Source organism: Acidobacteriota bacterium, from assembly GCA_039028635.1.
Taxonomy (GTDB): domain Bacteria; phylum Acidobacteriota; class Thermoanaerobaculia; order Multivoradales; family JBCCEF01; genus JBCCEF01.
Genome location: JBCCHV010000036.1, coordinates 1 through 57671 on the forward strand (window position 1 = coordinate 1; position 57671 = coordinate 57671).

The window sequence follows — 57671 nt, forward strand, 5'->3', positions numbered from 1 at the left end:
GGCCCCGCCTCGCCCGCTGGGCTCGGGGTTACACTCGGGCCAGAAGCCCTCGAACCTGAACTTCTTCAGCAGCCTGCTAGCAGGCTGCTGAAGGAGACGCGAAGCGACTTCGCCTGGATAGGGCGCCGGCGGCTCCCGTACCAAGAAGTAGGTCGGGGCTTGCTCTGACCGAGGTATCGATCTCCGGCTTCCTCAGCCAACCCCATCTCCGGAGATCCTCACCTGGCGGGGTCCGCCGCCCTGCGGTCGGCGGGCCCCGCGTCTTCGGGCTCCGAGAGCGACATCGTGTAATGGCAGAGAGCGGCCCCGGGGCCGCCCCTGGTCACGGCTCGGTGAGCCGGCCTTGACAGGTGATGAGGCCGGAGGACTAGGCGTCGGCGCGGCCGCTGTTGGGATCCTTGATGCGTTCGCCTTCGCCGAGGCCGGTGACGATCTCGATGTTGATGCCGTCCGAGAGTCCGGTTTCGATGTCGCGGCGCTCGAAGCTCTGAGGGGCCGTCTCGACCTCGACGAAGGGCGTGCCGCCCTCGAACTGCAGCCAGCTCTCCTTGATCGACAGCACGTCGTCGCGGCGCGCCAGGATGATGTCGGCGTTGGCACTGTAGTTGGCGCGCACGAAGAGCTCGTCCTTGAGGGTGAGGGCGGCGCGAATCTCGAACTGGATGGCGCCGTCGATCTCGACACCCTTGGGGGCGATGTACTCGAGCTCGGCGGCGAAGCGCTCGCTGTCGATGGCGCCGATGGTGAGCTCGAGATCCATGCCCTCGCTCAGCTTGCCGACCTCGGACTCGTCGACCTGGCCCTCGAAGATGAGCTCGTCCATGTCGGCGATGGTGGCGATGGTGGTGCCGTCGTTGAAGGTGTTGCTCTCGATCACCGAGTCGCCGGTCTCGACCGGCACCTCGAGCACCATGCCGGAGGTGGTGGCGCGGACCACGGTGTTGGTGGCGGTGCCGGCCCGTTTACGGGCACCTTCGCGCACCAGAGCGAGGTTGTCCTCGGCCGCCGACAGCTCTTCGCGGGCATTCTTGAAGGCCAGATCGAAGCTCAGAAAGGCGGACTCGGAGATCAATCCCTGATCGAACAGGCGCTGGTTGCGCTGGTACTCGTTCTCGGCATTCTCGAGGCCGATATTGGCGCGGTTGAGGCGGGTCTCGGCGCTGCTCAGGCTGACCATGTTGGGAACGATCGCCACCCGCGCCAGCCGATCCCCCTTGGCCACCTCCCGGCCGGGCTCGATGAAGAGCTCTTCGACGATGCCCGAGACCTTGGGCTTGATCGCCACCTCTTTGCGCGGCACGACCGAGCCGGTGGCGACGGTTTTCTGCAGGATGGTGGCGTTGAAGGGAGCTTCGGCGGCGTAAACCGTCGGCTCGACCTGCGACTTGTCGAACAGAAACCACAGGGTGCCGGCGAAGGTCGCCAGCAGGATCAGTCCCAACACAGAGTAGAGGATTTTCTTCATCGCGATCTCAGCATCCCATAGGGGTTAGCCAGCCCTTCTCACGAGGATTCCTCGCGACAGGGCGTAGGTTCTTGAAGATGCAAGGCATCCGTTGCTGCCACGACGATGCCGTACTCGACGTACTGCGAGGAGAGCAAGCGACGGAGAACGCAGCAGATTCGGGGACATACGGGCTCGCAGCGGAAAGCTCGTGAGAAGGGCGGGTTAATCACTGCGCAGGGCGGCGACGGGGCGAACGGCGACCGCTCGGCGGGCCGGAATCAGGCCGGCGAAGGTACCGGCGAAAACCAGGATGAGGAGTGCGATGGCGGCGGTCTGGAGGTCGACGCCGGGATTGCGGAACATGCCGCCGTTGCCATCGGTGTTGACCAGGATCTGGCGCACCAGCTCGAGAACGCCGATGCCCGCCACCAGGCCGCAGTAGCCGGCGAGGGAGGTCAGGGCCAGGGCTTCGAGCAAGATCTGGCGAATCACCGCGAAGGGCGAGGCCCCGATGGCGCGCCGCAGGCCGATCTCCTTGGTGCGCTCCTTGACCAGGATGAGCAGAATGTTGCTCACCCCGATGACGCCCGCCGCCAGGGTGCCGGCGCCGACGATCCAGACCAGCACTCGAATGCCCGCGAACAGGCCGCGCACCTGGTTGTACTCCTCTTCGAGATTGAACGATCCCATCGCCCAGCGGTCGTTGGGATGGATGCGGTGGCGCTCCGCGAGCAGAGCCTTGACCTCGGCCTCGACCTGCGATGCCGGGACGTCATCTCGCGAGGTGATGGCGAGCCAGCTGATCAGGTTGCCCCAGTTGAAGGCGCGCTGGAAGGTGGAGATGGGGATGAACAGGGTCTGGGTGGAGCGCTGGCCGTCTTCGCCGTCCTGTAGCGACGCGAACACGCCGACCACCTTGAAGTAGACCCCCTGGACTTGAATGCTGCCGCCGATCACCGGCTCGTCGGCCTCGAAGAGGAGGTCGCGGACGCGCTCACCGATCACCGCGACCTTGCGCCGCTCGGCGACGTCGAGGGGATTGAGGAGACGACCGGCGACCAGCTTCACCGGCTGGATGCGGAAGTTCTCGGGCACGTCACCCATCACGTCGAAGGCGCCGGCCTTGTTGCCGCGGGTGACGTTGTGGGCGCCGCGCCAGCCGCCGAGCTGGGCGCGAGGGGCGACGATGGAGGCGTTGGGGATGGCGGCGATCACGGCGGCGGTATCGTCGTTGTCGAAGTTGAAGCGGCGTCCTTCCGGCAGGCCGCGGAAGGGCATCGAGGTGCGCTGCGGCCAGATGAAAACGCTGTTGGTGGCGCCGCTCGTGAAGTCGGCGTCGACGCCGTTGCGCAGGCCGTTGCCGGAGCCCAGCATGATGACCAGCATGAAGATGCCCCAGAAGACCCCGAATGCGGTCAGCAGCGTGCGCAGCTTGTTGTGGGAGAGGGCATTCCAGATCTCTTGCCAGTCGTCGAGGTCGAACATCGCCGCAGATCCTCTTCTATTCCGTGCGCAGGGCTTCGATGGGGCGAATGCGGGCGGCTTTGCGGGCCGGGAAAAAGCCCGCCAGGCAGCCCGACAGGATGAGCACGCCAGTGGCCGCCAGGGCCAGGCCGAGATCGACCTGGGGATTGCGGAAGAAATCCGAGTTGGGCAGCTTGTCGGCCCCCAGCTCGAGCACCGCCACGCCGAGCACCAAGCCGGTGTAGCCGGCGACGGCGGTGATCAACACCGATTCTTGCAGGACGAGGCCGATGATCGAGCCCGGTGTCGCTCCCAGCGCCTTGCGCACGCCGATTTCGCGGGTGCGCTCCTGCACCGCGATCATCATGATGTTGCTGACCCCGACGACGCCGGCCAGGATGGTTCCGATGCCGATCAGCCAGACGAACAGGCGAATTCCGTCGATCACCTGCAGCACCTGTTGAAAGCTGGCGTTGTTGTTGTCCACGGCGACGGCGCGCTGGTCGGCCAAGGCGAAGCGATGGCGCTGCGCCAAACGCTGCCGCACTTCGCCGGCCATCGCCTGGGAAGCGGCGAGATCGGCTTCGCCGGTGGTGAACATGATCTGGTTGACGCGGTCGCGACCGTTGAAGACCCGCTGGGCGGTGGTGATCGGTAGGTAGACGAACTCCGTTTCGCCGACGCTGCCGGCGTCGTGGAAGATCCCGACCACTTTGAACGGAATACCGTTGATCTCGACGTATTTGCCGATCGCCGTCGCGCGCCCGAAGAGCTGCTCCTTCACCGGCTCCCCGATCACCGCCACCTTGCGGAAATCGGCCAGGTCGAGGTCGTTGATATAGCGCCCAGCGATCATCTCGGTTTTCTCGAGATGGAGGTGCCCTGGGTGGACACAGCGGATATTGAAGGACTCGCTCTTGTCGCCGTAGCGCACTCGGTTGTGGCCGCGCAGCATGAAGCGCGAAGTGATGTGCTCGACGCCGTCGATCTCGGAGGCGATCTCCTGATGGTCGTCGTTGGTCAGGCGCACGCTGCGGCCGGGCTTGAGGCCGAGGTGGGGCAGGCTGGTCTGTCCCGGCGAGATCCAGATGCTGTTGATGGCATCGTCCCGGAACTGGTACTCGACGCCGTTCGCCAGCCCGTTGCCGGAGCCGAGCAGGATGATCAGCATGAAGATCCCCCAGGCGACGGAAAAACCGGTCAGGAAGGTGCGCAGCTTGTTCTGCCGCAGGGTGGCGAAGATCTCCTGCCACTTGTCGAGATCGAACATCGCGCTCAGCTCACCGGATCGTCGTCGATGCGGCCATCCTTGAGGTGGATGGTGCGGTCCGTGAGGGCGGCGATGTCGTGCTCGTGGGTGACCAGCACGACGGTCGTGCCCTGATCCCGGATGCCCCGCAGAACATCCATCACCTCGTAGGAGGTCTTGGTGTCGAGGGCGCCGGTCGGCTCGTCCGCCAGGATCACCTTGGGTCGACTGATCAAGGCGCGAGCGATGGCGACGCGCTGCTGTTGCCCGCCGGAAAGCTCCGTCGGCAGGTGATCGGACCAGTCGGCGAGGCCCACCTGATCGAGGTATTCGCGGGCGATGCGGTTGCGCCGGCGCCGCGGTACTCGCTGGTAGTACAGCGGTAGGGCGACGTTCTCGGCGGCGGTCTTGAAGGAGATCAGGTTGAAGGACTGGAAGACAAAGCCCAGGAGGCGGTTGCGCAAGCGCGCCGCGCGCCGTTCCGAAAGCTGCTGGACGGTCTCTCCGGCGAGCGAGTAGTGGCCTTCGTCGTAGCCATCGAGGATGCCCAGGATATTGAGCAAGGTCGACTTTCCAGAGCCCGAGGAGCCCATGATCGCCACCAATTCGCCGGCCCCGATCTCGATGTCGATGCCCTTCAGAACGTGCAGACGGTTCTTGCCGACGGTATAGGACTTGTGGATGTCTTGCAGTTGAATCATCACCCGTTCTGCCAGCGCTGAACGCCTGTTCGCGAGTTGCTTCTTTCTAGTGGTTTCGCCGGCCACCGGCCTTTGGTTGCGCCCGCTGGATTTTACGGGTGCTGCGGGGCTTTTGTTGCGGTGGCCGCGGGTGGCTGGTCGGCGAATCGGCGGATCGGGAGCCGCCCGCGGAAATCCCTCGTCGTTGTGCGTACGTAATTATGTTGTGAAGCCATATCAGGTGCCTGTGGGTGGTGCAGGGGCGAAGACCAAAGCTCGGTCGAACACCAAGGAGACTCATCATGAGACAACGAGCTTTCCCATTCACTCTGACGGCGATTCTGCTGGCGACCCTACCGGCAGGCGCGGACCTCGACGACTGTCCGCTGATCAGCAATGCCTCGTCGGCGGTGGTCTGTCTTACCAAAGCACCCTTCACGCTTCCAGGCAAGACCTCGTCGGCGAGCGATTTTGAGATTCACCGGGCTGCGGCGGCGCGCTTGAGCGCCTACGAGCTGCAGGCCCTGGCGCCGGCGAAGGTCCGGCGGGAGGTCGATCGGTCGGGCCGTTTCATCCTGACCATCGAGGGCCAGGCGAGGACCTTGATCCTCGACCCGGTATCGATCGTCGCGCCCAACCTTGACGCTCTCCAAGGTTCTCCTGGGCGGACCGCGACCTACCGCGGCCGGGTCGCCGACGAGCCCGATAGCTGGGTGCGCCTGTGGCTCGACGACGATCTGCTGTTCGGAGCCGTGCAGGTGGCCGAGCAGCGCTGGCTGATCGAGCCGGCCTACAAGTTCGTCGCCGGAGGCGGCACCGACCGCCTGCTGATCTACCGTGACGATTCCCACCATCAGGAAGGCGGCGTGGGATGTGGCCTGCAGCGTCTAGAGGTCGAGAACGCGGCAATCTTCGGCGGGGTCTCCCCCGGCGGTCGGGGCACCGCGCCTCCGCCGCTGCGCGTGGTCGAGCTCGCCCTCGACCTCGACGCCGAGTATCAGGCCCTCCATGGGCCCTTCGTCATCGGCCATGCCCTCGGCGTCATCAACCTGGTCAGCGAGCTCTACGAGCGGGATCTCGACCTGATGCTGAAGGTTGTCCACATTCGCTTCGGGAACTACCAGGAATGTGAGGTCTGGCGTAGCTGGTGTGAGGTTTGGGATGCCTGGGAGAACACGCCGGCGCTGCAGGCGGTGGATCGCGACCAGGTGTTGTTGATGAGCGGTCGGGACGTCTGGCGCGAGAATTTCTCGGGGACGATTGTCCGAATTCGAGGCTTCGCAGGGCAGATCGCCGCCACCTGTGTCGATCGCAGTCAGTCGTACGCCTTGACCACCAACTACCGGGAAGTCGGTTTGGTGGCCCATGAGCTGGGACACCTGCTCGGAATGCTGCCCCACGTCGCAGGCCCGTGCCCTGACGGCGATTGCGGGCTTGCGACCTGCCCTGATCCCGATCCGGCTGGCGGGGCCGTGATGTGCGGCGCGATTCAGTCACCGATCCTTGGATTCGTCCGCGACTCCCAGGAGGCGATCGGGGCGTTCGTCGAGACCAACGGAAGCTGCCTCGAGGGCTCGCGAATCACGCTGGAGAATCCCGACGGCGGTGAGTTCTGGCCCCTCGGTCAGCCGGGGTTGATCGAGTGGTCCTCGGCAGCGGTGACGGGCGACGTTGGCATCGAGCTGTCGCGCGACGACGGGGCGACCTGGGAGGTGCTGTTTCCGGCGACGGAGAACGACGGGGTCGCCGCCTGGACCGTGACCGGTCCCCCGACCTCGTTGGCGCGCCTTCGGATCTCGAGCCTCGATCTGCCGGGAATCGCCGCCACCAGCGCCGCGAGGTTCTCGATCACCGGTCCTCCGACCGCCATCGTGGTGGCCCCCAATGGCGGCGAGTCCTGGCCCCAGGGCTCATTACAGACGCTGCGCTGGCAGGCGAACGGAGTCGTCGGTAGCGTCCGGATCGAGCTGTCACGCGATGGTGGCGTCTCCTGGGAGGTCCTCTTCGCCTCGACGGCCAACGATGGACAGCAGCCGTGGACCGTGTCCGGACCGGCGACCACCAACGGCCTGCTGCGGGTGACCGCCCTCTCCGATCCTTCGGTGAGCGACGTCAGTGACGCGACCTTCAGCTTGGGCAGCCTGCCGACGGTGTTGGCCCCCAACGGCGGCGAGGTCTGGTCCGTCGGGCAGCCACAGACGATTCGATGGCTGCCCTCGCCGCGCGGCGGTAGCGTTCAGATCGAGCTGTCGCGCGACGATGGAGCGAGCTGGTCGACGCTCTTCGCTGCGACCCAAGACGATGGCGTTGAAGAGTGGACGCCGACGCTGCCTCTCTCCGAGACGGCTCGATTGCGCGTCACTCGCCTCGACGGCAGCGGGGCGGATGTTTCCGACGGTACTTTCGCCCTGGTTGGCGCCCTGGTCGTGCTGGAGCCGGCCACCGGGGCCATTCTTCCCGGTGGTTCGCTGCAGACCATTCGCTGGTCGAGCCTGGGCGTGACGGGCAACTTGCGCATCGAGCTCTTGCGTTCCCTCGGAACCTCGTCTGAAGTCGAAGTCCCGGAGGTGCTCTTCGCGACGACCCCCGACGATGGCGCCCAGATCTGGGGCGTCACCACCCCCGCCACCACCTCGGCGAGAGTTCGGATCGTGAGCCTCGACGATGGTCGCGTGGTGGGTCTCAGTGGTCCCTTCACCATCACCACGGGAACGACCGCAGCAAAGTAAGCTCCACGTCATCGGGTGCCGGCGGGCCTTACCCGCCGGTGCCGCGGTCGATTCCGGGGCCGGCTAGGCGCGCAGCCGAACCTTGCGTTTGGCCTCGTCCGGGTGAGGGCGATAGAAGATCGCGACGTGACCGATCATGCCGACGCATTCGCAGCCCAGTCGGCGGTCGATCTCGCCCGCGAAGGTCTTCTTTTCGCCCTTGTCGCCGACCATCCGAACCTTGATCAGCTCGTGGTGATCGAGGGCCTTCTCGACCTCCTGCAGAACCGCCTCGCCGAGACCGTGCTGGCCGATGTGAACCACCGGGTCGAGGGAGTGGGCGAGACCCCGCAGGTGACGTCGCTGAGATCCGGTGAGGGCTTCCATGGCATTCCTTTCAGGGCGTGGGCGGATGGTTCCGAGAGTCCGACCGCGAAGGGCTCGGAGAGCTCTCCAGAGGGCGAGCGGCGGGATGGTAGCACGCGACCCTCGGGGCAGGGTGGCTGCTACCATCGGCAGCCGCGAGATGCTGCCATGAAGATCCTCCGGGCCGACAGCCGCGTCGAGCGCATCGCGCTGACGCAACCCTATGCCATCGCCTATGCCGCCTTCGATGCGGTGGAGATCCTGCACGTTCGTCTCGAGCTCGAGGACGGCCGGGTCGGTCTCGGGGCGGGCTCGCCGGCGGAGGCGATCACGGGGGAGCGGGCGGAGGAGTCGGCGGCCGCCCTCGAGCACCATCTCGAAGCTCTGACCCTCGGGGCCGATGTGCGACGGCTGCCGGCTCTGCTGGGGCATGTCGGTCGCGCTCTGGGCGCCTGGCCGGCGGCGCGGGCGGCTCTCGACATCGCCCTCCACGACCTCTGGGGCAAGGTGCTCGAGGCGCCCCTGGTGGAGGTGCTGGGACGGGCTCAGCCGATGCTGCCGACGTCCATCACCCTCGGCATTCAGGACCCTGAGTCGGCGGCGGACGAGGCTCGCCGGCGGGTTGCCGACGGTTTTCGCATTCTCAAGATCAAGATCGGCGCCGGCCTGGCGCTGGACCTTGCCGCTCTGCAGGCGATTCGCCGCGCCGTCGGACCCGGTGTCGGCCTGCGGGTGGACGCCAACCAGGGTTACGCGGCCGACGAGCTGGGCGCGTTGCTCACCGCCTGCGAAGGGCTCGGCGTCGAGCTCGTGGAGCAGCCGCTGCCGGCCGAGTCCGATCACGCGATGGCAGCCCTACCGGAGCCTCAGCGGCGCCGCTGTGCCGCCGATGAAAGTCTCCATCACGCCGCGCACGGGTTGCGACTGTCGGCAGCGCCCCAGCCCTTCGGGATCTTCAATATCAAGCTGATGAAGTGCGGCGGTATCGCGCCGGCGCGGCAGATCGCTGCCCTGGCCGAGACCGCCGGCCTCGAGCTGATGTGGGGATGCATGGACGAGAGCGTGATCAGCATCGCGGCGGCTCTGCACGTGGCCTTGGCGAGCCCAGCGACTCGTTACCTCGATCTCGATGGCAGCTTCGATCTGTCACGGGATCCGGCGAGGGGCGGTTTTCGCCTCGTCGCGGGTTGTCTCGACTGCCTCGACCGGCCGGGGCTGGGAGTCGACGAGCGGGCGCCATGGTAGTTTCCGCGCGATGAGTGTACGTACTCTTTTGCTGGCCGGGATCGCCGTGGTGTGCTGGCTGGTGAGCCCTCTCCCGCTGTCCGGTCAGATCAACACCGAGCGTTTGCGCTTGGGGGCCGAGAAGGCCGGCTACAGCGGCTTCTTCTCCCTCAGTCTGGCGGCCAAGGACGGCAACACCGACCGGGTGTCGGCGGGAGTCGGCCTGCGCATACAGCACGCCGTGCTGATGCCGCCGCCGCCGGAGATCGTGTTCGAGCCGCCACCCGGCTGGGAGGAATCCGAAGCCAAGGTGCCGCCCCAAGTCCCGGCGGCCCCGGCCGGCGAGACGTCGGACGATGCCAAGGCGCAGTACGATCCGATCGTCAAGCGCCTGGTCTTTCTGGTCGCCAACGGTGACTTCGCAGAGGAGAGCGGTGAGCGCTCCGAGCGCCGCAGCTTCGCCCACCTGCGCTGGGTCTGGTACCACTCATCGAAGCTCTCGTGGGAGACCTTCCTGCAAAACGAGTTCAACGAGTTCACCAATCTCGACAGTCGCTACCTCCTGGGGGCCGGGGGACGCTGGACGCTGGTCAAGAAGCCCCGGCGGGAGCTCTTCCTGGGCCTCGGGCTGATGGCCGAATCGGAGCGCCTCGACGTCCCCGAGGACGGCCCCGACGAGCGTTCCTCGGAGACCTGGCGGGCGACCAGCTATCTGTCCTGGAAATGGCGCCTCAAGAGCGAGGGCAGCAGTCTGATCAACACGCTCTATGTGCAGCCCGAGCTCGACGATCCGTCGGACCTTCGCCTGCTCAACGAGCTCGATCTCCAGGTGCCCCTCGGGGAGCGCCTCTCCCTCTCCCTGGCAGCCGTCGTCCAGCACGACAGCGAGCCCCCGGCCGGGGTCGAGGAAACCGATCTGTCGATCACCAATTCCCTTCGCCTGACCTTCTGAGCCGCCTTGCTGGCCCGGCGCCGGCGTGGTCTGATTTCGCCATGGAAGCGCAATCGGCAGTCGTCCTGACCCAGGGGTTGCTGGCGACCAACTTCGCCAAGACCGCCCACGGGCTGCTGCGCGGCTCGGACCGCTTCGCCGTGCGGGCGGTGATCGACGAGCGCCATGGCGGTCGCGACGCCGGTGAGGTGATGGACGGCCGGGCGAAGGGGGTGCCGGTCTTCGCCACCTTGGCGGACTGCCTGGCGACCGTCGGCGAGCCGCCGCCGCGCTGGATGGTGGTGGGCGTGGCCTTCCCCGGGGGCTACCTGCCGGCGCCGGCCCGGGAGCAGGTCCGGCAGGCCCTGGAAGCGGGCCTTTCGGTGGTTTCGGGGCTGCACCAGTGGCTCGCCGATGACGACGAGCTGATGGCTTTGGCGGCTGCCCATGGCGGCGAGCTCCTCGACATTCGGCGACCGCGGCCGGATCTGCATTTCTGGAGCGGTGCGGTCCTCGACCTGCCGGCTCGCCGTCTCGCCGTCCTCGGCATGGACTGCGCCATCGGCAAGCGCACCACCTGTCGCTGGCTGTGGCAGGGCTGCCGTCGCCGCGGCCTGGCGGCGGAGATGATCTACACCGGGCAGACCGGCTGGATGCAGGGCTATCGCCACGGCTTCTTGTTCGACGCCACGCCCAACGACTTTGTCAGCGGCGAGCTCGAACGGGCGCTGCTCGACTGCCATCGCGACACCGGTGCCGAGCTGATCCTGATCGAAGGGCAGTCCGGTCTGCGCAATCCCTCCGGCCCCTGCGGCAGCGAAATGCTGCTCTCGGGGGCGGTCGATGGGGTGGTCTTGCAGGTGGCGCCGGGGCGCGAGTTCTTCGTCGATTTCGAGGACCGAGGCTGCCGCTTGCCGTCGATCGCCAGCGAGATCGAGCTGATCCGCGTCTACGGCGTCGAGACTTGGGCCGTGTGCCTCAACGGCGAGGGCTTGAGCGGGCGCCAGCTCGCAGAGGCCCAGGCCGAGCTTCGGGCCGAGCTCGGCCTACCGGTGATTCGGCCCCTCGACGAGGGCATCGACGAGCTCGTCGAGGTGGTGGCTCACAGGCTGCGGGCGTAGAGCCAGCCCGCGATGCACGGGATGATGTAGAGCAGCGGCGTCAGGCCGGCGATCAACACGCGCATCTCGGAGTCGCCCACGATCGGGGTCAAGGCGAGGACACCGGCCAAGGCCACCGGCAACGACCAGAGGATCATCTGGCGACCTCCCCAGGCATTGATGGCGTACCAGTTCTCCTCCGATTCGAAGGCCTTGGCGATGCGGAAACCATAGAGGCGATTGGGCTTCACCCGCCGCCGCACCATCGGCCACGAAATGGCGCTGACCAGGATGGCGCAGAAGAAGTTCGAAACCGCGACGATGATCTGGATGGCGCTCATGTGGTTTCCCCCGCAGCGACGGCCGAGCCCCCGGGCTCGGCGGGTTCTCTCAACCTACGTCGCGGATCGCGAACCGATTCCACGACCAGCCCGGCTCGTCCGCTGAGCTACTCGACGGTCGCCGACCAAGCGCTGGTATTGCCGCTCTCGAAGCCGTCCACGAATAGCGGAACCGGGGCCACGATCTCGAGGCTGACCGTCGCCGAGGCCTCGCGCACGCCGTCGCTGATGACGTACTCGAAGCTGTCGCTGCCGACGAAGCCCGCGTTCGGACAGTAGACCAGCAGGGTGTCCGAGCTGAAGCAGATCGCGCCGTTGCCGGGAGCGGTCCAGCGCACCACTGTCAGCGGATCGCTGTCCGGGTCGCTGTCGCCGTCGAGGAGGTCGGCAAAGGGGATGTCGAGATTCTGGTCGCTGGTGCCGGTGAAGCTCTCCGGCGTCGCCGTCGGTGGTCCGTTGCCGGTCAGGTTGTCGATCGCCGCCCGCAGGTCCGGGAAGGGTCCGATATTGCCGCCGCTACCTTGCGGGATGCCGGTGGTCACCAGCAGATTGCGCATGCCCTGGGGTGACAGCCGGTCACCGTACTCCTGCACCGCCACTTGCTGCAATATCGCCGCCGCCGAGGCGATGAAAGGCGAGGCCGAGCTGGTGCCGTTGAAGGTCGCCGTGTAGCTTTGGTTGGGGTGGTCGCCGCCGTAGCTCGCAAAAGAGCCGTAGCCGAGGGTGAAGACTCCGGTGCCCCAGCCCTGGACGTCGACGCGCGAGCCATAGGTCGAAAAGCCGAGCTTGTCGTGGTTGGTGTTGTTGCTGCCGGCACCGACCAGGATGGCGCCGCTGTGGCCGCGGGCGCGGTAGGCGGCGTAGGGCGCCGAGTCGAGATCCTGATTGCCGTTGCCGGCCGCGCCGACCACGATGACGCCGGCATCGGTTCCGGTCTTGGTCGCCAGCCAAACGCCGAAGTCGAACTCGGCCGGCGCGAAGCCGCCGGCGCCGCCGGACTGCATCTCGAGCAATACGACATCGCCCACCGCCGAGTCGGCGATGGCGTTGGTGACCGCGGTGGTTCGCCGGAAGCCCTCTTCGTCGGTCCACTCGGGATAGGTGTAGACCTCGGCGTCCGGCGCCAGGCCGGTGACGCCGTAGGCGTTGTCGACGCCGGAGGTGATCCCGACCACCGCCGTGCCGTGCTGGTCCCAGCCGTTGGTGAAGACGTCCGCCGCGACGGTCTGGCCGGCCTCGAGATTGAGATTGCGATCCTCGAGGTCCTCGTGGGTCTGGGTCCAGCCGTACTCGCAGTCGGCGAGGCGAATGCCGGCACCGGTGGCTCCTTGCGAGGCCGCGTAGTCGGCGTCGATGCCGGGATCCGGGCCGCGGTAGGTCTGGTTGGGGACGTGATCCGGGGTCGGGGGAGCCTGATCCGCCGGCGGCGGCGGGAAGAGCTGCTGCAGGGACGCGACTTCGATCTCCGGCAGCGCCAGCAGCGCCCTGCCGGCGGCGAGCAGCTTGCCCGGTGTGGCGTCGGGAAGCTCGGCCACCATCAGGCTCGAGAGATCGGCGGCGGCGACACCGGTGCGCTCGGCGGCGCGCCGTTCGAGGTCGCGCAGCTTTTGGGGATCGGTGCGCAGCAGTGGCGAGAAGACCAAGCGATGCTCCGCCGCCACTGCCTCCAGGCGGTCGAGACGGCTGCCGGCCAAGGAAACGACCTTGCCGGCCCGGGCACGGCCCTCGACCTCGTCCTTCAGCTTGACGACGAGGCGGTACTGCAAGGCGGCGCTGTCGGCGGCTCGAGGAAGCTGCGGGATGGCGGACAGCGGCAGCGCCTCCTTCGGCAACGGCTCACGCGGCCGGTAGCGAGGCGCTTCGGCCAGCACCGTGGTGCTGATCAGGGCGAGGCAGACGGCGACAGGAACGACAGCAGAGTTGGGCATCGGAGACCTCCTCCAGAAGTAATCACAGACCCCTATCCGTCATTCTAGCCGGGTGGCTCGTCGAGTTTCCAGCGCCCCTTCAGTTGCCGGCCAGCTTGGACTGCACCGCCGTCAGGTGGGCCTGGTAGGCGCTCAGATTGGGGTCCTGGACTTTGCTCCCCATCGACACGGCGCGGCGGTAGTTGTCGCGTGCCTCTTCGAGGCGCCCGGCCGCTTCCAGGCCTTCGCCGAGACTGTCGTAGACGTTGGCCGAATCGGGGTAGTCCCGCACGTTGCGTTCGAACAGGGCGATGGCTTCGTCGACCTTACCGTCGCCGAGGGCGGCGTAGCCCAGGTTGTTGACGCGGTTCTCGGGTACGGCGATTTCGAAGCCGTAGGTGGCCGAGAGGTCGGTGTAGTGCTGTTCGAGGCCGGCGATGCCGTCGGCGGCGGCGAAGGTCGGTGGCCGCCAGCGGTCGAAGAGATGACGCATGGCGCCGTAGACGGTGGGCAGGGGAACGGTTCCGTGGTCCTCCCCTTCGAGAATGCGGGCCGACCAGTCGAGGCTGGCCGGCGCCCGGTGGCGCAGCACCTCGGTGAGGCGCTTGAACTGGGCCTGCATGTCTCCACCCTCATCGCCGAGGGTGGCGTAGAGGCGACCGGCGAGATCCGGGCGGCGGTCGAGCAAGGCGATCATCTCGTCCACCGGTCGGCCGTGGTCCCACCACAGGCTGGGGCTGATGGCGATGACGGCGGCGTAAGCATCCGGCCGCTGGCTAAAGGCGTGGACCGCGAAGAGGCCGCCGAAGGAGTGGCCGGAGAGGATGTGGAAGGGCACCGTGCGGTAGCTCTTGTTGACTCCGGGCATGGCCTCGTCGGTGAGGAACTCGAGGAAATTGTCGGCTCCACCGCCGGCCTCCCGCTGCTGGTCGCGGCCTTCCATCGGGTCGCCCTTCCAGGGCGGCGTGAGGTCGCGGGTGCGATCGGTGTTGGTGACCCCGATGACGATGAGCTCGGGGATATGGCCAGTGCGGGCGAGGCTGCGAACGGTACCGAGGGTGTGGAGGAAGCGGGTCTCGGCGTCCAGCACCCAGAGCACGGGATAGCGTTTCGTGCCCTCTTCGCGATAGCTGCCCGGCAGCGAGATCATCAGGGTGCGGTTCTCGTCGAGGACTTCCGAACGGACCGTCGCCGTTTCGCCGATGACGATCGGGTCGGCGAGCAGCAGAGTCGGCGAGAGGAGGACGAGGCAGAGGACGACGAGTAGGCTTCTCATGGCTTCTCCTTGCGGCGGTACGGGCGGCGTCCATGGTGGCCGGCCGGCAGCGGTGGTCAGTCTTCGCTAGTTACGCGCTTTTCTTGGTTCGAGTTCCCACTCGGTGGCGATTCGGCCGTCGCGGCGTCTGCCCGCGCCAGCAGCATGGCGTCGCCGTAGGAGTAGAAGCGATAGCCCTCGGCGATCGCTTCGCGGTAGGCCGCCAACATTCGGCGCCGGCCGCCGAAGGCGCTGACCAGCATCAGGAGAGTCGACTTGGGGAGGTGGAAGTTGGTCAACAGCAGGTCGACGCGCTGAAACTGGAACCCCGGCGTGATGAAGAGATCGGTGCGGCCCGAGCCGCTTTCGAGACCCTGGCGAGCTGCCCCTTCGAGGGTGCGCACCACGGTCGTGCCGACGGCCACCACCCGACCGCCGCGCTGCCGAGTCCGGTGCAGGGCGCGCGCCGTCGTGGCCGGAATCTCGAAGCGCTCCGACTCCATGCGGTGCTCGTGCACCAGGTCCGCCGTCACCGGCTTGAAGGTGCCGATGCCGACGTGGAGGGTGACGGTGGCGCGCTCGACGCCGCGCGCCTCAAGGGCGGCGAGGAGGGCGTCGTCGAAGTGCAGGCCCGCCGTCGGGGCGGCGACGGCCCCCGCCTTGGCCGCGAAGACGGTCTGATAGCGCTCTCGATCAGCGGCGTTGTCGGGGCGCTTGATGTAGGGCGGCAGGGGGATGTGGCCGAGCTTCTCCAGAAAGGGCTCGACAGGTTGCGAAAAGCGCACCCGCAGGCGACCGTCATCGCTGTCGGGGCGTGATTCGGTGCGCCCCTCGAGACCCTCGGCGAGCTCGAGTCGGGTGCCGGGGCGGGCTTTGCGTCCGGGGCGGGCGAGGACGTCCCACAGGGTGTCGTCGACCTTCTCGATCAGCAGCAGCTCGATGCGGGCGCCGGTGGCGGCGCGGCGGGCGAAGAGCCGGGCCGGAATCACTCGGGTGTCGTTGACCACCAGCAGGTCGCCGGGCAGGAGTAGATCCGCCAGGTCGGAGACTCTGCGATGGCGGCGCTCCCGGGCGGCTTCGTCGACCACCAGCAGGCGACTGCTGCCGCGGGCCACCGGCTGCTGGGCGATGGCCGCCTCGGGAAGCTCGAAATCGAAGTCGTCGGTCAGCATTTCGTGGTGCCGGTCCAGCGCCGTCGGAGCACGGGCCTCAGATCGGCTCGCCGTCGGGGCCGCGCAGCCGGCGCAGCACCGGCCAGGCGAACAGGCAGGTGGCCGCCATCAGAGCGGCGGCGGCTTGGAACGGCATCGCCGGGCCGACGCGCTCGAACAGCCAGGTTCCGCCGAGGGGACCGAGGACGCGGGCCAGGGATCCGAAGAAGCGCGACAGGCCTTGCACTTCTCCCTGGGTGGCGCTGCCGGTGATGCGACTGATCAGCGCCATCGACGTGGGGTTGTAGAAACCGGAGCCGAAGGCCAGCAGGGCGCCGGCGAGACCGAGCGTGGCGAGGCCCGGTGCCAAGGGCAAGGCGAGGAGGCCGGCGGCGATGCCGGCGATGCCGACGATGGCCATGCGGCGGTCGCCGAAGCGGCGGGCCATGCGGCCGATCAAGCCGCCCTGGACGATCACCAGGAGAACGCCGATGTAGACGAACAGCCAGGCGGTCTCGCGCTGCCCGAACTCGAAGCGGTGCTGGCAGTAGAGGGCGAGGGTGGCCTCCATCAGCGAGAAGCAGAGGGTGACCAGGAAGAACAGCGTGAGCAAGCCCTTGAGGTGCGGATTGCCGGTCAGGCGGCGAAAACCGTCGAAGGGGTTCCACGGGGTGCGGCGGCGATTTTCGGCGGCGAGCGATTCCGGCAGGTAGAAGTAGGCCAGCCCCCAGTTGACGAAGGACAGGACGGCCGGTCCGAGGGCGACCGCCGCCAGCCCCCAGGTGCCGAGCAAGGCGCCGAGGGCGGGGCCGCCGACGAAGCCGAGGCCGAAGGCGGCGCCGAGCATGCCCATGCCCTTGCTGCGCTGGCCGGCGGGCAGGATGTCGGCGATGTAGGCCGGGGCGACGGCGAAGTTGGCGGCGGCGCTGCCGGCGACGAAGCGCGCCACCATCAGCACCCAGATGCCGTGGGTTGCCAGGGGCCCCGGAGCTCCCGGCAGAGAAGGCGCCGCGAACAGCAGGTAAGCGAAGAAGCCGATGGCGATTGCGGTCAACAGGACCGGACGCCGGCCGTAGCGATCGGAGAGGATGCCGAGGATCGGCGCCATCACCAGCTGGGCGGCGCTGAAGGCCGCCAGCAGCAGCCCGATCTGAAAGTCGCTGGCTCCGAACTCCTGGGCGTAGAAGGGCAGCAGCGGCAGGATCATGCCGAAGCCCAGCAGGTCGATCAGAACGGTGAAGAACAGCACCGCAAGGGGCTTGCGGTGGCTCGGCCCGGTCGCGGCCTCCTCCTCGGTCCGGCGTGTTTCGCTGTTCAAGGGGTTCTCGTGCGGTCGTTGATCGGGAAGGCCCGAGCTCGAAGCAGGATTCTACAGCCCTTCGAGGCGATCCTTCAGAGTCTTTGCCGGCGGGGATCGAGGGCGTCGCGGAGACCGTCCGTGACCAGGTTGAAGGCGATCACCGTCAGGATGATGGCGCTGCCCGGAAAGACCGCCATCCACCAGAGATCGATCGGTCCGCCGGTAACGTCGGCGACCATCTTGCCCCAGCTCGATGCCGGCTCCGGGACGCCGAAGCTGAGAAAGGACAGGGCCGACTCGGTGAGGATCATGTTGCCGACCAGCAAGCCGGTCTGGACCAGCGCCGGAGTCAGGGCGTTGGGCAGGATGTGGCGCAGCAAGACGCGCAGGGGATGCTGCCCGAGGCCGTGGGCGGCGCGCACGAAGTCGCGCTCCTTGAGGCTCAGGATTTCGGCCCTCACCAGGCGACTGATGGTCATCCAGGAGGTTCCGCCGAGGAGCAGGATGATGGCCTCGATGCCCGGTGACAGCAGGCTGACCAGGGCGAGCAGGATGAACAGCGGAGGAATGGTGAGGAAGGTGTCGACGAGGCGCATCAGAACGGCGTCGACCAGCCTTCCGCCGCTCGCCGCCAGGCTACCGACGAGCACCCCGAGGACGAGGGCGAGGAGGGCGGCGAGGAAGCCGATGACCAGGGAGATGCGGCCGCCGTAGAGGAGTCGCGCCCAGAGGTCGCGGCTCAGGCGGTCGGTACCGAGCAGAAACGTCCGCTGCGGCGGTAGGCCCTCGGCGGTCAGATTGGCGATCTCCTGTTCGGCGAAGGTGCGCTGCCGGCCGCTACGGGTGATCTCGAGCTGATCTCCCCGGCGCACCACCTCCTCGGCGACCTGGGGGAGACGGTTGTCGGCGAACTCGAGCACGTAGCGCTGGGCTCCGGGCAGGATTTGCTTGCCGGCGACGATGTCGAACTGGTGGGCGGGATCGGCCGAGGCCAGCCAGGGGGCGGAGAGGGCGGCGAGGGCGAGGCCGACGATCAGGACGGCGCCGGCGGTGATCAGCGGCGTCCGTCGCCACGAGGTCAGCAGGGAGCGCTCAGGCACGGCGTACCCGCGGGTCGAGGACGGCGTGGAGGAGGTCGGCAGCGAAGTTGGCGAAGATCACCAGGAAGCCGCTCAGGGCGGTGGTGGCCAGGATCACCGGCAGGTCGCGGGCGAGGAGGGCTTGCACCGTCACCAGGCCGAGGCCCGGCAGGCTGAAGACGATCTCGGTGACCAGTGAGCCGTTGAGCAGCGTCGGCAGGGAAAGGCCGAGGAGCTGGAGCAGCGGGATCAAGGTGTTGCGCATGCCGTGGCGCCAGACCACTCGGTTCTCCGGCAGGCCCTTGGCGCGGGCGGTGCGGATGTAGTCCTGGCCGAGCTGCTCGAGCAGACCGTTGCGCACGAACCGCGACGTGCCGCCGGCGGCGACGCCGCCGAGGACCAAGGCCGGCAGGATCAGGTGATGGAGTCGGTCGAGGAGCTGAGCGCCGAGGGGCCAGCTCGAGGCTCCCGGCGAGCTCAAATGCCCGCCGGGAAACCAGGGTAGCCAATAGCTGAAGGTGAAAAGGGCCATCAGGCCGAGCCAGAAGCTCGGTGTCGCCCAGGCCACCATGGTGACCAGGCGCAGGCCGTGATCGCCGGCGGAGCCGGCTCGGCGCGCCGCCCAGACGCCCAGGGGAACGGCGATCAGGTACTCCACCAGGATGGCGGCGAAGGCCAGCGACAGAGTCGTCGGCAGAGCTTCCCGAACGATCTGGGCCACCGGCCGCTGACGCGCGATGGAGTAGCCCCAGTCGCCGCGCACCGCCGCTGAAAGCCAGGAGAGGTACTGCTGATGCAGCGGTTGGTCGAGGCCGTAGATGGCCTTCAAGCGGGCCTCGTGCTCCGGAGGCAGGCGGCCGCGACCGGTCTCCATGAGGTTGGCGAGGGGATCCCCCGGCGCCGCCTGCAGGAGCACGAAGGTCAGGCTGACCACCAGCCAGAGGAGGATCAGCGACGCCGCCAGGCGGCGCAGGAAGTAGCGGGTCAAGGTTGCCGTCCGCCGGGCTTCGTCCCTGGAGCCGAGTCGATCGCTGCTGCCCGCAGGAGGCGGGGGCTCGGGCTGGTGGAGGCGCTCACCGGCTCACGGCGGCGATCTCGCGCCGCCGTGGGGCCGGATCGAAGGTCACGAGTCGACCCACCACTGCGGCAGGTCGTAGTGGACGAACAGCACATTCGGGTTGGCGTCGCGAATTCGCCGATTCATGCCGACGATGCGCTTCGACTCCCAGAGGATGGTGTAGGGAAGCTGCTGGTTGAGAACCTCTTGCAGCTCGAGGAGCAGCGGCTCGGCGTCGGCGAGCTCGCTCTGGGCGGCGATCTGGTCGAGGAGGCGATCGGTGTCCGGGTTCGAGTAGGCGATGAAGTTCGAGCCGTGGCCGATCTCGTCGCTGTGGAAGGCGTAGCGGAAGTCGAGCGTGGTCGGCATCGTCCAGCCGCTCAAGGCGGCGTCATACTCGCCTTCGTTGGTCTTCTTGACGAAGGATTGGAACTCGAGAATGCGTGGCGTCGCTTGAATCCCGAGGCGGGCGAGCTGGCTTTGGATGATGACCGTGGCGTCGATGCGCTGGCGGTTGCCTTCGTTGGTCATCAGGTCGAAGGCGAAGGGCTGGCCGTCGCGGTCGAGCACGCCGTCGCCGTCGGTGTCGCGCCAACCGTGCTTGGCGAGCAGCTCCTTGGCACGGTTGGGGTCGTAGGCGTAGGGCTCGAGGTCGGGGTTGTGGATCCACACGTTCTGGATGATCGGTGAATTGGCGACCCGCCCCTTGTCGCCCCACAGCGACTCCACCATGGTCGCGCGGTCGATGGCGAGGGTGAGCGCTTCGCGTACGTCTCGCTCTTGGAACAGGGGGCTGCGCTGGTTCCAGGCGATGAAGATGTAGCTCGGGCCCCAGAACGAGCGCAGCTCGATGTGCGGTTGTTCCTCGAGGCGTTCGAGATTCTCCGGGGAGAGGGTGCCGGCCATGTCGATGGAGCCCGAGAGCAGCTGGGTGACGTGGTTGGTCTGGTCCGGCACGATGCGGTAGATCACCCGGTCGAGGCGCGGCAGCTCGGGGTCGTAGTACGCCTCGTTGCGCTCCAGCACGATCTCCTGTTGCGGCGTCCAGGAGGCGATCTCGAAGGCGCCTGAATACACCGCGTTGTCGCGGAACCACTCGCTCTTCTGGCGCCATTCGGCAAAGGGAACTCGACCCCACAGGTGTTGCGGCAGAATGTAGCTCTCGTTGAGATCGAGCATCTGGTTGGGGTAGACGCGGTCGAAGTGGACCCGAACCGTGTGCTGATCGACCACTTCGACGTCGGTGATCGACTCCTTGGCGTAGGCCGTATCCCAGGCGATGTCGGGATCCATCTGGGCTTGCCAGGTGAAGCGCACGTCGGCGGCGGTGACCGGCGTGCCGTCGCTCCAGCGGGCATCCTGGCGCAGCGCAAAGGTCACCACTTTGTGGTCCTCGGACCACTGCCAGCTCTCGGCGAGATCCGGGGCGAAGCTCGGCGGACCGCTTTCGAAGTCGGCGCGCTCCCGAACCAGCTGCAGGTAGACGTGTCGCAGGATCATGTCCGTCGGCCGGTTGGAGCCGACGATCAGGGGGTTGGTGCTGCCCATGTCGGCGGTGGTCCCGATCACGATCTGACCGCCGCGGCGGGGCTCGTCGCTGGCTTCAATGGGCTCCGGAGGCGGCGCGCAAGCGGTGGTCCCGAGGAGCGTCAGGACGATCAAGAGGGAGAGAGTACGTGCGCTTTTCATGGTGAAAAAGCATCCTAGCAGGCTTCGAAAAATTCGCGCTGCGACTTATTCGAAGCCTGCTGTCTTGGTCGAGTTCTTCGTCCTGCTCGCGGAGCAAGAAAAAGGGCGCCCGGTGGGGGCGCCCTGGAATGGCGTCGGTGCCGACGACTGCTCTTACTCGATGGTGATCTTGCGCGCCTTGGCCTCTTCGGCCTTGGGCAGGGTCACCGTCAGGATGCCGTCTTCGAAGCTCGCTTTGACCTCGTCCGTGCGCAGGTTGCTGGGCACCGTGAAGGAGCGCGAGAAGGTGCCGTATGAGCGCTCGATACGGTGGTAGGTCTCGCCCGCTGTGTCCTTCTCGAAGTTGCGCTCGCCGCGTAGCGTCAGCACTCGGTTCTCGAGCGTGATCTCGACGTCTTCGGACTTCATGCCGGGAAGCTCCGCGACGAGGGTCAAGCCTTCCTCCGATTCGCGCACGTCCACCGCCGGCATCCAGTTGCGGCGGGCGACCTCCTCGGTCGGACGGCTGAGGGTGAAGAAGTCGTCGAAGCCGCGGTCGAAGAAGCGCTGCATGCTGTCGCGAAAGAGGTCTGGAGTGCGGGTCATCAGGGTGGTCATGGTCTCTCCTCCTTGGTCGGGTCTTGGGGACCCTTGGTTCTGCTCGTTCGGCGGCGCCGGGTGCTCCCGCCCCGCGTTGACTCTGTTCGACTCAAATGAGACCCGTTGGGATCGAATCTCAGTGTGTTCATGAGGGTCAACAACTAAGATTAGAGGTCTATTCCAGAAATTTTCTCCAGATCTTAGTTTTTCCTGCGCAGGTCTCTCTCGAGGAGCTGTTCGGGAAGGCGGTGATAAATTGAAAAGCTCTATGGCGTCTTCTCCGACGGTCTCGCGACGGCTGGTCTATGGCTCTATCGCCTTCGGCCTCTTCGTGCTCTTCGATCTCGCCCTCTTCGGAGTCCTGATCTTCAAGAGCCTGTCCGAGCGCGAGGTCGACGAGGTCTTGCTCGAGACCCAGGCGGAAGCCCAACTGCTGGCTGATCAGATCGCCGGTGGGGCCGAGCGCCAGCAGGACCGTGACCTGTTTACGGCGGTGGCGTCGCAGAACCTGGTCAGCACCTACATCGACGAGATGTTGAGCGAGAAGCGCATCGTCGAGCACGTCCGCATCTACGACGGCGAAGGGACGCTGGTGTTCGAGAGCAACAGCGACCGGGTGCGCTTTCGCGACGGTGCGCCGCGCCTCGAAGAGGCCGGCGATGCCGAGATCCGCACTCAGGAAGAGCGGCGGCAGTTCGAAGAGCAGCTCCCCGGCATCGAGGTGCCGATCGGCGAGTACGGCGGCACCCTGGTGGTGGGGTTGAGCACCGAGATGATGGACAACCGCATCGAGGTGCTGCGCCGGGACCTACTGCGACAGGCCTCGATCATCGGTGGCGTCTCGGTGCTGCTTCTGCTCACCGCCTACGTCATCATCTGGCGATTGCTGCGGCGCTCGAAGCGTCTCGAAGAGCAGGCCGCCAGAGCCGAGCGGTTGGCCTATGTCGGCACCCTGGCCTCGGGCCTCGCCCACGAGATCCGCAATCCCCTCAACTCCCTCAACCTCAATATGCAGATGTTGGAGGAAGACCTGGCCGGACCGGCGAACAGCGGCAGCGGCCGCTTGCTCTCGATCACCCGCTCCGAGATCGGTCGCCTCGAGCGGCTGGTGAGTGACTTCCTGTCCTATGCCCGGCCGCGGCCGCCGGAGCTCGAGGCGGTGGCCGTCGGTGAGCTCTTCGATCGCACTCGCCAGGTGATGGCCGGGGCCGAGCAGTCGGCCAAGGTCCGCATCGAGGTGCGCGACGAGACCGGCGGTGCCCAGGTGCGGGTCGATTCGGAGCAGATCGGCCAGCTACTGCTCAATCTGGTGCAGAACGCCTTGGCAGCGGTCGAAGAGACCGCGGGGCCGGCGGTGGTCCGGCTGCGGGCCGAGCCCCTCGGCGGCGGCGTGATCCTGCGCGTCGAGGACAACGGACCGGGCGTGCCCGAGGGCGATCGGCAGAAGATCTTCGACCTCTTCTACTCCAATAAGAAGGGTGGCACCGGCCTCGGGCTGGCGATCGTGCAGCGCATCGCCCAGAACCACGATGGCCACGTCGAGGTCTCGGACCGCCCTGGCGGCGGCAGTGTTTTTTCGGTCTACCTACCGGGAGCGCGGGTCGCCCGCGCGAGCTAGCAGGGGGCTAAAGGCGCCCCCCTCAGGCGCACGCACATGTCGTGCGCCTTCACCCCCGACCTCGGCGGCTTTGCCGCCGCCTCGCCCCCTTGGGCTCGGGAGCCCTTGGGCTAAGAGATCCAAGTAGACGAGAGTTTTCAGCGCTTGTCCCAAGCCGAGGGCACCGAGTCTTCCCGGGATCGGTAGCAGGTTGCCGATGAGTTTTTCAGCAGCCTGCTAGGCGTCTTCTACTCGGCGCCGGAGAGGGCGTCGTAGTCGTCCGGCGACAGGAATTGCTCGACCTCGTCGTTGCCGCAGACGTCACAGAAGCACTCTTCGAGCTGCTCGTTTTTCCACTCGAAGACGTAGCTCGGGGACTCGCACTCGAGGCAGATGAAGTAGTCCGGCGAGCCGATCATGCCGGCACTTCCTCGGCGGCGTCCGCCGGACGAGGGGTCGGGTAACGCTGGCGGAAATCGTCCAGGGCGCGATCGATGGCGCTGGGTTTCTCCCAGTGGGCGGCGTGGCCGCAGTCGTCGAGGCGATAGAGGTGCGCCTGCGGCAGGGCCGCTGCCATGCGCTCGGCGACGGCGAAGTCGAAGATGCCGTCGTGCTCGCCCCAGATCACCGCCGTCGGCAGGGCGAGGGACTGCAGCTCGCGATCGCCGTAGGCGTCCTCTTCGCGCAGCTTGGCGAGCACCGAGGCGACCTCCGGCGAACCGTAGGCGCGTTGAAATCCCTTGCGTGCCAGACGCAGCCCGAGGGGCGTGCGGACGAAGAGGGCGCGCAACAGCGGGTCGACGTCCTGGGAGTCGCGCACCGTCACCAGCTCCTTGATGCGTTCCCAATCCTGGTCGCGATAGCCGGCGGCGGCGATCAGCACCAGGCGGTCGAGCAGCTCCGGGCGCTCGAGGGCGATGCGCAGGGCGATCCAGGCGCCGAGGCTGTTGCCGGCCAGGGTGACCCGCCGGCCCGGGGATTCGCGCTCGATCAGGGCGCTGATCACCCGCACGCCGTCGGCCACCCCGAGACCGCCACCGATCGACTCGGTGCCACCGAGGCCCGAGAGCTCGGGGACGATCACTCGGCAATCGCGGCGCAGGTGCCAGGCCGTGCGATGCCAGGAGAGAGCCGTCGAGGCCAGACCGTGGAGCAGAATCCAGGTCTCGTCGGCCTGCGGCGATCCGAAGCGGTAGCCCACCAGGCGAGTGGCACCGAACCACTCCTCGAAGGGGCGGCCGCCGCGCAGGCGGAGAGCGGTGGAAGTACCGAGTCGAAGGGCGCGAAGAACCATCACCATCGCAGGATAGCACCGGGGTCCGGGAGCGATTGACCGACTCTTCAGCGCGTGATACTTTTCGCCGTCCACGCCTTTGTGGATTGGCCGTAGGAGTGTGTCTCATGTATGCGTTGATCGAAACAGGTGGTAAGCAGTATCGGGTCGAGCCCGGCGACGTGATCGATGTCGAGCTGCTGCCGGATTCAGAGGAAAGCGTCTCCTTCGACCGGGTCCTAATGGTGGCGGACGAAGGCAACGTCAAGCTCGGATCGCCCGTCGTCGACGGAGCCGTGGTCAAAGGCTCGATCGTCGAAAGCGTTCGGGGACCGAAGCTTCGGGTGTTCAAGATGAAGCGCCGCAAGGGCTACCGCCGGACCAACGGACACCGACAGAACTACACGCGGGTGCGAATCGACGACATTCAGGCCTGAGGGCCTCGGGCGCCGGACGCGGCGCTGGAAGGAGCAGTCATGGCTCATAAGAAAGGACAGGGCTCGAGCCGGAACGGACGCGACTCGAATCCGAAGAATCTCGGCATCAAGGCCTACGGTGGCCAGCAGGTGAAGGGCGGAGCGATCATTCTTCGCCAGCGTGGAACGCCGTTCAACGCTGGGCGTAACGTCGGCCGCGGCAATGACGACACGCTGTTTGCCAAAACCGCCGGGGTCGTGGAGTTCCAGGACCGCGGGCGGCACGGCAAGTTCGTGCACGTCATCCCGGCCGAGTAGTACCCCCTCCTCTTTCCCTTGATCTTTCTCGACGAAGCGGTCATCCGCGTCCGTGGTGGGCGCGGAGGTGCCGGCTGCACGGCGTTTCGGCGCGAGAAGTTCGTCGCCAAAGGCGGTCCCGCCGGGGGAGACGGTGGCAAGGGTGGCTCCGTTTGGCTGATCGCCGACGGTGGTCTCAACACCCTCTACCATCTGCGCGGCCGCTCCCTCCACGCGGCGGAGAACGGCCGCAACGGCGAAGGCTCCCACAAGACCGGGCGCAGCGGCGCCGACAAGGAAGTCTTGGTGCCATTGGGAACCCAGGTCTTTCGCCTCGAGGGCGGGGAGATGGTGGGCGAGGTGCTGCAACCCGGCGAGCGTCTGAAGGTGGCCGCCGGTGGCGATGGCGGTCGCGGCAACGCGCGCTTCGCCACCGCCACCAATCAGGCGCCGCGGCGCTCCGAGGCGGGCTGGGAGGGGGACGAGCTGGAGCTTCGGCTCGAGCTCAAGCTGCTCGCCGACGTCGGGGTGGTGGGCTTGCCGAACGCCGGCAAGTCGACCCTGATCAGCCGGGTGACGGCGGCCAAGGCGAAGATCGCCGACTATCCCTTCACCACCCTGGTGCCGCAGCTCGGGGTGGTGGCTCGGGGGCCCCTGGCAGAGCCCTTCGTGATCGCCGATCTTCCCGGTTTGATCGCCGGAGCGGCCTCCGGAGCCGGTCTCGGGATCCGCTTCTTGAAGCACATCGAGCGCTGCCGTCTGCTGGTGCATCTGGTGGATCTGTCGGCGGTCGAGGGGCCTGGAGCGGCGGCCGATCTGGCCGCCATCGAGCAGGAGCTGGCGGCTTTTCGGGAGGATCTTCTGGAGCGCTCTCAGGTGATCGTTGGCAGCAAGATCGACGCCGCCTTGCCGCAGCGTCAGGACGAGCTACGCAGCGCTGCCGAGGCTCGCGGGGCGCGCTATCTCGAGATCAGCTCGGTGACCGGTGAAGGAATCGACGAGCTGGTGACGGCGCTCTCCGACGAGCTGGCTCGGGCGCGGGCGAGGGAGGACGCCGAGTGAGCCAGCGGATCGGTCTCTTCGGCGGCAGCTTCGACCCGATCCATCGCGGCCACGTGGCGCCGGTGCAGGATGCCCGCCGCAGCCTCGGTCTCGATCGGGTGATTTTCCTGCCCACCGCACGGCCACCGCACAAGCCGGACCGGCGGTTCGCGTCGTCGTGGGCGCGCTACGCGATGGTCGAGCTGACTCTGCTCGACGAGGAGGGGTTGTTCGTCTCCCCGCACGAGCTGGCCGGCGATCGACCGGCCTACACGGTGGAGACCGTCGAGGCCTTTCGGCAGAGGCTGCCCGATGCCGAGCTCTCCCTGGTGATCGGCAGCGATTCCTTCGCCGATCTCGAGACCTGGAAGCGCTGGCGTGAGCTGGTGACCCTGGCGCGATTGGTGGTGTTGGTGCGACCGGGCTGGGAGCCGGAAAGGCTGCGACCGGATCTGCCGTCGCCGCTGCGCGATCTGATGGATCGCCAGGAGATCGATTTCGTGGCCGTGCGGCCATTGCCCGTTTCTTCGACCGAGCTGCGTCGTCACTTTGCGCGCGGCAGCTCGCCACCGGCCGACTGGATTGCCGAGCCGGTGTTACGATTCATTCAGAAATACGACCTCTACCAATGAAACTAGCCACCGTCACCGACGCCGACATCTCGCAACGAGTTCGTCGCGCCGTCGCCGCCGCGGAGGACCGCAAGGCCTTCGAGCTGCGCGTTCTCAACCTCTCCCGCGTCAGCGGCTTCACCGATTTCTTCGTCATCTGCAGCGGTACCAGTGACCGCCAGGTGCAGGCCATCGCGGAGGCCATCCAACGCGACCTACGGGCCTTCGGGGCACGGCCGCTGCACGTCGAAGGCCAGCGCTCCGGGAGCTGGGTTCTGCTCGATTTCGGAGCCTTCGTGGTCCACGTCTTCGATCAGGAAACGCGCGCCTTCTACGGCTTGGAGAACCTCTGGGCGGACGCGCCCGAAGTGACCGCCGACTTCACCTCTTGACCACCGACCTGGCGCGCCTGCTGGCGCTCTCGCCCGGCCTCGCGAAAGCCCTCAAGGGTGTGCAGCGGGCTGCCCGGGTGGATGCGCCGGTGTTGCTCCTGGGAGAGGCCGGCAGCGGCCGGTCGACCCTCGCCCGCGCTCTGCACTTCGCCGGCGACCGCGCCCTCGGACCGCTTGTCGAGCTCGATCCCGGCACGGTGCCGGTGGAGCTTTTCGAGAGCGATCTCTTCGGCTACCGCAGCGGCGCCTTCACCGGTGCCGAGCGCGATCGCCTGGGCAAGGTGGCGCGGGCCGAGGGTGGGACGCTGATCCTCGATCACCTCGAAGCGCTGCCGCTGCAGGTGCAGCCGAAGCTCCTGCGCTTGTTGGCGGAGAGGCGCTATGCCCCCCTCGGCGGCGCCGAGGTCGAGTGCGACGTCCGCTTCGTAGCGATTGCCGGTGGCGATTTGCGCCAGCGGGTCGAAGCCGGTGCCTTCCGCGGCGATCTGTTCTTCCGCCTCGGGGTGCTGGCCTTCGAGATACCGCCTCTGCGCCAGAGGCGAGACGAGATCCTGCAGATCGCCGATGGGGTGCTGGCGGATCTCGCCGAGCGGCTGGGGCGACCCAAGCCCCGGCTGGCCTCGGCCACTGCCGATTGGATGGAACGCCATGGCTGGCCGGGCAATCTCACCGAGCTGCGGGCGATCCTCGAGCGCGGCCTGATCCTGTCGCGCCACGACCCTTTGGAAATTCCGCCGCCGGCGAATCTCACCAGCCCGGTGCCGCGGGCATTGGTCGAAGTCGAGCGGGAAGAAATCCTGCGGGCTCTCGCCTACACTCGGGGGCGTCAGGGTAAAGCGGCGGAGCTGCTGGGGGTGAGCCGGAAAACGCTGTGGGAGAAGCGCAAGCGCCACGGCATTCCGTAGGGCTCGGACTCGGTGGGTGATCTGGCGAAAAAAGAAGCCGCGGGCTCCGGGCTCGAAGCCCGCGGCAAGCAGCACCAAGAGTTGTTCCGACGGGGACGGAGAGAGGGAAGCGCCCGCCGCCGGGCCTGGCCCCCGCCGGCCCAGCGGCGGGCTCCCAGCCTCCGCTCCGGCCCGAGGTTCGGGCCCCCCAGGCCTCAGGTTTCGGGCTCGAGGACGCGTCGACAGTCGATTCGCATGGTCTCCTTGCGCCAGGTCTTCTTGCCGTCGAAGGAGGTGTGCTGGCGCCAGCGGAAGCGGTCCTTCTGGATGTCGTAGAAGTTGTACTCGAGGTCGAGGTCGATGATCTCGCCGGCGCTGTTGCGCGCCTTGATCCGGGTTTCGAGCAGCATCTCGTCGCCGCGCATGGCGCCGACCAGGGGTTGCGACCAGAAGCCTCGCCGACCGTCGAGCCAGTAGCCGTTCCAGCGCTTGTCTTGGCGATTGAAGGCGCGAAAGGTGGTCGCGATGTAACCCTCGCCGAAGCCACCTCGGAAGTCGTCCATGATGGCGTGACCATCGAGGGCGTAGTAAGCGGTCCAGGTCCCTTGGGACTGAGTCCGGGTGGTGAGATCGGGGTTGAGGTAGTCGAGGTCGCAGGACCACCGACCGATCAGAAAGGCGAACTGGGACAGCTCCTCGGCGGCTTCCGGATGCGGTCGACCGAAGTCCCCCGGCGCTTGCGGAGAGGCGGCGATGGCGGGCGGTCGGGCGGCGGCGATCGAGGTGGTGAGCGCGAGCAAGCTCGCGGCGAGAAGAAGGTGTCGGGCGACCCTCAGGGTCGAGGCACCGCGGCTGAGAGAAGGAGCCTGGGAGTTCATGGGCTTATGCTGAGGCCGGTGAGCGCCGGTGTCCTGACGAAACGATGAAGAGGTGATGACGAAGCGATGAGCAGCGGCATGACCAGGCCAGATGGCCCGATTTCTGGAGCGGTGCATCCCGCGGGCGCGCCTCGCGTAGAAAAGAGCATGGTGACTCGCTTCGTCTTTCCCGGGGGTAGGTTCGACCGCCTCAGCCTCGAGCTCGAGGTCGAGGGGCGCCGCCACCGTCTCGAACCGAAGCATGGCGAGACCCTGGCGCTGCTTCTCGAGCGCGCCGGGGAAGTGGTCACCAAGGAAGAGCTCCTGCAGAGGGTGTGGGCCGGTCGCCACGTCACCGACGATGCTCTGGTGGTGACGATCTACAAGTTGCGCCGGGTGTTGGCGGATCGGGCACGCTCGCCACGCTACATCGAGACCATCGCCAAACGCGGCTATCGCTGGATTGCGGCGCCGGTGAGCGCGGCGCCGGCGCCGACGGAATCGACCACACCGGCGCCCCCGGGGACGGTCCGTCGCTGGCTGGCGATGCTGGCGGTACCTCTGCTGGCGGCGATTCTCTGGATCGCCTGGCCGGTTAGCGATCCGGTGTCGACCGATGACGAGCTCGAGGGAGCGCGCGCTCTCCTCGCCGAGCGTTCGCCGTCGGCCCTCGAACGGGCCCTCGAGATCCTCGATTGGCACTTGCTCGAGGAGCCGGGCGATGGCGAGGCCCAGGCGCTGCGGGCGCAGGCCCTGGTGTTCATCGCCGAAGGCAATCCGGTGCGTCGTCCGGAGCTGATCGCAGCGGCGCGCAAGGCGACCCGTCGGGCCCTGGTCGAGAGCCCGACCTCGCCCCAAGCGAATCTCGCCGAGGGCCTGCTGGCGCTGTTCCACGAGCGCGATCCGGAGCGCGCCGGCTTGGCCTTGCAGCGCAGCTTGCGACGAACGCCGAAGGATCCGCAGTTGCTGGCCGCGTCCTCTTGGTGGTTGTCCGTCCAGGGGCGCCACGATGCCGCCCTCGGCGCGGCGCGGCGCTCGCTGATGCTCGACCCTTCGGGTGCGACCGGTTGGTCGGACCTCGCCTATTTGGCGGCGGCGGCGAATCAGCCGAATCAATCGCTGCGCGCCGCCGAGATCGCCTTGGGCCTGGACCCGGCCTCGAACGCGGCCGCCTGGGAGCGGGTGCGGGCCCTGAGCGCCCTGGGGCGGTCGCAGGAGGGCATCGCCGACTACCTCGAGTATCTTGCCGGGGCCGGTGTCGACCCGGCATCCCTCGCGGCTCTCGAAGGGGCGGCGTCGCGCGGCGGTTGGCCGGCCTTTCACCGCCTCATGGTGAATGCCTTTCCGGAGGACCGCCTGCTGGTTCAGAGGGCCGTGATCGCGCTACGCCGGGACGATCGCGATGGTGCCCTCGGGCTGCTCACCCGAGCGGTCGATCGCGGCGACTGGGAAACCCTCTGGATGGCCTCCTTGCCGGAGCTTCGTCCACTGCGAGGCCATCCGCGCTTCGCGGCGCTGCAAATCCGCCTCGGGTTGACCCCCGGTCGCGAGCTGCCGCCTTGGGGGTTCGCCGGTCCCGCCGTGTCCCTCGATCCCTTCCGGTCTTTGCATCAGCCGTGGGAGAGAAGCGGCATCTGACCCTCCGGTCGCAACACTTCGCAACAATTCTTGACGCGCCTTCACGCTGGCCACACGCTGGCGCAAGGTGTCCCCGCCAAGCTGCGCTCCACATTGGTGGCCATGGTGGCCAGCGATGAGTCACAGGAGCAAGCGATGTCGAAACGATTTTTCTGGATAGCGATTTTGATGGTCGCAGCCGCCCTCTGCAGCGGGGGGTGGCTGTTCGCCGGGGCTCACGGCCAGGACTCCCACTCTCCCGAGAGCGTGCTGGCGGAGCTCGACCTGAATCCCGAGCAGATGCGCCAGATCCATGCCATCCACGGGATGGTCAGCAGCCACTGGAACGGGGCCCATCTGCATGGTCAGCATCTCCAGGCCTTGGTCCGCCACGCCGCCGATGGCGAGCTGAGCCGCGAGGAGATTCGGCAGACCGTCGATGCCGGAGTCGAGCAGATGCGCCAGCGCGGATACGCCCTGGCCGACGAGATGACGGCCCTTCTCGAGAGCCTCGACTCGCACCAGTACACGCTGCTGATGGAGCACCTCGAAAAGGCCGCGACCTTCATGAGCCAGAAGCACGAGCGCGGGCATCACTGACCCTTGCCGGGTCGGCAGGCAGAACGACCGCGGGCCCGTGCCATGATGCGGTGATCATGATTCGGCTCTTGATGATCGACGATGACGAGAAGCTGGTCGCCCTGACGCGCGATTACCTCGCGCCTCAGGGTTTTCTCGTCGAGGCGGCCCACGATGGCCTCGCCGGCCTCGAGGTGGCGCTGCTCGAGCCGCCGGCGCTGGTCGTCCTCGATCTCATGCTTCCCGGCCTCGATGGCCTCGAAGTGTGCCGGCGATTGCGCCGGGAAAGCCGCGTCCCGGTACTCATGCTGACCGCCCGGGGGGACGAGACGGACCGCATCGTGGGGCTGGAGATGGGAGCCGACGACTACCTCCCCAAGCCCTTCAACCCGCGCGAGCTGCTGGCGCGGGTGAAGGCCATCCTGAGGCGCACGGACGGTGCCGTGGAGCGAGAGGAAGACTGCCTCGAGGTCGGCCCACTGCGTCTGCTGGCGGCTTCCCGTCGGGTCTTTCTCGCCCAACGCGAGGTCGAGCTGACGACGGCCGAGTTCGACCTCTTGCGGGCCTTGATGGAAGGGGCGGGCCGGGTGCAGAGCCGGGATCGCCTTTTGGAGCGCATCCACGGTCCCGGCTGGGCCGCCTACGACCGCTCCGTCGACGTCCACATCAGCCGCTTGCGCCAAAAGCTCGGCGATGATCCGCGGCGGCCGCGCTGGCTCAAGACCGTGCGCGGCGCCGGCTACCTGTTGGCGCGGCCGGCGGCGGCATCGTGAGGACTCTGTTTCTCGCCATCAAGATCGGCCTGCTCTTCGCCCTGGTCATGGCCCTCGTGCTGAGCGGCGTCCTGTTCTTGTTCTTCCATGTCTTCGGGCACGATCCCCACGACCTCCATGGCGCCATGGCGAGGGTTCAGGCGCAGGCCGGCGTGGAGACGGCGCACGCCATCGAGGCGCTCCTCGATCGTGGCCGCGGGCTCGATGGCGAGGAGATCGCCATCGTGCTGACGCGCCGGGGACATCGGCTTCATCGCGAGGACTCGGGCCAGTACCAGCGACCGTCCTTTCTCGAGGTCGACGGGCGCCGCTGCCTCCTGGTGGGTGATGGTGGTGGGCAGATCCTCATCCCGATCGATCGCGCCGGCCGGACCGTCGCCCATGTCGCCGTCGCGGCCGGGCCGAGTCCCCAGATGCTTCATCGCGCCTTCCGTCGCGGTCTTCTGAACATCTCCCTGGCGTCGCTGATCGGGATCGCGGCGGTGGCGATCTATCTGTCGAGCCCCCTGCGCCGCATGCGGCGGTCGATGGATCGCATCGCCGCCGGCGATCTCGATCATCAGGTGACGGTGCGCGGACGCGACGAGGTCGCCGCCATGGGCGACAGCTTCAATGCCATGGCGGATCGCATTCGGCAGATGGTCCGCGGCCAAAAGGAGATGCTGGCCGGGGTCTCCCACGAGCTGCGCTCACCGCTGGCCCGCATGAAGGTGGCTCTCGAGCTGTTGCGCGAGGAGGCGCCGTCCGAACGCCTGGAGGATCTCGAGGCAGAGGTCGACGCCATCAACGATCTGGTCGGCGAGGTGCTGCTGGCGAGTCGCTTCGACCTCGACGCCGTACCGCTCGAAACGCAGCGCCTCGAGCTGGGCCCGGCGGTCGAGGGCGCCTGGCACGAGGCGGCGATGGGGGCGGAGTTCGAGCTGGTCCTCGATCTCGCCGCCGAGGCGATGGCCGTGTCCGGCGATGCTGCTCTGGTGACGCGAGTCTTGCGCAACCTGTTCCAGAACGCCCGCCGCTACGCCGGTGGCGGTGCGGTGGTGGTGAGCAGCCGGCTCTGGCAAGGCAGGGTCGAGCTGCTGGTCAGCGATCACGGTCCCGGAGTGCCGGCGGATCAGCGGCAGCGGTTGTTCGAGCCCTTCTTCCGCGGCGATCGATCGCGTCGTCCCCGTTCCGGCGCCGTCGGCCTCGGATTGATGATCGTGCGGCGCGCCGTCGAAGCCCATGGCGGCCGGGTGCGGGCCGAGGAAAGCGCTGCCGGCGGCCTTGCCATTAGCTTCGATTTGCCGGCGCCGACGGCAGCCGGGGAATCGGTCCGGTAGTAGACTCGGGTCCTTCGCCGGACCCGCTCTATGACCCAAGATCCCGACAGCTCGGTTGCGATGTTTCTCCGCGCCCTCTTTTCGCTCGGGCTGCTGGTGGCAGCCTTCGGCATTGCCCGGTCGTGGCGTTCCGGTGATCCCGTGGCCCTCCTGCTGGCGGTGGCTTTGACGCTGCTCTTCGGGGCCTTGGGGCGGGCTCCGCAGCTGCTCGGCGGGTCGGCCGCTGGGCCGCCTCGGCCGGCGGTTCTGTGGGTCTATCGCCTGGCCCTGGTGCTGTTGGTCGGCTACGCCGTCGTGGCGCTCTTTCGCTGAGAAGATCTGGCGACGAGATCGGGCTTGCCCGTCGGCAGGCCCAACAATCCGCGGGCCGGGTCGTACCTGGGCCATGCCACGATCGCGACCGTCCTTCCTGCTCGGCCCCTGCACTGCGCTCTTGTTCGCTCTCGCGGTCGCCGGCGGCTCCGCCGCCGAGAGCCATTCGATCACCGGCCCGAACGGTCAGAAGGTCGAGCTCGAGGTCCACGAGCCGCCGGCCTTCGATCCCGAGCGCGAGTACTCGGTGCTGGTCGGTCCCGGGGACTACTACTGGCAGGGCGAGCCGTCTCAGCCCGGCTGGATCACCGTCACCAGTCACGCCTTCTTCGAGGGGCGCGGCGACGAGACGGCCGTTCTCGACTGGCTCCGCAAGACCTACAAGGTGCGCCAGGGCGGCTTTCACATCACCGGCTGGAGCGCCAACAGCGCCGCCATCTTCAAGGTCGCGATGGATCACCCGGAGCAGTTTCTCTCGGTCACCGGCGTCGCCGGCATGCCCGGCCGCGGTAGTGAAGACCGACTCGAACGTCTGCGCGGCGTGCGAGTGCAGTTCATCGTCGGCGAGCGCGACACCTACTGGCGCGAGGGCTCGGAGCGCTGGCATCGACTGCTGGAAGAGAAGGGCGTCCAGAGCAGCCTCGAGATCGTTCCCGATGGCGAGCACGTCATGCCCGAGATCGCCGATGGTCCCTTCTTCGAGCGCTTGAATCGGCTGGTGGCGGCGATCGAAGCACAGCGCGACTAGGCGCTCGGCGCCCTTCCAGGGTAGTCCTCGCCTCACTGCGGGCTCGGCGAGGCCGAGCCGGAACCCGACCTCCTTCAAGGCCGCACCAAAGACACCTCGCCGGTGAGTTGGTGTAGGTAGCTGGCGGCGTGCTCCACTTATCCGTCAGGCACGGTAGTCGGCGGTGGTTCGCCCTCTGTCCCTGGACCGGACGATGCGCGCTAGCGCGCGTTTTGCGCGCTCGGAGGACTCGCCTCGTGGCACTCTTCGTCCGACACGATGAGCAGTAAGTTGTTCTTTCGTTGGGATTTACCTACGTACTAGTCGATTGGCAGGGGACTTGCTCTTCTGGGCTTGCAGGAAGGGTCCTGTGTGACTGATCAATCGACCGTCGTCCTGCGATGAGGAGGTCCCCATGAATGTCTCGAGTTCGGTTGGAAATGGTGGAGGGTTTAGGGGTTGGCCGCAAGGGGGCCGGACCTTGCAGGTGCTGACGCTGTGGGTGCTGATCCTGGGGGCCGGCAGCGTGGTTGCCCAACCGCAGCCTTCGGCTTCGACGATTGTGGTGCAGCTCTATGAACCGGTAGTCGCCGAGGTGCGCAGCGGGGAGGTGGTGGACGTCGGTGAGCTGCCCAGCTACGGGTGGCAATCGGAGCTGAGCTTCGCGGTGATCAACCGCGTCGGAGCCGGCGAGCGCAGCCAGGGCTCAGCGGCGGCCGAGGCGGTCTCCGACTTCAAGGTCACCGACGTGCGCGGACCGATCACCTTCGACCTGGAGGCGCCGACGGAGCGAGTGGACCTCGAGCCGGCGCGCGGACTGATGCTCGAGGCGACGGTGGGTAGCGCGACGCGCCAAGGCCTGGCGCCGCTCGACGAGTTCCGCGTCGACCTGTCCTTCATGACCGATCGGGGGGAGTTTCATTTTTCCATCGTCGGGCTGGCACCGAAGGCCGCTGCCGCCGACTACTCGGTTTCCTTCGAGGGCTTCGGTCCGGGTGCGATTGACCGGCTGAGATTTCACCAGGCGGAGCTGCCCACCACCCGCACCTATACGGCGGTGCTCGAGAATCGCGGCGCTGAAGATCTCACCCTCCCCTGTGGATTCGGCAATTCCCTGAGGACCTCGGGAACCGCCGATGGCGTGGATGCGACGTCAACGCTCTTTCCCTGTAACACGGCGATCGCTCCCGGACAGCGGGACCGAATCACGATCCCGGTGAAATTCTCTCGCCGTCTGACGGCCGGGTTTTTTGACCTCGAGGTCGTTGTCCGGCCAAACGGATTGCCCACCCGGGTGGCTCGTCTGCGCTTGCAGATCGAGGTCGAGGAAGTCAACAGGCTCGACGTGTTCTTCACCGACTCGTCCGGCCGCCGGGTTTCGAACTTTGGAACCGAGCAGCTCAACTCTGACGAGCTTCCGAGGGTGTTGGACTACGAGCTCGTCATTCGCAACCTCGGTGTCTCTTCGGATCTTTCGATCCCTTGTTCGGGCATCACCTACTCGGAGCAGTCGCCGCGCGGCGTTTCCGGCCGACTCTTCGAGCGTTGCCCTTTGAATATCCGTCCGGGGCGAGAAGAGAGCATGGATTTCGAGCTGACTCTCGGCGGCGGGACTGAAACCGGCCGATTCGATGGGTCCGTGGCGGTGAGCCCGGAGGGCGGCGGTTTGCGCCTTGGATCGCTGCGGGGACGCATCGAGCTCGAGGCCGCCTGCACCGCCGACTGCCCGGGACCGAACATCGAAATTCGGGACGCCAGCGGTCAGACCGGTGGCCTGTTCGAGATTTTTCACGATGGCGAGCCGGAGATCATCGCCGAGTTCGAGATCAAGAACAAAGGCACCGAAGATCTTCTCCTCGACTCGGCCGCAGCCATCGAGCTGACCGGCGATGATCGCTTCAGTATCGATCGGGTTCCCAACACCCTCTTGATTCGGCCGGATCCCCAGCTGGCCTCGACCTTCGCGATCAAGTTCGATGCTCGGGGTGCCGATCCCAACGCCGAGTTCCGAGCCTTCGTGGAGGTGCGGAGCAATGCCGTCAATCCACGGGAGGGCAAGTTCGAGCTGCGAGTGGCGGAGTTCGACACACCCTACGTGCAGATCAAGGTCGATGGGGTCGAGCTCAACTCGCCGACCGCCGATCTCGGAACGATTCAGTCGCTACCTCGAAGCGTTCGCTTCACCCTCACCGAAGACCCGGGGCCTCCGAGCGGTCCCGAGATTTCCGACTTCAACGCAAGGATTTCGCGTGGCCAGGGCTTGATCTGGTCTTGGACCTCTCCCCGACCACCCATCGGAAATGAGTCCCAGTACTTTACTTCGCTCTACGAGTTCGAGGGTGCCTTGCGGGCAGATCACACGGGAGCCGACCTCAACGGTTCATTCCGCCTCGAGATCGACTTCTACCTCGATTTTCCGGGACTCTTCATCGGCAACATTCCGGCGAATGCCAGGATCGCCTTTGGTGTGGAAGGCGTGGTCGAAGAGGTCTACAACCCCAGCGAGGACCCCGATGTTTCCTGTACCGAGCCCTCGTTCGAAACCGAGTGTTTGCCGCGATATTGCCAGGACCTCGACACCTATTTCGAAGGGCTGACTTTACCCGGGGCCGCCTGTCTGTTGGCCCACTACGGTGCCTTCCTGAGTTGTCCTTCCGCAGCGCTCGACTTGAGGGCCTTCAAGGGATGTGTCGTCTCCATTCTCGGAGCTGCTCTTTGCGACGTCCTTCTGACTGACGATGTCTTGGAAGACCTTCGCGAGATCGTCGATCGATTCAAGGCCTGTCATTGTTCGAACTACGGCGAGATCTGCCCGGCGAATCTACCCGCCGTGCACGCCGTGGTTCACCACGTGGCTCCCGGCGAGCACGCCATCCTCGAGGCCTCGTGCTTTGGCGATGCTCCGTTCTCGAACATGAGTGAGCGAGTCACCGTGAGCGATAACGCCTTCTTTCCCGTGCTGGATTGTCCGACCGGGTTCACGGTCCACGTTCGATTGAGTGACTTGACCAACACCGCAGGGCAGACTCGGTCCTGCGATGCCACCGAGAGCTCCGATGGAACGACCCTCGACGCCACGGTCTCCGGGCGGATGGGGCCGGGTGATTTTCTCGCCGAGTTCAACTGCCAGTGTCTCGATCCGGAGGGCTGTGGACAGTCCTTCACCCTGACCGGCAGGGCCGAAGGGCTCGAGGATGGCGACACGGTGGGGGTTGGCCTCTACTTGCCGGAGCTCGATTTGGCGACCTCGACCATCGTCTCCGGCAATGGCGGCTTCGAGTTCCCCGAGGCGATGCCGGCCGCCAACCTCTACGAGGTGCGGATCACCAATCAGGGCGACTATCCGCACTGTTTCGTCACCCCGACCCGTAGCGACATCTTGGGGGATCGACCGAGCCTCGAGGTGATTCGGCTGGAGTGCGACTCGATCGCTCCCAACGTCCGCATCGTTTCGCCGGTCGAAGGGGCCGTGGTGCCGAGAGATTCGAGCGGCCGAGTCCTGGTCGAGGTGGCGGCCGGTGATGCCGTGGGATTGGAAGCCGTCGATCTCGTCGAGTTCACGGATGCCGGTGAGACGCTTATCGGTCGGCAACGGACGGCGCCCTATCGATTCAGTGTCGGCCTCGAAGTCGGGCCTCACACGGTGATGGCGCGAGTCACCAGCGACCGCGGAATCGTGCGCGAATCGGAACCGGTCTCGTTCTCGGTGGAAACGGCCCTGGGGTGCGCCGATGGCGACGAGGAGGCGCCCCGGATCGTTCTGCAACAGCCCGTCGATGGCCAGCGGCTGGTATCCGATGCCAACGGGCGAGTTCGCTTGACCGCCGGAGTGTCCGATCCCTCCGGAGTGAAGAACGCCAAGTTCTTCGTCGATGGCCGGCGGGTGGCGGTGGACGCCTCCTATCCGTACAGCGTCTTCTTCGAGGTAGGGAGCGATGCTGCTCCGTCCTTTCACGAGCTTTTCGTGCGCGCCCGCGACCGCTGTGGCAATGAGCGCGATTCCGAGGTCATCCGTTTCCAGGTGGTGGGGCGCGACGACGCCTGCGCCGAGGACTCGACTCCGCCGGAGGTGCGCCTGATTCGGCCGATGGAGGGGGCGACCCTGGTCCAGAACGCCGGCGGCAGGGTCACCCTGCGCGGGCAGGCGAATGACGAGAGCGGAATCGAGGAGGTGAGCTTCGTGGTCTTGGGTGTCGAGCTCGGGAGGGTCGACAGCCCGCCCTACTCGCTGGCTTTCCCGCTACTGGAGGGGACCCAGCGCATCATCCTGCGGGCGACCGATCGCTGTGCCAACTCGGCGATTACCCCGGAGGTGGAGTTTGCCGTCGAGGCCGGTGAACCGGTGGACTGCGCCTCCGATGTCGTGCTGCCGGTGGTGCGGTTGATCGAGCCCTTCGAGGGCGAGATCGTCACCATTCGAGATGGCAATCGTGTTCGCATTCGAGCTTCGGCCGAGGATGCCAGCGGCATTGATCAGGTCACGTTCACCGTCGATCAGGGGAGCGAGCAGCGAGTCGCCATCGATGACGATGCCCCTTACGGCTACAACTGGCCGATCAACCGACCAGGGGTTCACCGGGTCGTCGCCCTGGCGAGCGATCGGTGCGGCCGAGCCAGCTCGACGCCACCGCTTCGGTTCATCGTTCCCGATGACGGCTCATCGCCCATCGTCATCACTCACCCCAGCGATGGCAGCGATCTGCTGCCGGAGCAGGAAGTGCCGGTGGTGGTGGCGGCGGACGATCCCGACGCGCTCGAGCTCGTCGAGCTTTTCGTCGACGGGCAGATGCTCGCCGACGATCCGGACGATCCCTTCGCCTGGCTGTGGACCCCGGCCTGGGGCGACCACACGGTGCAGGCGCGGGCGGTGACCACGCTGGGCAACGAGCACTGGTCGCCGATGGTCTCCGTTTCGGCCGGCTGTGGCGCCGATCAGGAGAGCCCGGAGGTGGTGGTCACACAACCGGCAGCGGGCGACTCGGTGGTCGCCAACGAGCATGGGCGCTTCACTCTGCGCGCCGCTGCCAGCGACGACAGCACCATCGATCGCGTCGAGTTCTGGGTCGATGGCGAGTTGAAGAAGACCGACTCGACGGCACCCTACGGCTACAACTGGCCGGCCCCCCTGGGCGGCCACACGGTTCAGGCGCGGGCCTACGACTCGTGCGAGCGCAACGCCACGTCGCTGGCGGTGTCCTTCACGGTGGAAGAGGCGGGCTCCGGCGAGTGTGGTGCCGAGGCCGGGCCGCCGACCGTGGCCGTCACCCTGCCGGCGGCGCAGAGCGAGGTCGAGCTCTCGGATACGGGCAGAGTCCTGCTGCGCGCCGCCGCCAGCGACGAGAGCGGTGTCGGTCGGGTGGAGTTCTGGGTCGACGGCGTGCACGTCTGGACCGATTCGACGGCGCCCTTCGCCCATCACTGGCTCGCGACCCTCGGACCTCACCTGGTGAAGGCGAGGGCTTTCGATCGTTGCGATGAATTCGCCTGGTCTTCGGAAGTGCGCTTCGTGGCCACCGAGCCCGGGTCCTGTTCCACCGATTCGACCTCGCCGGAAGTGGTGGTCACATTGCCACTGGTCGGGCAAGAGCTCGAACCTTCGCCGACCGGCCGGGTGCTGTTGCGGGCCGAGGCCTCTGATATGGCCGGCATAGATCGGGTGGAGTTTTGGGTCGACGGCAGCCGGGTGTGGACCGACTTCACCCATCCCTTTGCGCACAACTGGCTCGCGACGCCGGGGGCTCACTCGGTACGCGCCAAGGCCTTCGATGCCTGCGATCAGGAAAGGCTGTCGCCCGCGGTGACCTTCACGGTGGCCGGTGGTGACTCCTGCAGCGGCGACGTCCTCGGCCCGGACAGCGATGTCACCCTGCCGCTGGCAGGCCAAACTGTCGAACCGTCGGCCACCGGTCGGGTGCTGCTTCGTGCCGAGGCGAGCGACGTTTCCGGCGTCGACCGGGTGGAGTTCTGGGTCGATGGTGTGGCGGTTTGGAGCGACGCGACGGCGCCCTATGCCCACAACTGGTTGTCGACGCCGGGACCGCACTCGCTGCAGGTGAAAGCCTTCGACGCCTGCGACAACTCCGAGCTCTCGCCGGCGGTGACCTTCACCGTCTCGGATCCGGACCCCTGCAGCGGCGATGACACGGCTCCGACGGTTTCGGTGACCGAGCCGGCAGCGCACCAGAGCCTCGAGCCGAGCCCGACCGGCCGCATCCTGATGCGGGCCGCGGCGGACGACGCCGGGGGCATCGACCGGGTGGAGTTCTGGGTCGATGGGGCGCCGGTGTGGACCGACGTCACGGCACCTTATGGGCACAACTGGCTGGCGACGCCGGGCTCGCACTCGGTGCAGGCCAAGGCCTTCGACACCTGCGGCAATGAGCGCCTGTCGGTGGCGGTGCCGATCACCGTGACGGATCCCGATCCGTGCTCGGCGGATGGCACGCAGCCGACGGTGGCGGTCACCTTGCCGGTGGCGAATGCGGTGCTCGAGCCGTCGGCGACGGGGCGGGTCCTGTTCCGAGCCGACGCCGGCGACGCCGGCGGCATCGACCGAGTGGAGTTCTGGGTCGACGGTCAGGTGGTGTGGAGTGACGACACCCATCCCTACGCCCACAACTGGCTGGCGACGGCAGGGGCTCACTCGCTTCGAGCGAAGGCCTTCGACGCCTGTGGCAATGAGCGCCTATCGGCGGCGGTGCCGTTCTCGGTCGAGGTACCAGACCCCTGTACCGACGACAACACTCAGCCCCAGGTGAGCATCACGGTGCCGCTGCCCGATGCGGTGCTCGAGCCCTCGCCGACGGGCCGGGTGCTGTTCCGGGCCTCGGCCTCCGATGCTGGCGGTATCGATCGGGTGGAGTTCTATGTCGACGGCACGCTGGTGCGGACTGACACGGACGCCCCCTACGCCTACAACTGGCTCGCTGCCTCCGGAAGCCACGTCGTGCGGGCCAAGGCCTTCGACGCGTGCGGCAACCCCAGGTGGTCCACCGAGGTGCCTTTCTCGGTGCCGTAGATTTTTCCGACCCGCGGCCGGGTTCGTCCTCCGCGAGTTGGCCTGCCAGGCCGTGCCCTGCCCGGGCACGGCCCTTTTTTGTCGACCCGTTCTCAGAGCTTGTCGATGCCGTGGCGGGCGAGGCGTCGGCGGAGCTGGTGCCGGGACAGGCCGAGTAGCTTGGCGGCGGCGACCTGGTTGCCACGGGTGCGCCTCATGGCCCGCAGAATGGCTTCGCGCTCGAGGGCTTCGAGATCGAGGTCCGGCGAGGTGTTCTCGGAGGCTGCGGCCGAAGGGGTCTCGTCAGAGGTCGGGGCGGTCGCCTCGGGTGGGTGCTCCTGGCCCTCGCGGAGCTCCGGAGAGACCATCGCCAAGGTGATGGCTTCCGCCGCCGGACAGTGATGTGCCAAGCGTTGCACTTCGTGCTCGAGCTGGCGAATGTTGCCGGGCCAGTCGTGGGCCAGCAAACGGTTGAGAGCCGCCACCGTGACGCCCAGGATCGGCTTGCCGAGATCTTCTGTGGTGCGCTGCAGGAAGGTCTGGATCAGCAGCGGGATGTCTTCTCGGCGGTCGCGCAGAGGTGGCAGCCGCAGCACGATGCCGGCGAGTCGGTAGTAGAGATCGCGGCGAAACTCGCCGCGCTTCATCAAGTCCGCCAGATCGGCGTTGGTCGCCGCCACCAGCCGAACATCGATCGCCCGTGAGGGCCGACCCAGGGGCTCGATGCGCTGCTCCTGGAGGGCGCGCAGCAGCTTGGCCTGCAGCGCAGCCGGGGTGTCGCCGATCTCGTCGAGAAACAGCGTGCCGCCGTTGGCCTCTTCGAACTTGCCGCGCCGCGCCGCCACGCCGGTCGCGACGCGATCGCCGATACCGAACAGCTCGGCCTCGAGGAGCTCGTGGGGGATGGCCGCGCAGTTGATCACGACGAAGGGCTGGTGACGGCGTGGGGACGACAGGTGAAGGGTTCTAGCGGTGAGCTCCTTGCCGGTGCCGGTCTCGCCCATGATGAGGGTGGGCAGGTGACTTTGGCTGGCCGAATGAAGCTCTCCGTGGAGGGCTTCGAGGGCCGGCGAGGCTCCCGCGATGTAGCCTGGTGGGAAGGTCAACGGCAGAGCTCGGTGGGCTCCCCAGGAAACGCCGACGGCGGGTTCCTGAGAAAGCACCAGGCAGAGGGTGAGCAGGGTGCTGAAGAGCTCCTCGCTGGACTCGCGGTAGGGAAAATCTCCCAGCGCCACGAGCTCGACGAAGCCGCCGTCGATGGCATCGAAGTAGTGGGTGCTGTCGGCGCTGGTGCGGAACCGTTGTCGTCGATCGAGACTCTTCTCCGTGGTCTCCCGCCGGGCCAGGTTCCTGGTATCGCCGCAGGCCGCGAGCACCGTTCCCGAGTGCGGATCGAGGAGTGCGAGGGCGGAGCAACCGAGCTCGTCCTGAGCCATTCCAAGGGCTGCCCCGGCGCCTCGCTCGGCGAGGGTGGTGGTGAAGCGGCGGATCAGGCCCAGCCAGTAGTCGAGGCGAGGATCCTTGGGAGGCTGGGCGAAGGCGGTGGTGCCGGCTGCGGTTCTCGGGCCGCTCTCGGGGGCGGCGAGGGCGAGTCCGAGCTCGACGTCGTCCTTGGCGACCCGCTCGAGGCGCAGCTCGACCGGTCCGAAGGCGACGGTTTCACCGGGCAAGAGCTCGGCGCTCGAGATCGGGCGCCCGTCGATGTAGGTGCCATTCTTGCTCTGACGGTCGATCACCAACACGCTGTCGCCCTCCACGACCAAGGTGGCCTGGCGCCGCGAAACGCCGGCATCGGTCAGGACGAGGCGATTCGAGGGATCGGATCCGAGGGAGTTGGAGCCCGGCGAGAGGACCAGGGAGAGGGTTCTCTGCGGATCCTCGGCGACGAGGCGGAAGACCGATGATGGCTTCATGAGGGGTTCCTGGTGGCCAGCCACTGCTGGATGGCCTGGTGTCTTTCGGCGCCGGGACCTTGCCATTCTCGGGATGCTTGTCGCGCCTCCTCGGCGAGCTCCAGGGCGCGTTCCGGATCGTCGTTCCAGAGGGCGCGGGCAAGGGTGAAATGGGCTGCGGCGAGCAGTCTCGGGTCCGGTTGATGGAGCTGATCGAGGGTGCTTTCGAGGGCCTTTACGGCGGCTTGTCGCCGGCCCGCCGCGAGCAGCGAGCGCGCCAGGCCGAGGGCGGCTCGGAGATGCTCGCGCCGGCCGCTGCCGTCGAGTTTCTCGAGGGCCGAGGAGAACAGGCTTCGGGCCTCGCCATGGCGACCTTGAGCCAGCCGGAGCTGTCCCAAGCTGATCGCCACCGAGGCCCGGTTGGGATGGTCCGGCGGCAGCGCCACAGCGATCTCCTGGGCCTCGAGCAGGAGCGATTCGGCGGTGGCGAGCTGGTCGTCCGAGAGCTGATCCGCCAAGAGATGGGCGTCGGCCAGCCCTTGGAGCACCTGGGCGAGGATCGGATGGCCCTTCCCGAGGCTCTTTTCGGCGCTGCTCGCGAGCGGCTCGAGAACGGTCCGAGCGGCTTGGCTGCGCTCCTCGGCAACGTGGATCAGGCCTTCCTGCAGGCGGGGATAGATCAGGTAGGGATGGTCCTCCCCGTGGACCGGCAGCAGCACCCCTTCGGCGCGGCGGCAGGCGGCGAGGGCCTCGTCGTAGCGCTGCAGCTCGGCGTAGATCGAAGACAGATTCACCAGGGCCGGACCGAGGCTCCAGGAGTCCGGGCCAAAGGTCGCCTCCTCGACGGCGATCGAGAGCTCGAGGTAGGGCAGCGCTTCGAGGGGATCGTCGACGGTGAGAGCGCCGAGGTTGTTGAGCACCTGGCGCAGGCGAGGGGAGGTCTCGCCGAAGGCCTGTTGGGTGGCTTCCAGGGCGCCCAGGAAGTGCTCCCGAGCGCGCGAAACTTCGCCGCGTTTCCAGGCTTGAATGCCGAGTGCGTTCTCGAGGTCGGCCGCCACATCGGGATGCTTTTCGGCTCCGAGTCCTGCGACCACGGCCTGGGCGAGCTCGGCCCACTCCGCCGCGCTGGCGAAGTCGTCGGCCACTTGGCCCGAGAAATCGGCCAGGCCGATCAGAGCCTGGGCTGCGAGGCGCTGGCTGCGCGCCGCGAAGGCGCTGGCGAGGGCGCGGCGATAGGCCTGCGGAGCGCGTTCCGCATCGGCGAGGTGCTCGTCGAGCAGAACGGCGCGCCCGAGGTGGGCTCTGGCGATCAGCGGGGCGTATCCGAGCTCTTCGGCGCGGGCGACGAGCTCGGCGGCGTGATCGAGCTCCGGGGATTGGCGAAACTGCCGGTCGGCGCGGGCCAGGGCGAGGTCCTTTCTCAGCGCTTCGAGGGCCAGGCGCCGTTGCGGGTCGGAGGGCATGGGCGGCAGCGCCAAGAGCTCTTCGGTGTCGGCGCACGCGTCGAGACTGGGCAGCGCCGCCACCGCGCCGACGGCGCGGCTCACGGCGTTGGGATCGATGCCTTCGAGGGCGGCGATGACGGCATCGAAGTCGTCGCGGCGGCTGGCCAGGCAGGTCATCCGGAGATCGAGCAGGTCCGCCGACTGGTGGCCGGCGACGTGGGTGGCGCGGCAAGTCTCGCCGTAGGCCTCGGTCCAGCTCGCGGCGAAGCGATCGAGAAGCCCGAGGATGCCGCGGGCGTGGTGGTGGTCGCCTTGGCCCGCGAGGGTGTTCTCGAGCTTGCCTCGGCGATCGGCGTTCCACACCGGCTCGAGTTCGGCGGGCCCTTCGGCGCACAAGGTCTGGCCCGACCCTCGCGGCAGCAGCAGCAGAGCGCTCGCCAGGAGGGCGGCCGCGGCGACGCCGATCCAGTGGCGCGAGCGCACCGTGCCTTCGAGGGCGGTGAGCAGGTCCTCCATGGACGAGTAGCGGTCCTGGGGATGCTCGGTGAGGCCGCGGTCGAGAATCGGCCGCAGGGCCCTCGGCAGGCGCCTGCGGTCGGTTTCCCGCGGCTCCCGCGGCAGGTTGCCGAGCAGGGCCAGGTGGAGGGAAGCGCTGAAGCTGTACTGGTCGCTGCGGGCGTCGACGCCGTGGCCGGCGCGGCGCTCCGGAGCCATGTAGCCGGAAGTGCCGCCGTGGGTCGATGTGGGCGTTGCCGAGGCCCCGCCGGGGAGGACCGCCTCGGAGACGCCGAAGTCGAGCAGCCGAACCCGCCCGTCTTCGCCGAGGAAAGCGTTGCTGGGTTTGAAATCGTGATGGACCACGCCGGCCCGGTGAGCCTCGGCGAGACCGCGACCGGCCTGCAGGAAGACCCGCACGGTCTCCTTCCAGTTGCGGGGACCGCTGTCGATCCACTGGTCGAGGGGCTGGCCGGAGAGTAGCTCCATGGTCATGAAGACTCGGCCGGAGGCCAGGCCGACGTCGTGAACGGTGACCACGTTGGGGTGTGACAGACGGGCCGTGGCCTGGGCTTCGCGCTGCAGCCGGGCCTGGTCGGCAGCCGCCCCGCGATGGCGCAGGACCTTGATCGCGACCTTGCGATCGAGCTCTGGGTCGTAGGCCTCATAGACCCGCCCCATGCCGCCCTGACCGATCGGATCGAGGATCAGGTACCGACCCAGCAAACTGGCCCGGGCGACCTGTGGCTGCCCTTCGGGAGCTCGCCGGTCCGCGAGGTCGGCGATGGTGCGGGTCTCGTCCTGGGGTCGATCGGTCACGGTTGCCTCATCGAAGGTCGCTGCACGTTGAGTAGCGAGAGCAAGACCCCTGCCAGATCTGCGACTGGGGCCCGATGCCGCCGCTGCCGGTCGGTCGCGGGACTCGGGATCGCGCCGAAGGGGCGGTGACGCGCAGGTTGCGCGCTTCGTGTTGCGCGGATTCGCGCAGTCTGCGCGCCCGTCGACGGAGTTGGCAGTGGGCCAACGCTGGCATTCGCTATTGCGCCGCCGGCCGCTCCTGCGATCGCCCGGCGAGGCCGCGTTCGGTCACCAGGTACATCGCGAAGCTGCCTAGCCAGTGGCCGCCCTCGTAGTGGGCGCCGGTGACCGCGGCGAGGCCGGCGTCACGATGGGCTCGCGCGGCCCTCTCCAGCGTGGGACGGCGCGGGTCGTCGTCGGCGAGCCCGGAGACCATGCCGTCGAGCATCCAGGCTCGGCTGAGGTTGAGTCCGTCGAGATGGGCCAGCTTGGGATCCTCCGGATCGCTGACCACGGCGGGCTCGATCCAACCACCGGCGGTGGCGGCGCCGAGGCCCGGCAAGAATCGCGTCAGCCAGCCGGCGAACTTCGCCGGCGGCTGGATCCGCCGCATGAGATCGGCCTCGGCGAGACAGGGTGAGAGAAAGTCCTGGCCCGACGGCTCATAGGCCAGGGGACATTTCTGGTCGGCGCCGTAGAGCTCGCCGATGCGGCGCTCGAGCAGCGTCACCATCTCGTCGTCGCCGGTGATGCGCGCCCAGTCGAGGACCAGGCCGAAGGCGAAGGCCGTCTGCGAGTGCTCGCCGACTCGGATCGGGTAGGTGAGCTTCGGGATCCACTCCTTCAGGCGCTCTGCCGCCAGTGCTTCGAGGGGTAGCAGGGCTTGCCGCCAGCGTTGCGCCGCCGGGTCCTGCCACTCGTCGAGCTCGGCGGCGAGCTGCAGCAGCCAGGCGAGTCCGTAGGGGCGCTCGAAGGAAACCCTGCCCGCACCCGAAAGGTAGCCCACCTCGATGGCGATGTGATCTCGCGTCAAGCTCTTGGCGAGGGCCTGGCGAGCGGGCTCCGCCAAGGGGCTGTCGGGCACGGTGCGGGCCAGGCGCGCCAGCAACCAATGGCCGTGGACCGCCGAGTGCCAGTCGTAGCAACCGTAGAAGGCCGGTGTCAGGCGCCGCGGTGGTTTGGCGTCCTCATCCCCCTGCAGCACGTGGGCGATCTTGTTGGGGTACTCGCGATGCACGCAGTCGAGGGCCAGCCGGCCGAAGCGCTCGGCGAGCTTAGCTTCCGAGGCTGCTGCTGGTGACGCTCCCGGCAGGCAGCCGAGAGCGAGGGTGATCGCCATCCAGGACAGGAGCCATCGGGTGGACGAGGTCGGGCGTCGGCGAAGTGGCGGCGGATTCGGGGTCGAAGGGGTCGCGGGTTTCCTCATCATCTCCTGGCTCGCAATCGGAAAGGTTTCTTCCAAGCCTAACGGAGAGTCGTGCATTCGCCTGTTGCTTCCGATCACCAATGGCGCTTCTAGGAATAGGTACCCACAACTCGAACGCCCGAAATACGCGACGTGGTCGCCGCTCGCCTCGCGGGGCAGGACGGAGGACTCATGATGCGAAGCGACCCATCCGCCGGGCCGAGAAAGCGCGGTCCATACCTTTTCTTCCTGGCGCTTTTGGTGCTCTCTCCAGGTCTTGTCGGGGCCCAGGAGTCGCCCCCCGGGAGCCCGCTCTCGGGCGGCGACAACCAGGATGTCTGCGATGCCCTCGACGCGCTCCACTGCGCCGTCGATGCGATGGACGAAGAGGATCCCAATCGCAAGAAGGCGGAGAAGGCCCTCGACGCCGCCCTCAAGGCCAAGAAGGGCAAGAAGAATCCCGACACCGGTCAGTACGAGACGCGGCTGCGCAAGAAGACCCTCGAGCGCAAGGGGCACGATGCCTTCACCACTCCGGAGGCCGACGACGGCAAGAAGGTCTCGGGCACAGAAGCGGTGGGCGAGGGCAATGAGTTCGTGGTGCTGGGAGACAAGTGGCTGGGCGGTTCCGGCAGTGCTGCCAACGCCAGCCTGGCGGGGCTCCTCGCCCACGAAGGAGTGCGCTTGACGCAGAAGTACAGCTACCCGCGCAAGGGCCAGTCCTTCAAGGACAAGTGCGGCATCGTCAACCGTTCCCTCGATGCCTGGGGTGTCCACATCGCGGTTCTGGAGGCGCTCGCCGGTAAGGAAACGGATCCCGACGAAAAGAAGAAGATCGAGGATCGCATCAAGGACGCCGAGGCTGCCAAGGACAGTTGGCAGAAGCACAAGGACGCTCTCAACAAGCAGCAACCCGGGGGGTGCAAGTGATGACCACCACGCGTCGAATCCTGCCCTACGTCATCGTTATCGCCGGACTGGTCGCTGGATCGCTGGCGGCCCAGTCGCCGATCGTCATCGCCCCTGGAACGCCGACCATCAATCCTCGGCCGGTCGACCACGTGCCCTACCTTCCGTACCCGATTCTGCGCTCGACCCGGGCCTTGGCGGACAGCGGTCCCCTGAGCTCGTCGGTGAGCGCCTCCGGCCTGCTGCACGACGGCGCCGGCAACGAAGCCCAGACCGGGGTCGGGGTGCCGGGGGACTACCATCGCCTCTCCGACGGCTCGTTCCTGGTTGCCGGACGGCGTGCGGGAAGCTTCGGTGCCGGCATCGTCGAGCACTGGACGGCGGACTTCTTCGGCAACCTGTCGGAGTCGAGCCAGTACATCGCCGCGGGCTCCGACTTCACCGGCGTCGTCTATGACGAGAACTCGTCCTATCTCTATCTCCTGGACGGCAACAAGAAGAAGATCTGGCGGGCCTTCTGGAACGGCTTCGGGAGCTTGCCGCAGACCTACGCCACCTGGGCCGTCAAGGCCGACGTCGGAGCCCTCAACACGGCGCGGGACCGCTATCTCGATCTGGTCTGGCCCAGCGGTACCAATCCGGCTTTCGATCCCGGCCACGTCTACCTCGGTCCCCATCCGGACTACACCACCCAGGGGCGTGCGCTCACCGGCACCGCCGGCAACATCGTCAATCACCTCTGGGACTGGCTCGACGGCGATATCTCACCGGACATGATCATCGATTCGGCGACCGTCTCGGAGGGCTCCTTCAGCCTCGACGTGGTGTCCCCGAGTGCCGTCACCTCGCCCCTGTCCTTCGAGATCGTGCATCTCGAATCAGGCTTCGTGCGCGGCTTCGGGAGCTTGGCGAGCGGCGACGATCGGACCACCGTCAACCTGACCGCACCGATCGTGATCGGGGACTCCTACGTGGCGCGGGAATCCGGCACCGGCACCACCGATCATTGGGCGATGCGGGCGATGCGGCGCTATGGCTTCCCGGAGACCTTCGCCGACGGCAGTGCCTTGCGCCCGATCTTCACGCCGCCGGACTCCTTCATCGGCAACCCCATCCTGACCCTCATGCTGGGAGTCGAGATCGATCCCGACAACCCACCGCTGGTCGCCGAGCAGGACCTCTTCGGCACCTTGCGGGTCGGGGTACGCTCCTTCGGCGATCCGGTGATCCCCTTGGGCGGTGGGCAGTTCTGGCTCAGCCCGACCACCCAGGTGGTGCCGGCGGTGGGCAAGGTCGGCCCTTCGGGGCACGGCTTGATCGGCGCCACCATCGCCATCCCCTACAACTTTTCGCTGATCGGCCAGGTGTGGTTCGTGCAGTTCGAGATCACCGATCCGGTGACCGCCGGAACCGTACGCAGCGAGGTGGTGGGGTTCGAGATCCTGCCGTTCTTCTAGGCGCTTTCCGTCGGAATTGGAAGAGGGGGCTCGGTCGAGCCCCCTCGTTCTCTCGCCCTTAGAAACAGCTACAGCCGTTGCAGGATTTGCCGATCGGCCGGGTGGGGTCGTTGGGGTGGTAGTAGGTGACGATGGCATTGCGACAGGTCTTGCAGCCGCCGTTCTTGGCGCAGTCGGCGCCATCGGTCTTGCAGGCGGTGCCGCCGAAGCTGCACAGGGCCGAGCCGCGCGGCTCCTGCTTGGTCTCGCAGGCCTTGTCCTCCTTCTTGTCGTTGCCTTCGTCGCAGGCGTAGGCGACGGTGGTGGCGCCGACCGCCAGGCTGCCCTCGATGCCGGTGAGGCGATAGCGCTCGAAGCCGCCGGGCCGGAAGGCGACGTAGCCGCCGGCGACCTTGCCGCTGCCGACGAGGGTCTCCGGGTAGGCGTCGAGGTCGACGTTGAGGCCGATCTCGCCGCCCACGACCCGACCATCGGCGAGCGACACGTCGATGAAGGACGGGGCCGCGGGATCGTCGTCGAAGGTCATCGCGCCGAGCTGCTCCGAGGTGGCGACGCCGCTGTCATCGGAAACCACCAGCCGCACCACGCCGCCTTCGAGCTCGACCAGGGAGCCGGTGGTGTGTCCGGCGAGGGAGCGGATCTCGATGGCGCCGTTGGCCAGCGTGCAAACGCTGCCGCCGGGCTGGACATCGGCGGAGAAGGGTGTTCCGAGGGTGAGGGCCGCACGGCCGAAGGATGAGCGCACGATGGCGATGTCCTGGTCGTCGACCCGGCCGTCGTCGTTGAGGTCGGCGTCGTCGGTGGGTTTGTCGGTGACGGCACCGCGCTCACTGCGCACGAACTCGAGGTCGCGCAGGTCGACCACTCCGTCGCGCATCGGGTCGGGGCTGGGGTCGCCGTCGCGCAGGATGAAGGCCGCCGGTGCCGCGATCAAGGAGTCGCTGCGCCGGTCATCGTGGATGAAATTGAGTCGGGTCTCGAGGCCACTGGCGATGTCGACCTGATAAGACGCCGAGGCACCGCTGGCGGCGTCCTTGGCCACCACCACATAGTGACCTTCGGCGAGGCTCGGCACGGCATAGGCGCCATCGGCGTCGCTGGCGGCACTGGCGGCGAATAGGCCCTCGGCAGAGATCACTTCGATGACCAGGGCGCCGTCCCAGGCGGCATTGCCGACGGCGTAGGCGCTGCCGGCGAGGCGGCCGGGGGCACGGGGCTCCTCTTCCTGAGGCTTCTCCGCGACCGGGATCGAGGTCGCCAGGGCCGAGCCTACGCTCGCCAGGATGAAGACGACGCACAGGGTGACGAGGGTGAGTGGGGAGGTGGGGCGCAACATGGATTCTCCTTTGCGCTGAGTCGCCGCAGGGGGCGACGGGTCCTGGGGGAGGGGTTCGACCTACGAGGGACCGATCGGACAGTCCTTCTATCAACGCTAAGCGCGGAAGCGTTGTGAATCGAAAGGCGATGGGCGATTCATCCGACTCCCGAGCGGTTCCGTAAGAGGGGCGATCTCGGTCGAACAACGGTCCACGGAACAGGAAGGAGCGCCATGCGCCAGCGAAAGGTCAGATGGGTTCTCGTGCTTCAGCTCGCCACTCTCGGGTTCGTCCTGGCGGCGGTCGCCGGTGCCGGGGGGCCGGTAGTGGTGCCGACGGCGGAAGGCCAGATCGGGGAGGTGCCGGAATCGGGCACCTCACTGGGTGGCTTTCGCGTCGAGAGCATTCGAGGAACCTTCGCCGATGTGCTCTTCGGAGGAACGCGTTTTCGGCCGGCGATGGCGCCGGAGATGGCGATTCTCAACGACGTCATTCACGAGACTGCCGATCCCCAGGAGCTCGACATTCTGCCGATCGAGCTGACCACCGTCGCCGAAGTGACGCCGGGCAGTAGCCGGCGGCGCAACGCCGCCGACGATGGCGACTTCGTCGTTTTCAGCTTCGCCGTCGACGGCGCCATGCCACAGACCCTGGCGGTGCGAATCGCCACCTATGACGAGAGCGGTCAATCCCTGCTCTCGGTACCGATCATCGACAACATCCCGACGGCGCCGTTCCCGGATGTGATCCTGGCGGGAACCGACGTCGGCATCGACGACGAGGGCCGCGTCACGGTGGTCTACACCGACATTCCGCCGGGTGGCTTCGCCGAGATTCGCGGGCAACGCATCGATGGCGCGACCGGCAATGTCATCGACCCGAGCTTTCTGATCAGTCCTCCGGGACGCGCCGACCCCAGCGTCGCTTTGCTCGATCCGGCCGGCAATCGCCTGGTCGTGACGGCCACCAACCTGCCGCAGATCGTCGGCAATATCGTCGATACCGCCGGCCCCAGCCCCGTCGTGTCGCCGGAGTTCACCATCTCGACGACGGCGGCGAGCTTCGGCAATCTGCTGCCGGAAGTGGCTGCGGATCCAGAAGGCGGTGACTTCTTGGTCGTCTGGGAGCACCTCGACGATGCCCCCGGCGATCCGGTGAACGTGCGAGGGCGCCGCTTCGATGCCGACGGCAATCCCATCGGTGGAGACTTCGTGGTCAACACCACTACCGTCAACGCTCAGGGCCAGCCGGCGGTGGCCTATGGCCCTGATGGCCTGAGTGCCGTGGTCTGGGCCGGTGATTCGAGTGTCCAGGGAGACGAGCTCGACGTCTACCTCCAGGTCTACGACGCCGATGGCAACCCGATCGGTGGCGAAACGCGGGCCAACACCGTGACCAGCGGTGTCCAGGATCGTCCCGGGGTCAACTTTCCGCCCCAACCCGACGATCAGGGGCGTCCCCAGGTGCTGGTGACCTGGCGCGACGTCGGCACCGCCGACGGCGGCAATCCCCGCGGCACCGGCAGCACCTACCGCTGCTTCTCGATCGATGGCCTGGAGGATCCAACGGCGATCTTCGCCGACGGCTTCGAATCCGGCGACACCAGCTCGTGGAGCGATTCCCGGCCGTAGCGGTCATCGCCCCGGGGAGGAGGTCGGGCTAATATCGCGGACGTTCTCTCGACCGAAAAGGAGGTTCGCGATGCGATCGATGCAGCGACTATGGGCTCTTACGGCCTCGGTTCTGGTGCTTTCCAGCTTGATCTCGGTTCCGGCGGCCATGGCCGACGACGCCAAGGCGGCGACCCCCGAGGGGCGCCTGGCGAAGCTCGGCCTCGAGCTGCCCACCCTGCCGCCGCCGGCCGCCAACTATGTGCGCGCCGTGCGTACCGGAAATCTGGTGTTCCTGTCCGGCCACGGCCCCTGGCGCGCAGAGGGCGGTTACATCAAGGGACGCTTGGGCGACGACGTGTCGGTGGAGCAGGGCTACGAAGCGGCTCGCCTGACGGCGCTGGCCATGCTGTCGAGCCTGAAAGGGGAGATCGGCGATCTCGACCGCGTGCGGCGCATCGTCAAGGTCTTGGGCATGGTGCGCTCGACGCCGGACTTCACCCAGCAATCGGCGGTGATCAACGGCTGCTCCGATCTGCTGGTCGAGGTCTTCGGCAAGGAGCGCGGCCAGCACGCCCGCGCCGCCGTCGGCATGGCATCGCTGCCGATCGGCATCGCGGTCGAGATCGAGATGGTGGTCGAGGTCGAGTAGGGGAGAAGGTCTCGATCGGGGCGGGTTGTAGTTATTTATTTTAATATGCTATTGTTAGTATATGAAAAATATTTACAATCCGAAGAAACTCTTCCCCCTCTCGATCGTGTTGATCGGAGCTCTGTGCTTTGGGCTCTCGCCGGCGTTGGCCTCGGAGGGCCCGCCAGTCAGCTTTGACGAAGATCTTGGGACTCTCGCCCAGGCCGCCCCATCGCCCGAAGAGACGCCGTCCGCTGATGCGGCCGGCGAAAATCTCGGCCTCTTCACGCCGTCGGCAAGTCCGGCGAGCGGCAGCGGTTGCTGCACCCCTCAGGAGGAAATCCAGGGGTTACGAATCTGCCTGTTTGGAATTGGTCCGCTCGGCGATTTCTGTCCCACCTGCAATCCGGATGGGAGCTGTGGCGGCTATTGCGTGAGGCTCCCCCTCGAACTCGAGGGCCCGGTGGCGACCTGCTCCTAGGGCCATCGTGCAAAGCGCTCGCCGGTGTCTCGGCCGGCGAGCGCTGGTAGAAGCTGTCCGCGGTCCTGCTGCCGCCCGCTAGCAGGTTGCTGAAAAACTCGTCGGCAACCTGCGACCGGGCCCGAGAGGGCCCGGCGGCGGCAAGAGCCGCCGAGGTCGGGGGTGAGGCCGCACGACATGTGCGTGCGGCCGAGGGGGGCGCCTCTAGCCCCCCTGAAACAAACAGCTAGCAGCGCTGGAAAAGCCGCGAAGCGGACTTTTTCAGCAGCCTGCTAGGGAGTCGTCGGGCAGCCCGCCGGGTTGTAGGCGGCGGACCATACTTGGCCGTACTTCAGAGCGCAGTTGCCGGTGGTGGAGTCGCCGCAGGCGCGGCCGAACTGGTAGTCGGCGAGGCTCGTCGCGGGCCACAGCGGGCACGAGCAGCTGACATAGGGTTTGCCGTTCTCGGCGGTTTCGAGCTGGCCGCAGGGAGCGGTCATGCAGCCCGCGTAGTGTCCGTAGCGGTCATTGCAGCCGATCTCGAACTCCTCGTCGCTCGCCGGGTCGAGCACGGTGGCGAAGCTGAAGGTCGAAGTGATCTCCGACTCCGGGTGGAAGGTGCCACGGCGAATGTACTCGCAGACCTTGGCGACCGGCGGGTCGTCCGGCAGGTCGAGGCCGCGGCACTGCGGTGCCTTGGGATCGTCATTGCAGACGTTGCGGCAGCCGGAGCCGTCCTCGCCGCACTGCTCGACCGTTTCCTTGTAGACGCAGAGGTTGAGGATGCCTTCGATCTCGACGTACATGGGAGCGTCATCCTGGGCTTCGAAGACCTGGCACTGGCAGTCGGCCCGATCGCCGTCGGTGGTGCAGGGCAAGGGGTCGGCACCGGAGTAGTAGCACAGGGCGTAGCGTCCCGCCGGGCAGCTCAGGAAATTGGTCGGGCTGTCCATTCGGTCCTGGGCGGCGTCCGGATTGACCTGGTAGGGCACCTTCTCGCAGGCCAGCTTGTCGGCCATCGCCGGCAGTACGGCGAAACCCAGCATCAGCAATCCCACCAGGCAGGTCATCGCGTAGCGCTTCTTCATCTCTCCCTCCTCGGTCATCATCGGATTCATCTTGCAACCATGTCATGACCTGCGGCGCCCGGTTCGAGCCCGAGCGTTCTCCTGCTTGTGCCGCTGGACCCGCGATCCGTTTCGAGGAGCGGGCGATAATGGGGCCATCGAAGGATCTGGGTGGCCAGCGGGCAGGGCGCCCGGTACCGCTGGCGGTCATGACGGGGAGGAGAGGTCACCACGATGACGATTTCTGGGCTTGCCATCCGGCCGACGGAGGCGCGAGATTTTCCGACCATTCTGCGCCTCAATCTCGAGTTCGAGGCCTACCTCAGCCCGATGGACGGAGATCGTCTGGCGTTGCTCGATTCCCTTTCGGCCTACCATCGGGTGGTCGAGCAGAACGGCGAGATCCGCGCTTTCCTGCTCGCCTTTCGCGAGGGTAGCGGCTACGACAGCCCGAACTATCGCTGGTTCGAGTCCTGCCTCGACTCCTTTCTCTACATCGATCGCATCGTCGTCGATCGCGCCTGCCAGGGGCTGGGCTTGGGCGGCATGCTCTATCGCGATCTCTTCGACTTCGCTCGCCAGCAAGGGGTGGGGACGGTGACCTGCGAGTACGACATCGAGCCCCCCAACGACGGCTCACGCCGGTTCCACGACAGCTTCGGCTTTCGCGAGCTCGGTCGGCAGGTGCTCGACGGCGGCAAGCAGGTTTCACTGCAGGCACGGCAACTGTCGTGAAGCGCCGGCGACCGCAGCGGCTGCGCCACATCGCCGGCATCGGTGTCGACCAGATGGGGGCCTTGGCGGATCGCTCTGGCGAGGACTTTCTGCGCCTCGAAAACCTCGACGTCGACGTTCTTCCGGATGCGGAGGCGGTGGAGATGACCCGCCGATCGGCGCAGCGCGACGCCGACAACAGCTATCTGCCCTTCGTCGGCCAGGATCGTTTGCGCCGGGTCGCTGCCGAGCATGTCTCCCGGACCAGCGGCGTCGACTATTCGGGCGAGCGCCACTGCGTCATCTCCGCCGGCGGCCTGGCGGGCATCCTCAACGTGCTCTTGGCGACCCTCGAGGTCGGCGACGAGGTGGTTCTGACGGATCCCACCTATGCCGGCCTGATCAACCGGGTTCGCCTCGCCGGAGGCGTGCCGGCGTTTGCGCCGCTGGTGTTCTCGCCTGGCAGCGAGTGGCGGCTCGATCACGCCGGGCTGCGGGCCGCCGTCGGGCCGCGTACCACGGCGATGCTCCTGATGTCGCCGTCGATGCCCACGGGAGCGGTTTTCGGTGCCGACGATTGGGAACTGGTGGCGGCCCTCTGCCGCCAGCACGATCTCCTGCTGATCGTCGATGCGGCCATGGAACGGCTGTTGTTCGACGGCCGGGAGCTGGTTCATCCGGCGGGGCTTCCGGGGATGGCGGAGCGCACCGTTTCGGTGGGTTCGTCGGCCAAAGAGCTGCGCATGATCGGCTGGCGGGTGGGTTGGGTGGTGGCGCCGGAGTGGTTGATGCCGGACCTGACGGCGGTTTCGATCGCCAACGTGGTGGTGCCGGTGGGCCTGGCGCAGGATGCCGTCGCTCTGGCCCTCGAGCGGTCGGCGGCAACCCTGCCGGCCTTCGTCGCCGAGCTCCAGGCTCGCCGCGACCTGATGCTCGACGAGTTGGCCGGCCTGCCGGTGGGGGTGCCGGGTGGGGGCTGGTCCCTGCTGATGAGGGTTTCGGACTTCGGCATCAATGGGGCCGAAATGTCCCGTCGCCTGCTGGCACAGAAGGTGTGTGCCACCGCGATGGCGGGGTGGGGTGGGCAAAATGCCACGGAGTACATACGTTTTGTGTACTCGAACGAACCCCGGGAACGGCTGCGCGGCCTGGGCGACAGAGTGCGGCGCGCTCTTGAGATGTCACCTGGGTGACCGGAATTCTCGCCGCCAGAGGGTACAATCGCGTGGGGTAGGTCTTACTCTGCGTGAAGCCACGACTCGCTGAGCAGCGAGGTCTGCCGTCCGCGGTGCGCCGACGGTCCTGATATCCGAGGGTGACTTTCCTTCCTGAACGGAGAGAGAGGTCGATTGTGAATTCATTTCTGATGCGGCGAGGGGTTTTGGTTCTGTTCACGGTGATGGCCCTCTGCGGCGCGACGGCGGCGCAGGCGCAGCCTGGCTTCAGCAAGTCCTTCGAGCTCGGCACCACCGGCCCCGACACGGTGGTGGCGCTGACCTTCACGATCGACAACGGCGACAGTGGCTCGGCGGTCACGGACCTCGCCTTCACGGATACGCTGCCGGCAGCTCTCACCATCGCCGATCCGCCGCGCGCCTCGAGCGACTGCACCGGCGCAACCCTGACGGCCCCCGCCGGTGGCAGCACGATCACCTTCAGCGATGGGGCGGTGTCAGCCTTTGGGATCTGTACGGTCCAGGTCGACGTCACCGGCTCCGCCGCCGGCACCCACACCAACATTTCCGGCGACCTGACGTCGTCAGCGGGCAACAGCGGGACGGCGATGGCGAGCCTGACCATCAACGCGTCGTTGGTTTCTTTTTCGAAGGTCTTTTCGCCGGATACGATCTCCCTGGGTGGGCGTAGCACTCTGACGTTCACGATCGACGCCAACACCGAATCGCCGGGCTTCGCCGGCCTGACCATCACCGACGATTTGCCGACTGGAGTGGTGATTGCCGGTCCGGCCAACGTTTCGACGACTTGCGAGGGCGGGGTCTTCGATGCCGTTCCGGGGTCAAGCGTCTTCGGCTATTCAGGCGCAGACGCCTCCGATGCCGGGATTCCGATGGATGGAAACTGTACGGTTCAGGTCGATGTCATCGGTCTGGCTTTGGGTACCTCCGTCAACAGCAGTGACTTCTTGACCTACAGGAACAACTTATTTCAGTTCTTTACCACTGGACGGGCGACCGATGTCCTCACCGTCACCGGTGGTGATCTCACCCTACGAAAGGACTTCACCGACGATCC

47 protein-coding genes (1 of these 47 running past the window's edge) are annotated in these 57671 nt (G+C 67.1%); 25 read left to right on the forward strand and 22 right to left on the reverse strand.

Annotation, left to right across the window (positions count from 1 at the left end; all coding sequences use genetic code 11):
- Window positions 1–367: 367 nt before the first annotated feature.
- From AAF604_15095 to AAF604_15110, 4 genes are all read right to left on the reverse strand, one after another.
- Window positions 368–1465 carry an efflux RND transporter periplasmic adaptor subunit gene (locus tag AAF604_15095; protein MEM7050994.1) on the reverse strand — a complete coding sequence of 366 codons (1098 nt, stop codon included), beginning with the start codon at window positions 1463–1465 and terminating at the stop codon, window positions 368–370.
- Window positions 1466–1669: 204 nt separating this feature from the next.
- The gene (locus AAF604_15100) at window positions 1670–2932 is read right to left on the reverse strand and encodes an ABC transporter permease (GenBank protein MEM7050995.1); all 1263 of its coding nucleotides are present in this window, start codon (window positions 2930–2932) and stop codon (window positions 1670–1672) included.
- Between the two features lie 16 nt (window positions 2933–2948).
- Complete coding sequence (locus AAF604_15105; protein MEM7050996.1) at window positions 2949–4181, reverse strand: ABC transporter permease; 1233 nt, start codon at window positions 4179–4181, stop codon at window positions 2949–2951.
- Between the two features lie 5 nt (window positions 4182–4186).
- Entirely contained in the window at window positions 4187–4861 is a 675-nt protein-coding gene (locus AAF604_15110; GenBank protein ID MEM7050997.1) for an ABC transporter ATP-binding protein, read from the reverse strand.
- A 281-nt stretch (window positions 4862–5142) separates the two neighbouring features.
- Between AAF604_15110 and AAF604_15115 the strand changes: the two genes are divergently transcribed.
- Window positions 5143–7569 (forward strand): hypothetical protein, encoded by a 2427-nt coding sequence (locus AAF604_15115; protein MEM7050998.1) that lies wholly within the window; start codon window positions 5143–5145, stop codon window positions 7567–7569.
- A gap of 63 nt (window positions 7570–7632) precedes the next feature.
- On the opposite strand, the gene yhbY is transcribed toward AAF604_15115, so the two are convergent.
- Window positions 7633–7935, reverse strand: a complete 303-nt coding sequence (gene yhbY, locus AAF604_15120; protein ID MEM7050999.1) for a ribosome assembly RNA-binding protein YhbY — start codon at window positions 7933–7935, stop codon at window positions 7633–7635.
- 147 nt (window positions 7936–8082) lie between these two features.
- On the opposite strand from yhbY, the gene AAF604_15125 reads away from it, so the two are divergent.
- Genes AAF604_15125 through AAF604_15135 form a run of 3 tightly spaced genes read left to right on the forward strand, consistent with a single transcriptional unit; the run spans window position 8083 to window position 11190 of the window.
- The gene (locus tag AAF604_15125; GenBank protein MEM7051000.1) at window positions 8083–9159 is read left to right on the forward strand and encodes a dipeptide epimerase; all 1077 of its coding nucleotides are present in this window, start codon (window positions 8083–8085) and stop codon (window positions 9157–9159) included.
- 10 nt (window positions 9160–9169) lie between these two features.
- A complete protein-coding gene (locus AAF604_15130; protein MEM7051001.1) occupies window positions 9170–10090 on the forward strand; it encodes a DUF481 domain-containing protein in 921 nt (306 codons plus the stop codon).
- A 41-nt stretch (window positions 10091–10131) separates the two neighbouring features.
- On the forward strand, window positions 10132–11190 hold the full coding sequence (locus AAF604_15135; protein ID MEM7051002.1) for a DUF1611 domain-containing protein: 1059 nt from the start codon (window positions 10132–10134) through the stop codon (window positions 11188–11190).
- Here the strand turns inward: AAF604_15135 and AAF604_15140 are convergent.
- The 9 genes from AAF604_15140 to AAF604_15180 all read right to left on the reverse strand — a co-directional run bounded on the left by AAF604_15140 (window position 11172) and on the right by AAF604_15180 (window position 21545).
- Window positions 11172–11510 (reverse strand): SdpI family protein, encoded by a 339-nt coding sequence (locus tag AAF604_15140; protein MEM7051003.1) that lies wholly within the window; start codon window positions 11508–11510, stop codon window positions 11172–11174. The genes AAF604_15135 and AAF604_15140 overlap by 19 nt on opposite strands.
- Before the next feature lie 107 nt (window positions 11511–11617).
- Window positions 11618–13438: a S8 family serine peptidase gene (locus AAF604_15145; GenBank protein MEM7051004.1), complete on the reverse strand. Its 1821-nt coding sequence runs from the start codon at window positions 13436–13438 to the stop codon at window positions 11618–11620.
- A gap of 79 nt (window positions 13439–13517) precedes the next feature.
- Window positions 13518–14693 carry an alpha/beta hydrolase-fold protein gene (locus AAF604_15150; GenBank protein MEM7051005.1) on the reverse strand — a complete coding sequence of 392 codons (1176 nt, stop codon included), beginning with the start codon at window positions 14691–14693 and terminating at the stop codon, window positions 13518–13520.
- A 56-nt stretch (window positions 14694–14749) separates the two neighbouring features.
- Window positions 14750–15844: a tRNA preQ1(34) S-adenosylmethionine ribosyltransferase-isomerase QueA gene (gene queA, locus AAF604_15155; protein MEM7051006.1), complete on the reverse strand. Its 1095-nt coding sequence runs from the start codon at window positions 15842–15844 to the stop codon at window positions 14750–14752.
- A gap of 37 nt (window positions 15845–15881) precedes the next feature.
- Window positions 15882–17141: an MFS transporter gene (locus AAF604_15160; protein MEM7051007.1), complete on the reverse strand. Its 1260-nt coding sequence runs from the start codon at window positions 17139–17141 to the stop codon at window positions 15882–15884.
- Between the two features lie 74 nt (window positions 17142–17215).
- A complete protein-coding gene (locus AAF604_15165) occupies window positions 17216–18223 on the reverse strand; it encodes an ABC transporter permease (protein ID MEM7051008.1) in 1008 nt (335 codons plus the stop codon).
- Window positions 18216–19190 carry an ABC transporter permease gene (locus tag AAF604_15170; protein MEM7051009.1) on the reverse strand — a complete coding sequence of 325 codons (975 nt, stop codon included), beginning with the start codon at window positions 19188–19190 and terminating at the stop codon, window positions 18216–18218. The genes AAF604_15165 and AAF604_15170 overlap by 8 nt, the downstream gene beginning before the upstream one ends.
- 135 nt (window positions 19191–19325) lie before the next feature.
- Complete coding sequence (locus AAF604_15175) at window positions 19326–20948, reverse strand: ABC transporter substrate-binding protein (GenBank protein ID MEM7051010.1); 1623 nt, start codon at window positions 20946–20948, stop codon at window positions 19326–19328.
- A gap of 153 nt (window positions 20949–21101) precedes the next feature.
- Window positions 21102–21545, reverse strand: a complete 444-nt coding sequence (locus tag AAF604_15180; GenBank protein MEM7051011.1) for an Hsp20/alpha crystallin family protein — start codon at window positions 21543–21545, stop codon at window positions 21102–21104.
- A gap of 250 nt (window positions 21546–21795) precedes the next feature.
- Here AAF604_15180 and AAF604_15185 point away from each other — a divergent pair, with 250 nt between their 5' ends.
- Window positions 21796–23145, forward strand: coding sequence for an ATP-binding protein (locus AAF604_15185; protein ID MEM7051012.1), 1350 nt, complete (start codon window positions 21796–21798; stop codon window positions 23143–23145).
- A gap of 227 nt (window positions 23146–23372) precedes the next feature.
- On the opposite strand, the gene AAF604_15190 is transcribed toward AAF604_15185, so the two are convergent.
- Window positions 23373–23543 (reverse strand): hypothetical protein, encoded by a 171-nt coding sequence (locus AAF604_15190; GenBank protein MEM7051013.1) that lies wholly within the window; start codon window positions 23541–23543, stop codon window positions 23373–23375.
- Complete coding sequence (locus tag AAF604_15195) at window positions 23540–24418, reverse strand: alpha/beta hydrolase (GenBank protein MEM7051014.1); 879 nt, start codon at window positions 24416–24418, stop codon at window positions 23540–23542. Before AAF604_15195 ends, AAF604_15190 begins: the two co-directional genes overlap by 4 nt.
- A gap of 107 nt (window positions 24419–24525) precedes the next feature.
- Between AAF604_15195 and rplU the strand changes: the two genes are divergently transcribed.
- The 6 genes from rplU to AAF604_15225 are packed head-to-tail and all read left to right on the forward strand — an operon-like array spanning window position 24526 to window position 28059.
- On the forward strand, window positions 24526–24834 hold the full coding sequence (rplU, locus tag AAF604_15200; GenBank protein ID MEM7051015.1) for a 50S ribosomal protein L21: 309 nt from the start codon (window positions 24526–24528) through the stop codon (window positions 24832–24834).
- 39 nt (window positions 24835–24873) lie between these two features.
- Window positions 24874–25131: a 50S ribosomal protein L27 gene (rpmA, locus tag AAF604_15205; protein MEM7051016.1), complete on the forward strand. Its 258-nt coding sequence runs from the start codon at window positions 24874–24876 to the stop codon at window positions 25129–25131.
- Between the two features lie 18 nt (window positions 25132–25149).
- The gene (gene obgE / locus AAF604_15210; GenBank protein MEM7051017.1) at window positions 25150–26172 is read left to right on the forward strand and encodes a GTPase ObgE; all 1023 of its coding nucleotides are present in this window, start codon (window positions 25150–25152) and stop codon (window positions 26170–26172) included.
- Window positions 26169–26783 (forward strand): nicotinate-nucleotide adenylyltransferase, encoded by a 615-nt coding sequence (gene nadD / locus AAF604_15215; GenBank protein MEM7051018.1) that lies wholly within the window; start codon window positions 26169–26171, stop codon window positions 26781–26783. Before obgE ends, nadD begins: the two co-directional genes overlap by 4 nt.
- A complete protein-coding gene (gene rsfS / locus AAF604_15220) occupies window positions 26780–27154 on the forward strand; it encodes a ribosome silencing factor (GenBank protein ID MEM7051019.1) in 375 nt (124 codons plus the stop codon). Before nadD ends, rsfS begins: the two co-directional genes overlap by 4 nt.
- Entirely contained in the window at window positions 27151–28059 is a 909-nt protein-coding gene (locus tag AAF604_15225) for a sigma 54-interacting transcriptional regulator (GenBank protein MEM7051020.1), read from the forward strand. The genes rsfS and AAF604_15225 overlap by 4 nt, the downstream gene beginning before the upstream one ends.
- Window positions 28060–28253: 194 nt before the next feature.
- Here the strand turns inward: AAF604_15225 and AAF604_15230 are convergent, their stop codons facing one another.
- On the reverse strand, window positions 28254–28916 hold the full coding sequence (locus tag AAF604_15230; protein MEM7051021.1) for a hypothetical protein: 663 nt from the start codon (window positions 28914–28916) through the stop codon (window positions 28254–28256).
- A gap of 147 nt (window positions 28917–29063) precedes the next feature.
- Here AAF604_15230 and AAF604_15235 point away from each other — a divergent pair, with 147 nt between their 5' ends.
- The 7 genes from AAF604_15235 to AAF604_15265 all read left to right on the forward strand — a co-directional run bounded on the left by AAF604_15235 (window position 29064) and on the right by AAF604_15265 (window position 41240).
- Window positions 29064–30533: a winged helix-turn-helix domain-containing protein gene (locus AAF604_15235; protein MEM7051022.1), complete on the forward strand. Its 1470-nt coding sequence runs from the start codon at window positions 29064–29066 to the stop codon at window positions 30531–30533.
- Window positions 30534–30668: 135 nt separating this feature from the next.
- Window positions 30669–31112 (forward strand): hypothetical protein, encoded by a 444-nt coding sequence (locus tag AAF604_15240; GenBank protein ID MEM7051023.1) that lies wholly within the window; start codon window positions 30669–30671, stop codon window positions 31110–31112.
- 56 nt (window positions 31113–31168) lie between these two features.
- Window positions 31169–31864 carry a response regulator transcription factor gene (locus AAF604_15245; protein ID MEM7051024.1) on the forward strand — a complete coding sequence of 232 codons (696 nt, stop codon included), beginning with the start codon at window positions 31169–31171 and terminating at the stop codon, window positions 31862–31864.
- Window positions 31861–33183, forward strand: coding sequence for an ATP-binding protein (locus AAF604_15250; GenBank protein MEM7051025.1), 1323 nt, complete (start codon window positions 31861–31863; stop codon window positions 33181–33183). The genes AAF604_15245 and AAF604_15250 overlap by 4 nt, the downstream gene beginning before the upstream one ends.
- A gap of 30 nt (window positions 33184–33213) precedes the next feature.
- A complete protein-coding gene (locus AAF604_15255; protein MEM7051026.1) occupies window positions 33214–33495 on the forward strand; it encodes a hypothetical protein in 282 nt (93 codons plus the stop codon).
- Window positions 33496–33568: 73 nt separating this feature from the next.
- A complete protein-coding gene (locus tag AAF604_15260) occupies window positions 33569–34243 on the forward strand; it encodes a hypothetical protein (GenBank protein MEM7051027.1) in 675 nt (224 codons plus the stop codon).
- Window positions 34244–34709: 466 nt separating this feature from the next.
- Window positions 34710–41240, forward strand: coding sequence for an Ig-like domain-containing protein (locus AAF604_15265; protein ID MEM7051028.1), 6531 nt, complete (start codon window positions 34710–34712; stop codon window positions 41238–41240).
- A gap of 92 nt (window positions 41241–41332) precedes the next feature.
- Here AAF604_15265 and AAF604_15270 read toward each other — a convergent pair whose 3' ends face one another.
- From AAF604_15270 to AAF604_15280, 3 genes are all read right to left on the reverse strand, one after another.
- A complete protein-coding gene (locus AAF604_15270; protein ID MEM7051029.1) occupies window positions 41333–43132 on the reverse strand; it encodes a sigma 54-interacting transcriptional regulator in 1800 nt (599 codons plus the stop codon).
- A complete protein-coding gene (locus tag AAF604_15275; protein MEM7051030.1) occupies window positions 43129–45870 on the reverse strand; it encodes a serine/threonine-protein kinase in 2742 nt (913 codons plus the stop codon). Before AAF604_15275 ends, AAF604_15270 begins: the two co-directional genes overlap by 4 nt.
- A 217-nt stretch (window positions 45871–46087) precedes the next feature.
- Complete coding sequence (locus AAF604_15280; GenBank protein MEM7051031.1) at window positions 46088–47278, reverse strand: DUF2891 domain-containing protein; 1191 nt, start codon at window positions 47276–47278, stop codon at window positions 46088–46090.
- A gap of 168 nt (window positions 47279–47446) precedes the next feature.
- On the opposite strand from AAF604_15280, the gene AAF604_15285 reads away from it, so the two are divergent.
- Window positions 47447–48184, forward strand: coding sequence for a hypothetical protein (locus tag AAF604_15285; GenBank protein MEM7051032.1), 738 nt, complete (start codon window positions 47447–47449; stop codon window positions 48182–48184).
- Window positions 48184–49620 (forward strand): hypothetical protein, encoded by a 1437-nt coding sequence (locus AAF604_15290; protein MEM7051033.1) that lies wholly within the window; start codon window positions 48184–48186, stop codon window positions 49618–49620. Before AAF604_15285 ends, AAF604_15290 begins: the two co-directional genes overlap by 1 nt.
- Window positions 49621–49678: 58 nt before the next feature.
- Here AAF604_15290 and AAF604_15295 read toward each other — a convergent pair whose 3' ends face one another.
- Window positions 49679–50956 carry a hypothetical protein gene (locus AAF604_15295; protein MEM7051034.1) on the reverse strand — a complete coding sequence of 426 codons (1278 nt, stop codon included), beginning with the start codon at window positions 50954–50956 and terminating at the stop codon, window positions 49679–49681.
- Between the two features lie 213 nt (window positions 50957–51169).
- On the opposite strand from AAF604_15295, the gene AAF604_15300 reads away from it, so the two are divergent.
- Entirely contained in the window at window positions 51170–52567 is a 1398-nt protein-coding gene (locus AAF604_15300) for a hypothetical protein (GenBank protein MEM7051035.1), read from the forward strand.
- A gap of 148 nt (window positions 52568–52715) precedes the next feature.
- Complete coding sequence (locus tag AAF604_15305) at window positions 52716–53198, forward strand: RidA family protein (GenBank protein MEM7051036.1); 483 nt, start codon at window positions 52716–52718, stop codon at window positions 53196–53198.
- A 732-nt stretch (window positions 53199–53930) separates the two neighbouring features.
- On the opposite strand, the gene AAF604_15310 is transcribed toward AAF604_15305, so the two are convergent.
- Window positions 53931–54725, reverse strand: coding sequence for a hypothetical protein (locus tag AAF604_15310; GenBank protein MEM7051037.1), 795 nt, complete (start codon window positions 54723–54725; stop codon window positions 53931–53933).
- Between the two features lie 213 nt (window positions 54726–54938).
- Between AAF604_15310 and AAF604_15315 the strand changes: the two genes are divergently transcribed.
- From AAF604_15315 to AAF604_15325, 3 genes are all read left to right on the forward strand, one after another.
- A complete protein-coding gene (locus AAF604_15315; protein ID MEM7051038.1) occupies window positions 54939–55439 on the forward strand; it encodes a GNAT family N-acetyltransferase in 501 nt (166 codons plus the stop codon).
- Window positions 55436–56611: a pyridoxal phosphate-dependent aminotransferase gene (locus AAF604_15320; GenBank protein MEM7051039.1), complete on the forward strand. Its 1176-nt coding sequence runs from the start codon at window positions 55436–55438 to the stop codon at window positions 56609–56611. The genes AAF604_15315 and AAF604_15320 overlap by 4 nt, the downstream gene beginning before the upstream one ends.
- A gap of 158 nt (window positions 56612–56769) precedes the next feature.
- Window positions 56770–57671, forward strand: the start of a protein-coding gene (locus AAF604_15325; protein ID MEM7051040.1) for an IPTL-CTERM sorting domain-containing protein. The gene runs 5116 nt beyond the window's last position; only the first 902 of its 6018 coding nucleotides appear in the window; its start codon is at window positions 56770–56772; its stop codon lies off the right edge, out of view.

Coding starts and splice junctions, on each gene's coding strand:
- rpmA (MEM7051016.1), top strand. CDS start 24,874: ATGGCTCATAAGAAAGGACAGGGCTCGAGCCGGAACGGACGCGACTCG.
- AAF604_15195 (MEM7051014.1), bottom strand. CDS start 24,418: ATGGTTCTTCGCGCCCTTCGACTCGGTACTTCCACCGCTCTCCGCCTG.
- AAF604_15100 (MEM7050995.1), bottom strand. CDS start 2,932: ATGTTCGACCTCGACGACTGGCAAGAGATCTGGAATGCCCTCTCCCAC.
- AAF604_15315 (MEM7051038.1), top strand. CDS start 54,939: ATGACGATTTCTGGGCTTGCCATCCGGCCGACGGAGGCGCGAGATTTT.
- AAF604_15115 (MEM7050998.1), top strand. CDS start 5,143: ATGAGACAACGAGCTTTCCCATTCACTCTGACGGCGATTCTGCTGGCG.
- AAF604_15255 (MEM7051026.1), top strand. CDS start 33,214: ATGACCCAAGATCCCGACAGCTCGGTTGCGATGTTTCTCCGCGCCCTC.
- AAF604_15190 (MEM7051013.1), bottom strand. CDS start 23,543: ATGATCGGCTCGCCGGACTACTTCATCTGCCTCGAGTGCGAGTCCCCG.
- AAF604_15140 (MEM7051003.1), bottom strand. CDS start 11,510: ATGAGCGCCATCCAGATCATCGTCGCGGTTTCGAACTTCTTCTGCGCC.
- rplU (MEM7051015.1), top strand. CDS start 24,526: ATGTATGCGTTGATCGAAACAGGTGGTAAGCAGTATCGGGTCGAGCCC.
- AAF604_15125 (MEM7051000.1), top strand. CDS start 8,083: ATGAAGATCCTCCGGGCCGACAGCCGCGTCGAGCGCATCGCGCTGACG.
- AAF604_15130 (MEM7051001.1), top strand. CDS start 9,170: ATGAGTGTACGTACTCTTTTGCTGGCCGGGATCGCCGTGGTGTGCTGG.
- AAF604_15290 (MEM7051033.1), top strand. CDS start 48,184: ATGACCACCACGCGTCGAATCCTGCCCTACGTCATCGTTATCGCCGGA.
- AAF604_15300 (MEM7051035.1), top strand. CDS start 51,170: ATGCGCCAGCGAAAGGTCAGATGGGTTCTCGTGCTTCAGCTCGCCACT.
- AAF604_15310 (MEM7051037.1), bottom strand. CDS start 54,725: ATGAAGAAGCGCTACGCGATGACCTGCCTGGTGGGATTGCTGATGCTG.
- rsfS (MEM7051019.1), top strand. CDS start 26,780: ATGAAACTAGCCACCGTCACCGACGCCGACATCTCGCAACGAGTTCGT.
- AAF604_15295 (MEM7051034.1), bottom strand. CDS start 50,956: ATGTTGCGCCCCACCTCCCCACTCACCCTCGTCACCCTGTGCGTCGTC.
- AAF604_15150 (MEM7051005.1), bottom strand. CDS start 14,693: ATGAGAAGCCTACTCGTCGTCCTCTGCCTCGTCCTCCTCTCGCCGACT.
- AAF604_15245 (MEM7051024.1), top strand. CDS start 31,169: ATGATTCGGCTCTTGATGATCGACGATGACGAGAAGCTGGTCGCCCTG.
- AAF604_15110 (MEM7050997.1), bottom strand. CDS start 4,861: ATGATTCAACTGCAAGACATCCACAAGTCCTATACCGTCGGCAAGAAC.
- AAF604_15180 (MEM7051011.1), bottom strand. CDS start 21,545: ATGACCACCCTGATGACCCGCACTCCAGACCTCTTTCGCGACAGCATG.
- AAF604_15305 (MEM7051036.1), top strand. CDS start 52,716: ATGGCCGACGACGCCAAGGCGGCGACCCCCGAGGGGCGCCTGGCGAAG.
- yhbY (MEM7050999.1), bottom strand. CDS start 7,935: ATGGAAGCCCTCACCGGATCTCAGCGACGTCACCTGCGGGGTCTCGCC.
- AAF604_15105 (MEM7050996.1), bottom strand. CDS start 4,181: ATGTTCGATCTCGACAAGTGGCAGGAGATCTTCGCCACCCTGCGGCAG.
- AAF604_15230 (MEM7051021.1), bottom strand. CDS start 28,916: ATGAACTCCCAGGCTCCTTCTCTCAGCCGCGGTGCCTCGACCCTGAGG.
- AAF604_15135 (MEM7051002.1), top strand. CDS start 10,132: ATGGAAGCGCAATCGGCAGTCGTCCTGACCCAGGGGTTGCTGGCGACC.
- AAF604_15175 (MEM7051010.1), bottom strand. CDS start 20,948: ATGAAAAGCGCACGTACTCTCTCCCTCTTGATCGTCCTGACGCTCCTC.
- AAF604_15235 (MEM7051022.1), top strand. CDS start 29,064: ATGGTGACTCGCTTCGTCTTTCCCGGGGGTAGGTTCGACCGCCTCAGC.
- AAF604_15270 (MEM7051029.1), bottom strand. CDS start 43,132: ATGAAGCCATCATCGGTCTTCCGCCTCGTCGCCGAGGATCCGCAGAGA.
- AAF604_15145 (MEM7051004.1), bottom strand. CDS start 13,438: ATGCCCAACTCTGCTGTCGTTCCTGTCGCCGTCTGCCTCGCCCTGATC.
- AAF604_15185 (MEM7051012.1), top strand. CDS start 21,796: ATGGCGTCTTCTCCGACGGTCTCGCGACGGCTGGTCTATGGCTCTATC.
- AAF604_15285 (MEM7051032.1), top strand. CDS start 47,447: ATGATGCGAAGCGACCCATCCGCCGGGCCGAGAAAGCGCGGTCCATAC.
- AAF604_15280 (MEM7051031.1), bottom strand. CDS start 47,278: ATGATGAGGAAACCCGCGACCCCTTCGACCCCGAATCCGCCGCCACTT.
- AAF604_15095 (MEM7050994.1), bottom strand. CDS start 1,465: ATGAAGAAAATCCTCTACTCTGTGTTGGGACTGATCCTGCTGGCGACC.
- queA (MEM7051006.1), bottom strand. CDS start 15,844: ATGCTGACCGACGACTTCGATTTCGAGCTTCCCGAGGCGGCCATCGCC.
- AAF604_15240 (MEM7051023.1), top strand. CDS start 30,669: ATGTCGAAACGATTTTTCTGGATAGCGATTTTGATGGTCGCAGCCGCC.
- AAF604_15260 (MEM7051027.1), top strand. CDS start 33,569: ATGCCACGATCGCGACCGTCCTTCCTGCTCGGCCCCTGCACTGCGCTC.